We start from the raw sequence: 56,443 nt of genomic DNA, 5'->3' as shown, positions 1-56,443 counted from the left end.
AAGACTTCGGCGTCTTCCACGGCGCCATCGCGGCGCGCGGAAATTCAGTGCGAGGCGAGCGAAAGATCGCTCGCCGAACACATACAGCAGCGACGCAGACGACGGTCAGGCAGCCTTCTTCGTCACTGCCTTCTTCGCTGCGGCCTTCTTCACAGCCGGCTTTGCAGCGGTTTTCGCTGCAGTCTTCGCTGCAGTCTTCGCTGCCGTCTTTGCCGCCGGCTTCTTCGGTGCTTCTTCCTGCGTTTCTTCCTTGGCGTCGGCCTTGCCCTTGGCGGGCGCCTTGGCCTTGCGTTCCTCGAATTCGAAGCTCACCTTGCCGCTCTTGTCCTTCACCAGGAAAGCCTTGAACGGCCGGCGCGTGCGCTGCGAGATGAAACCGGGCAGGAGGTCGGTGCGCCCTTCGTTGAGCAGCTTGGCCATCTGTTCGGGCACGATCTCCTGCTGCAGGATGATGCGTCCGCTGCGGAAGTCGCATGCCTTCGGCTTGGCGACCGTGTTCTCGCACACATAGGCCAGGCCCATTTCGTAAACACCGCCGCCGCATTTCGGGCAGACGCCAACCGGCGTCTGGTTGGAGAAATCAACGCCTTCGCTGTCCTCTCCCTCGTCCTGCGCCTGGCCGAAATCGAACTCCAGCTTGTAGTTCTTGATCTCTTCGTCGCGCACGATCTTCAGGATCGCCGCGAACGGTCGGCCCATCTTGGAGCGGAAACCCTGCAGCGGGCCGATTTCGCGCTTGGCAAGCAGTTCCTCGACTTCCGCGATTTCGAACTGGCGGCTGCCGGGGACCTTGGTGATCGAGAACTCGCACTTGGTGCAGGCAAAGCGCCGGTAGTTTTCCTTCACCACGCCACCGCAATTCGGGCAAGGCGTCTTCAGCGTCGCGTAGTCGCCGGGGATGGTGTCCTTGTCGTATTCCTTCGCGCGCTTGACGATGATCTGCGTCATCTGCGCGATCTCGCGCATGAATTCCTCGCGGCTGATCTGGCCGCGCTCCATCTGCGCCAGCTTGTATTCCCACTCGCCAGTCAGTTCGGGCAGGGTCAGTTCGTCCACGCCCAGGCCCCGCAGCAAGGTCGTCAGCTGGAATGCCTTGGCCGTCGGGATCAGCTCGCGACCTTCACGCAGCAGGTATTTTTCATTGAGCAGGCCTTCGATGATGGCCGCACGGGTGGCCGGTGTGCCCAAGCCTTTGCCCGCCATCGCTTCGCGCAACTCCTCATCCTCGACCAGCTTGCCGGCGCCTTCCATCGCCGACAGCAGCGTCGCTTCGGTGTAGCGCGCCGGCGGCTTGGTGACCAGTTCGTTGGCGGTGACCTTCTCGGTCTTCACCTTCTCGTCCTTCGCAACCGGCACCAGCGTTCCGGCGTTTTCCTTGTCGTCGTCATTCGCCGCTTCCCGGCCATAGATCGCCAGCCAGCCCGCATTGGTCATCACCTTGCCTTCGGTCTTGAAGGTGTGGCCGGAGACTTCGGTGAAGCGCGTGGTCACCTGGTATTCGGCGGCGGGGAAGAACACCGCCATGAAGCGGCGCACCACCAGGTCGTAGAGTTTCTGTTCCGGCTCGGACAGGCTCTTTGGTGCTTGCAGGGTCGGGATGATCGCAAAGTGGTCGCTGATCTTGCTGTTGTCGAAGATGCGCTTGTTCGGCTTGACCCAGTTCTTGTTCAGGATCTGCTTCGCGAACTGGTGATAGTTGTTGTTTTCTGCGACGACATCCAGCGTTTGCCGGACGGTGTTCATGTAGTCTTCCGGCAGATGGCGCGAATCGGTACGCGGATAGGTCAGCACCTTGTGCTTTTCATACAGGGCCTGCGCCAGCCCGAGCGTGTTCTTGGCGGAAAAGCCGAAGCGGGCATTGGCTTCGCGTTGCAGGCTGGTCAGATCGAACAGCGCGGGCGAGAGTTGCGTGGCCGGCTTCGATTCTTCGGTGACCGTACCCTGCTTGCCGCGGCAGGCAGCCACGATGGACTCGGCGGCGGCCTTGCTCCACAGCCGCTCCGCGCGCTTCTCCGGATCGGTTTCGTCCTTCTTGAACTTGGTGTCGAGCCATCGGCCTTCATAGATGCCGGCGGCACACACGAATTCGGCACGCACTTCCCAGTAGTCGCGCGGCACGAAATTCTTGATCTTCTCTTCACGCTCGACCACGATCGACAGCGTCGGCGTCTGCACGCGGCCGACGGTTGTCAGGTAGAAACCGCCATCCTTGGAATTGAACGCAGTCATTGCCCGCGTGCCGTTGATGCCGATCAGCCAGTCCGCCTCGCTGCGGCAACGTGCGGCATCAGCCAGCGGGAGCATGTCCTTGTCGTTGCGCAAACGGGAAAAGCCATCACGGATCGCGGCGGGCGTCATCGACTGCAACCACAGGCGCTTGATCGGCTGCTTGGCCTTCGCGTACTGCATGATCAGCCGGAAAATCAACTCACCTTCGCGGCCCGCGTCGCAGGCATTAATGACGGCGGACACATCCTTGCGCTTGAGCAACCTGGTCAGTACTTTCAGCCGCGATTCCGTCTTTGCGATCGGATTGAGCGCGAAATGCGGCGGAATCATCGGCAGGTGGGTGAATGTCCACTTTCCGCGTTTGACGTCGTATTCCTCAGGCACGGCGATCTCGACCAAGTGGCCGACGGCGGAGGACAGCACGTACTCGTCGGATTCAAAGTACTCATCGTGCTTGGTGAAGCCGCCGACGGCCTTCGCGATGTCGTTCGCGACAGAGGGCTTCTCTGCGATGATGAGGGTCTTAGTCATATATAGATGATCTCGAAAGTGGCGCCAATGCCTGCGCCATACAAAGCGTGTGTGCTTCCCGGAATGCTTGCCAAAACGAAATAACTATTAATATAACAACGATCCGGGGGATTTAGCGGCCAATGATAAGCGGGTTGCGGCGAAAACCGCAAGGAGGAGAAAAACTAGTCGCTGTGGCGAGACGGCTTGGCGATTCGGCAACTGGCGCGGGCGCGCGAGGTGAAATTGATATTAATGCAATAGGCGCGGTTCGTCGTCGTCGTCCGAGAACAACTCGTCGAAAATTAGCGCGTCCGGCTCCTTGCCTTGGCTCCAGAGTACCATCAGGACAATGACCTTGATCTTGTCGAGCGATACTTCGGTCTCGCTGACCGCCAACGCGCGTTCAATGATGATCTCGCGCTGCATCGGATCGATGATCTTGGCGGATTCCAGGAATTGCAGGAAACCAACCGCTTCCGTGCCCAGCACGTCGAGTTCCCGTTGCGCATAGATACGGATGCCAAAGGGGAACGCGGTTTGCAGGGGGGAGCGATCGCAATATTCGCTGGCGGATTCGGCGAGGTCGGTCAGCCATCCCAGCGCCTGGGAGATTTCATCTTCCTCGAAGCCGACAGCCGACAGCTTCTTGACCAGTACATCCGCATCGGGACAGGCATCGGGGCGGTAGTAGGTTTCGTAAAGGTAAACGAGAACGTCAAACATGATTTACCGTAGCGTGAAGGTCCACGTGCCACAAGCGACATCGCGACCAGGTTTCGAAAAATGACACTCTCGTGATTCAGTTTTCCTTACCTGCGGCATTGTGTCAAGCAAGAAAAAGTGTCATGCCGGCGACAGTACAACGTACATCGAGCCCTCTTTTACAGGATATCCGAAAAACGCAGCGCTGACAGCAATAAATGCGTATCAGGATGTAGCCACACGACGGACAGTGCCGCCCGGCAGCATTTCTATCAAGCCTTCCAGTTCAAGCGTTAACAATTGCGCATTGACATTGGCAATATCGAGTTCGCAACGCGTCGCAAGCACATCCGGCGCGACCGGATCGAAGCCCATGGCGGTGAGAAGCGGAGATGGTTTTGTTGCCGGCACGATAGCTGGCGCAGAGGGTGGGGGAAGCGGCTGCCTGTCGTGATGCCTGATTTCCTCCAGCACATCTTGTGCAGATTCAACCAGTTTCGCGCCTTGCTTGATGAGCAGGTGGCAACCTTTGGACAGCGGGGAATGGATCGAGCCGGGGATCGCAAACACTTCACGTCCTTGATCCGCCGCCATGCGCGCGGTGATCAGCGAACCTGATTGCGCCGCAGCCTCGATCACAAGAACTCCGCGTGCGAGCCCGGAAATGATGCGGTTGCGGCGCGGGAAATTGGACGCGATGGCCGGTGTGCCGAGTGCATATTCGTAGATGATGCAACCTTCTGCCGCGATCTGGTGTGCCAATGTTCGATTGCGGGCAGGATAAACAATGTCGGCGCCGGTGCCGATCACGGCCACTGTCGAACCCGGACCGCGCAGGCTTCCCTGGTGTGCCGCGGTATCGATCCCGAGCGCCATGCCGGAGATGATGGTCAGGCCCGCCTGGCTCAATACCTCGGAAAATTTTTCTGCGTTGAGCACACCCTGCGTGGTCGCGTTGCGGCTGCCGACGACAGCTAGAGAGGGTTGCGACAGCAGATCGATCCGCCCCTTCGCATACAGCATCATGGGTGGGTCGGGAATATCGAGCAAGGCTTTCGGATAATCCGCGTCGGCGAGCGTGAGGATGCGATTGCCGGGCTGCTCTGCCCAGGCGATGGTTTTGTCAATCAGCGCCGCGAGTTCTTCGGACTGCGGCGTGAGCAAGGCTTGTGCGACGCGCTCGGAAACGACTTGCCGCAGGACAGAGAAGCCAGCAGTGAAAATATTTTCCGGCAAGCCAAAATGCGCGAGCAGCTTGCGCGCGGTCTCGGGACCTACGCCCGCCGTCTGCTCAAGCCTGATCCACTGCGCAAGCTCCTGCGCCCAATCGCGTTGCGTCATCAATGGTGTGGCTGGCTTATTCTGGTGACTTCGCGAGGTCGCCGATCTGGACGGAATCCGTCACCTGCATCACCAGGCCGTACGAAATATTGTCGAAGGCGCGGAAGATGAACAGGCCGCCGTATTGATTGTCCGGCAGTTTCACCTTCGGACGACCAAACGAACCAAAGGCCCAGAACGAAGTCTTGTCGGTGCGATCCGTGACCACGGGGCCAAAGCGATACAGCTCCAGCACGGTGCCGAGGTCGATGCCGTCCTTCTTGCCGCGATTGATCGACACGATCTGGTTCTGGCCGGCCTGCGACACGCCGCCGTAGACGGATACGATGCGGGCATTGACCGGGTGGTCGGGCGGATGCGGTACGTAATTGAGGATCGGCCTGGGCGGCACCGGAAGCAGGCGATCGCCAACGGCCATTTCTTCCTTGACGCTCACGACCTTGAAGACATGCGCTTCATCCGGCGACGTAGCGGGGCGTTCCAGCTTGATAGTGCCGAGATAGGACGCCTCATGCGCAATGACCTTGCCCGTCTCGGGATCCTTCAGGGCATTGCCGGGACGGAACACCTGGAAGGACGTACCTGAGCCCAGGTCGCCGCGCACATAGGCCTTGTCATCCTTGCCGAGCATGACACGGTTTTCCTGCGTCGCCACGATGCGCGCAGCATGGTCCAGTTCGTCTTTTTCAATTACGAGCGGTTGCGACAGGAAGGGTTCGATCGCATTTGCCGGGATGGCGGGCACGGCTTCCTGGCCCAGTCCTTCCGTGCGCAATTGCGGTTCCAGCTTGATGGTCGGAACGCCGCGGCCGTCGGAGCCGGCACCGGCGTTGCTGCCGCCGGCGACCGGCGTACCGAGCCGCAGCCGGCCCGCGGCGCGGTCGAGGTACACGATCTGGCCGGGATAGATCCAGTGCGGATTGTGGATCTGTTCCTTGTTCATTCCCCACACTTCGGGCCAGCACCACGGGTGCTGGAGGAATTTGCCGGAGATGCCCCACAGGGTATCTCCGCGCACGACGGTATGCTGGTCCGGCGCATTCGGAAGGAATGCACAGCGCGATGACTTCGTGGCTTCCTCGCCTGTGGCCGCGAAGCTGCTGGACGCGGATGCAAGAGCGAGAATGAGGGCTGCTGTGCTAAACTTTTTCATGTTCTGTCCGGTGAACGTGGCTCGAATACAGACAACAATGATCGCCACAGCGGGTTGCCAGCATGTAAACAATTGCCAGGCAAAACTTGTCAAATTGAATCAAATTCTGCACATAAATCCTTGAACTAGCAAGAGAAACGACGCTCCAATATCGTTGGTTTGTTGCACAAAAGCCGTATGCCCTTATTAAATATTCTGCGTTATCCCGACCCGCGCTTGCACAAGATTGCCAAGCCGGTAACCGTTTTCGATGATCGGCTGAAGAAGCTCGTTGCCGACATGGCGGAGACCATGTATGCCGCACCCGGTGTCGGTCTCGCGGCCACCCAGGTCGACGTGCACGAACAGCTGGTCGTGATCGATACTTCGGAAACGCATGACGACCTGCGCGTCTTCATCAACCCCGAAATTCTCTGGGCCAGCGAAGAGCGGCAGGTGTATGACGAGGGCTGCCTCTCGGTGCCCGGCGTGTACGACGGCGTCGAGCGTCCGGCGCGCGTGAAGGTCAGGGCGCTCGATCTGGAAGGCAAGCCATTCGAGATCGAAGCAGATGGCTTGCTAGCCGTTTGCATCCAGCATGAAATGGATCACCTCAAGGGCAAGGTCTTCGTCGAGTACCTGTCGCCGCTCAAGCGCAACCGCATCAAAACAAAGCTGTTGAAGGAAGAACGGGAAATGGCGCGTGAGAAGAAGAGGACCGTCGCGGTCGCGCGCTGATCCCTCTCACAAGTACTTCGTCTCGCATTTCCCTGGAAAATGCGACATGCGCCGGGACTGCAACAAGATCAATAACAACCATGAAAATCATTTTTGCAGGGACGCCGGAATTTGCCGCCGTCGCCCTGAAATCCCTGCATGACGCAGGCTTCGACATCCCCCTCGTCCTGACCCAGCCTGACCGTCCGGCCGGACGCGGCATGCAGCTGCACGCGTCGCCGGTCAAGCAGTTCGCCGTTGCGCACGACATTCCGGTCGCGCAGCCGGTATCACTGCGTCTCGATGGCAAGTATCCGCAAGTCGCAGAAGAAGCGCATGCCCTGCTGCATGCCACGCCGCACGACGTCATGGTGGTCGCCGCCTATGGCCTGATCCTGCCGCGCAGCGTGCTAGAGATTCCGAAACAGGGTTGCATCAACATTCATGCCTCGCTGCTACCACGCTGGCGTGGCGCCGCGCCGATCCATCGCGCGATCGAAGCGGGAGATGCGGAGACTGGCGTGACCATCATGCAGATGGAGGAGGGCCTCGACACCGGACCGATGCTGCTGATGGAGCGCATCCCGATCAGCGGAGACGACACGACTGGCAGCCTGCACGACAAGCTTGCCGAACTTGGCGGACGGATGATCGTCGACGCATTGCGCAAGCTTGAACAGGGCGCGCTGTCGGCGACGCTGCAGCCGGACGAAGGCGTTACCTACGCGGCAAAGATTGCGAAGGAGGAGGCTGCGCTCGACTTCAATCTGCCGGCCGAAACCTTGTGGCGCAAGGTTCGCGCATTCAATCCCTTCCCTGGTGCGTTTGGGACATTCAACGGCACACCGGTCAAATTCTGGCGCGCCGAATTGGCGGCCTCCGAAAAGGCGGCCGCCCCCGGCCAAGTGTTGGCGGCGAATGCGCAGGATGGTGTGCTGATTGCCTGCGGACAGGGCGCGCTGCGCATACGAGAACTGCAAAAGCCCGGCGGAAAGCGCCTGCCGGCAGCGGAATTCCTGAAGGGCTTCCCGCTCGACGGCGGACAATTCTAGGAGCCCGGATCTTCGCAGGCGGGCCATTTCCAGAGCATTGCTCTCACCTCTCCCTGTCGTTCCCGCGAAGGCGGGAATCCATCAGTCAGTTGATGGCACAGATTCACTCTGGATTCCCGCCTTCGCGGGAACGACGATTTGAGAGGAGAGGGTTCAATACTGGCAAAAGACTCTTGACCCCGTGCCTAGACGTGGATCTGCCGCCCGCCGGCAAACGACCAGTTCTCCCACGTCGTCTCCTTGAAGCAGACCATCACGTTCTCCGGATCGATACCGGGCGAACGTGACAGGTGCGTCGTGATGTCGGCCAGGATTTTCTTCTTCACCTTCACACTGCGGCCGACCGACAACAGGATCTCGATGAGGACAAAGTTCTCGTCGCGCGGCGAAGCGGCGTCCGGATAGCTGGCATCGAACCGGAAATCATCGGGCTCGAGCTCCAGCACGCGCTGGAAGCGGTCGGTCTCCGGAACGCCGGATGCAACCAGTGCCGCGTGCACGCCATCGAGCACTGACGACTTGAATTCGCGCGACTTCCCCTTGAGGGTCGTCATGGTCACCAAGGGCATGGCAATCTCCTTTCAATTCACGGCAAGCGCCGTGATCGCATCCGTCCGCAATACCTCGGCAAAGCTGTCCGACAAGGCGGTCAATGCAGCCCGATGCAATTCCGCATGTCCGACCACGCCGCTGTCCCACGCATCGATATCGCGCGTCGCACAGGCATCGCCGGCCACCAGTACCTGATACCCCAGCGGACGCGCATCTCGTGTTGTCGTCGACACGCACATGTGCGTCATCAGGCCGCAAATGATCAGTGTCTTGATGCCGCGTACCTGCAATTGCTGATGCAGGTCCGTGCTGGCGAAGCTGCTGGCCGTCGTTTTCTGCACGAGGACATGCTGAGAGCCAGGGGTCATGCCGGGATGAAATGCCGCTTTCTCGCCGCCCTTGGCGAACAGCGGCCCGTTGGCCGGGCCGAGGTGCTGCACGTGAAAGACCGGCATGTCGTGCGCATCGGCAAAGCTGACCAGCCGTTTCGCTTTCGACATTGCCGCGGCCCCGTCTGGAATGAAGAGCCTGCCTCCTTCGAAGTACTCCAACTGGAAATCGATGACGATCAAGGCAGTGTTCTTCGCCACGAGGGTTTGGGTTGCGGGGGCGCCACTGATGGCGCGCATGGTGGGATGTGGCATGCTGGCTCCTTGGAGGTGAATACGCAGGTATCGTAGCTGCAAGGCGCGGTCGGGGGAATTGGATGTCATGCACAGGATTTGTGCGGGTAGCGCACAAATCGTTGCCTCCGCCGGGGATGGGTTGAGGCGAGGGACGACGACATGCCAGGAAGAAAGGTGTTTCAAAAAAAGCAGGCAAAGGTGGCGTCGGCTTGGAGGAAGAAACAACGTTGACCGTAGTGGTAATGGCTCCGCGGCCAATGCGCAAGCCCTTGATTGGACGTATAATTTTGATTGCGCCGATTTGATTGAAAAGTCAAAACCAGCTTGCGGGCGCCGTGGCTGAGATGGCCATGAATAAATACAGCTAAAGCGGACAAGGAATGACCCGGTCTCGCTTTCAGACCGGGTTTTTTGTTTTTGAGAGAGAAAAAATGAAACGCGAACCGATTTCCTCCACCGAAGCGCTGCTGCGCGACCTCCTGGCTCAACGCATCCTCATCCTCGACGGCGCGATGGGAACCATGATCCAGCAGTACAAGCTGACGGAAGAGGATTATCGCGGCGCGCGTTTCGCGGATTTCTCTGTGCCGGGCAAGGAGTTGTTCGTCAAGGGCAATAACGACCTGCTGGTGCTGACGCAGCCGCAGATCATCGGCGAGATCCATGAGAAATACCTCGCCGCCGGCGCGGACCTGATCGAGACCAATACCTTCGGCGCGAACAGCGTGGCGCAGGAGGACTATCACATGGGGCATCTCGCATACGAGATGAATGTGGCAGCTGCCAAACTCGCGCGCGCTGCGGCCGACAAGTACTCCACCCCGGACAAGCCGCGCTTCGTCGCCGGCGCGCTCGGCCCGACGCCGAAGACCGCGTCGATTTCTCCCGACGTGAACGATCCCGGCGCGCGCAACATCAGCTTCGACCAGCTTGCTGCTTCCTACCTCGAGCAGACGCGCGGCCTGGTCGAAGGCGGCGTCGATGTGCTGTTGGTCGAAACCGTTTTCGATACGCTGAATTGCAAGGCGGCGCTATTTGCCATCGACACCTACTTCGAAGAGTCCGGCAAGCGCCTGCCCATCATGATTTCGGGTACCGTCACCGATGCATCGGGCCGCATTCTGTCCGGCCAGACCGTGCCGGCTTTCTGGCACTCGGTGCGTCACGCGAAGCCGCTGACCATCGGCCTGAACTGCGCGCTCGGCGCCGCCGTCATGCGCCCGTATGCGGAGGAACTGTCGAAGATCGCAGATACCTTCGTGTGCATCTATCCGAACGCCGGCCTGCCCAATCCGATGGCCGAGACCGGTTTCGACGAGACGCCGGATGTCACGTCTTCGCTGCTGAAGGAATTTGCGCAGAGCGGCTTCGTCAACATCGCCGGCGGCTGCTGCGGCACAACGCCGTCCCATATCAAGGCGATCGCCGAGTCGCTGCGTGACGTGGCGCCGCGCAAGCTGCCGGAGCCGGACCACCGCATGAAGCTGGCCGGCCTCGAGCCTTTCATCATCGACGACACATCGCTCTTCGTGAACGTGGGTGAGCGTACCAACGTCACCGGCTCGAAGGCCTTCGCGCGCCTGATTCTCAACGAGCAGTACGACGAGGCGCTGTCGGTCGCGCGGCAGCAGGTCGAGAACGGCGCACAGATCATCGACGTCAACATGGACGAGGCGATGCTGGATGCCGTCGCTGCCATGACGCGCTTCCTCAACCTGATCGCTTCCGAGCCGGATATCGCACGTGTGCCGATCATGATCGACTCGTCGAAATGGGCGGTGCTTGAAGCTGGCCTGAAGTGTGTGCAGGGCAAGGCCGTCGTCAACTCGATCTCGATGAAGGAAGGCGAGGAAGAATTCCTGCGCCAGGCCAGGCTGTGCCGCCGCTACGGCGCTGCCGTCATCGTGATGGCTTTCGATAAGGAAGGCCAGGCCGATACCTTCCAGCGCAAAACTGAAATATGCGCGCGCGCCTACAAGCTGCTGACGGAGCAGGTCGGCTTCCCGCCGGAAGACATCATCTTCGATCCGAACATTTTTGCGATTGCCACCGGCATCGAAGAGCACAACAACTACGCCGTCGACTTCATCAATGCGACGCGCTGGATCAAGGAGAACCTGCCTTACGCGAAGATCAGCGGCGGCGTGTCGAACGTGAGCTTCTCCTTCCGCGGCAACGACCCGGCGCGCGAAGCGATCCACACGGTGTTCCTGTATCACGCGATCAAGGCCGGCCTGACCATGGGCATCGTCAATGCCGGCATGGTCGGCGTGTACGACGACCTTGCACCGGAGTTGCGCGAGCACGTCGAGGATGTGGTGCTCAATCGTCGCCCCGATGCGACCGAGCGCATGATCGAATTCGCCGCGACATTGAAAGCGGGCGACAAGAAGGAAGAGCAGAGCCTCGCGTGGCGCAGCGAGCCGGTGGAGAAGCGTCTCGCGCATGCGCTGGTGCACGGCATTACCCAATGGATCGTCGAAGACACCGAGGAAATGCGTGTCAAGACGCTGGAAGCCGGCGGCCGCCCGATCAACGTGATCGAAGGCCCGCTGATGGATGGCATGAACATCGTCGGCGACCTGTTCGGCCAGGGCAAGATGTTCCTGCCGCAAGTGGTGAAGTCAGCGCGCGTGATGAAGCAGGCAGTTGCACACCTGATCCCGTTCATCGAGGAAGAAAAGCGCCTGGAAGAGCAGCGGACCGGCGTCGCCTCCAAGCCGAAGGGCAAGATCGTGGTGGCGACGGTGAAGGGCGACGTGCACGACATCGGCAAGAACATCGTGTCGGTGGTCCTGCAATGCAATAACTTCGAAGTGGTGAACATGGGCGTGATGGTGCCGTGCTCCGACATCCTCGCCAAGGCGAAAGCGGAAAACGCCGACATCGTCGGCCTGTCCGGCCTGATCACGCCTTCGCTGGAAGAGATGGCGCATGTGGCGAAGGAGATGCAGCGCGATCCGCATTTCCGCATGCTCAAGATTCCGCTGCTGATCGGCGGTGCCACCACCAGCCGCGCGCATACCGCGGTGAAGATCGCGCCGAACTACGAAGGACCGGTGGTCTATGTGCCGGATGCATCGCGCTCGGTATCGGTTGCGCAATCGCTGCTCACGCCCGAGCATCGCGACCAGTACCTTGAAGACATCGATCGCGACTACAAGCGCATCCGCGAACAGCATGCGAACAAGAAAACCGTGCCGCTGATCACGCTGGCCGAAGCGCGCGCGAACAAGGCGAAGCTGGAGTTTGCGCCGGTCAAGCCGAAGTTTATTGGCCGTCGCGTGTTCAAGAACTACGACCTCGCCACGATTGCACAATACATCGACTGGGGCCCGCTGTTCCAGACCTGGGACCTGGCCGGAGCCTTCCCTGCGATCCTGCAGGATGCGGTGGTCGGCGAGCAGGCACGCAAGGTGTTCGAGGAAGGCCAGGACATGCTCAGGAAGATCATCGAAGGCCGCTGGCTGACGGCGAACGGCGTGATCGCGCTGTTGCCGGCCAATACGGTGAACGATGACGATATCGAAATCTACACCGACGAGACACGCACGAAGGTCGCCTTCACCTACTACGGCGCGCGCCAGCAGACGGTGAAGCCGGTGATCGACGGCGTAGCGCGGCCGAACCAGTGCCTCGCGGATTTCATCGCGCCGAAGTCATCCGGCATTGCCGATTACATCGGCCTGTTTGCCGTCACCGCCGGCATCGGCATTGAAAAGCATGAGAAGCGATTCCTGAGCGAACATGACGACTACAGCAGCATCATGCTCAAATCGCTGGCAGACCGTCTCGCTGAAGCCTTTGCCGAACACCTGCACGAGCGCGTGCGCAAGGATTTCTGGGGCTACGCGTCGGATGAATCGTTGAGCAATGAAGATCTGATCAAGGAAGCTTACAAGGGAATCCGGCCTGCGCCTGGCTATCCGGCCTGTCCCGAGCATACGGTGAAGGGCGACGTGTTCAAGCTGCTGCAGTGCGACGAAATCGGCATGCATGTCACGGAGTCGTTCGCAATGTTCCCGGGCGCATCGGTGTCCGGGTTCTACTTCGCGCATCCGAAATCGAAGTACTTCAGCGTCGGCAAGATCGGTGAGGACCAGGTGAACGACATGGCGGCACGCCGTGGCGCGAGCAAGGAAGATATCGAGCGCTGGCTGGCGCCCAATCTGTGATTCGGCAGACACTCAGATAGCGGGGCAGGGCGAGCCCCTGCGCACCATCGCGGAGGCAGCAAGCGTGCCGGTGTATCGCGCGCCCTGCCTTCTTCAGGCGCTAATGGGTGCAGCGCGCGACGTTGTCACTCCATTCGAAGGCGACGACCTGCAGTTTGCAGATGTCGTCGCTGGAGAGGCGGAAGCGCGTCACAAGTTCACCGATCTGTTCGCCTTCCTCTTCGATGCGCTCCATGTGTTCGACCAGTTGCAGCATCTCGCCGAATTCTCCCTTGCGGTGCAGCAGAGCATCGCTTACGGCATCGACCACTGAAACCTGCTCCAGGATCTCGGACATCGGAATGCTGAACAGGGTATCCATCAGCGACATGATGCCGACCGTGAATGCTGTATCGGCCACTCCTTGCTTGTCCGGCGCATAGCGCTGCGCGATCAGTTCGAGCAGTTTGCCGCGCGTCGCCGCCAGCGTCAGCAGTGGCGTCATCGCCTGGCCCTTCTTGCACGGCTCGGCGTACAACATGATCTGCAGCCAGCGCTGCAGCTGGCTGCGGCCGAGCAGCAGCAGTGCCTGACCGATGGAATCGATGCGGCGGCGCGCCCCGACCGCAGGTGTGTTGACGAGACGCAGCATGTTGAAGCAGAGCGACACGTCCATCTTGATCGCGCGTTCGATCTCTGCCGTATCTGCATCCGAGGTAATCAGCGTCATCAACTGCATGATGGACAGTTGCGACGGCGAGAGCTTCTTGCCGCTCAGGATCACCGGCTTGGCGAAGTAGTAACCCTGGAAATAATCGAAACCGAGTTCGAGACAGGTCTTGAATTGCTCCTGGTTCTCGACCTTTTCTGCCAGCAGTTTTTTATTCGCCATCCTGAAGCGCGGCGTGAGCTTGAGCAGCGCCGACAGCGGCATGTCGCGCAGGTCGAACTTGATGATCTCCGCCAGCGGCAACAGCTGCTGCACGTCCTCGCTGTCGGTGATCACATCGTCCAGCGCGAAGCGGAATCCTTCCTTCACCAGTTGTTCGATGCGTGCGAGGATTTCCGGCGTGACCTTCATGGTCTCGACGATTTCCAGCACGACTTTTTCCCGTGGCAGGAACTGGAAGATGTCGCTTTGCAGGACAGCGGCATCCACATTGACGTAGCCGAGCGAATCGCCGATCACTTTCTCTATGCCGAGCTGCGACGCATGCGCGATCACGGAGGCAGTTGCCGACAAATCGCTGGTGACATTGGCCGGCCCTACTGCCGCGTTGCGAAACAGCAGTTCGTACGCCACCAGTGCCTGGCTTCGATCAAGGATGGGCTGGCGCGCAAGGAAGAATTCCCGTACCCGGAGCGGGCGTGAAAAGCCGGTGTCCGGCATGGATGGGGATGCCATCACAGACATGTCTTCCCTTTGCTTGTCTCACTTTGTTGTTTGTGTTGCGCGTCGTCCGGCTGGAAAACCCAAATGCGTACAGGTCGTATGGGTCGCAGTCAAGGCCACGGCGGGGCGCTCTCTCGGGCGCGGTATTGTCCGCGACTTGAACTGCAACGCATACGGCCTGTGCGCACTTGGCGAAGGTAGGGCAGGCGTCGCGCTTTTTCTTCACTTTAGCGCAATTTTATTTCTGTGTGGCAACTTTCGATTGTGCAGTGCAAAGCGCTCCCATGCATCTGGCAGGGCAGCTGCCGTAATGTTCAGAGCGGTTTCACAGCGGTTTCAGAGCGCTAAAGGGGCGCCGTCGACGAATACTTTCAGTTCGCCGGAAGCAAACGGGATCCAGCGCTCGTTGCTGGTCAGTGGGCTGGTCACGATGACCGCGACGCGGTCGTTGGGTGTCGTGACCTTGGAGAAATCCACGCTCAGGTCTTCATCCGAAAGCTCTGCCGTGGAGAAAGGATGCTGCCGCACAATGTAGTGCAGTTGTGTCGAGCAATGCGCAAACAGCGCCGTGCCGTCGGACAGCATCATGTTGAATGTTCCGTGCGAGGCAATCCCGGCGGTCAGCTCGCGCATGGCGGCGGTCAGGTCCGGCAAGGCCGGGGGCGTGTCACCGAAGCGCTTGCGCAATTCCTGGAGCAGGTAACAGAAGGCAAGCTCGCTGTCGGTCGTGCCGACGCGCCGGAATGCGCCGGTGAGTTGCGGCGAGAAATCCTTGAGGTCGCCATTGTGCGCGAAGACCCAATAGCGTCCCCACAGTTCGCGCACGAAGGGATGGCAGTTTTCCAGCGCTACGCGGCCCTGGGTCGCCTTGCGGATATGCGCGATGACATTCTTCGACTTGATCGGCCAGCGCTTGATCAGCTCTGCTACCGGTGAGGCGATTGCCGCTTCGTAATCGACGAAGTGGCGCACGCCAGCACCTTCAAAGAAGGCGATGCCCCAGCCGTCGACATGTTCATCGGTGCGGCCGCCGCGCGTGGCGAAGCCGGTAAAGCTGAACACGATGTCCGTCGGGACATTGCAATTCATTCCGAGTAACTGGCACATGAGCTTGGGGAAATTGCTGCTTGAGGTATCAACATAGCACACTCCCGGATGGGGAGGGCTGGCGCGGTTTCACTTCTGAAGCCATGGATCGGTGTCGGGGCGCGGGTACTGTTTCGTGATGAAATCCACGAAGGTTCGCACCTTCGCCGAGAGCAGACGCCGGCTCGGATACACCATCACCACCGACAGCTTGCCCAGTTCATGCTGAGGCAGCAGGCGCACCAGCCGACCGGCAGCGAGATCGTCGCCCAGCGCGAATGAAGGTCGGAGCACGATGCCCATGCCGGCAAGCGCGCACTGGCGCAACAGGTCGCCGTTGTTGGAGATCACTTTGTTGGTGATCGGTATCTGGATCATTTCGCCGTTCTCTCCCCGCGCGGGCCAGCCGTGTCGCACCTGTTCGTAGGAAAAATTCAGGCAGGCATGCTTCGAAATGTCCTCGCGCGTGCGCGGTGCTCCATGCTTCTTTACATATTGCGGCGAGGCGCACAACACGATCTCCGAGACGCCGAGCTGGCGCGCGACCATGCTCGCATCGAATTTCTGGAAGTCGACGAAAAAGCCGACGTCGAACCTGTCCTCGACGAGGTCGACGGTACGGTCCGAGACGGTCACATCGAGGGTCACCTCGGGATATTGCGCAGCGTAGGCCGGCAGCAGCTGCGCGAGCTGCAATTGCCCGAAGCCGAGCAGCGAATAGATGCGCAAGGTTCCGCTGGGCTTCCTGGCATGCGATGAGGCGATCGCCTCGGCGTCATCGATCTCCTGGAGGATCTGCGTGACCCGCTCTAGGTAGGCATGCCCCGTTTCGGTCAGCGACAGGCGGCGTGTCGTGCGGTTGAGCAGGCGTGTACCGAGATGCTCTTCCAGATCTGCGACATGACGCGTCACGACAGCGTTGGAAATATCGAGCGCCTTCGCGGCGCCGGCGAAGCTGCCTTGTTCGACTACCTTGGCAAACACCCGCATTGATTGCAATCGATCCATTAGGCAGGCCTCATTGTTTCGTGGCACGAAATAGTGGCCTGCAATTATTCATTCTTTTTGTTCGCGACGCAATCCGGCGATTCCTTGCATCGCCAAGCCTGCGATACGCATGGCTCGCATTGGTGCATGCCATGCGCGGCTGATACGCCGTTGGGACAATCGAGGACGGAAAACGCGGAGGATTTTTCGGCGACGCGGAAATGGACTGATGAATCAGGCGCTTATGGAACTGGCACATGACTTGCGAAGGAAGGTGCAACGGAAGCAGCGCGGCTTCATGCAGAAGCGCTGACGCGTTTGCACCGGCAGACGCAATGCTTCCCCGTAGCGAATACCTTCCTTTTCCTCTCCGGTTCCCGCCATGGCTTGCCTCAGCAGGCGTGGCGGGTTTTTTCTTTTGCGCTGCGTTTCCCCCCGGCCCCGCCATGCGGCCCGGATGGCATCCGGGTGATCTGCGTGACGACGCCTGCGTGCTGTTTTCCCTTGGCATCGCTGCCCTTTACAGATTTTGACGACGTCAAGGCAGCTCCCGATGAAGCTGCCCGTGCAGTCCATGCCCTTGCAGTCGCAACGACGGTGACACTGCTCTCCCTATGACGGCGGCGCCTTTCCGGCTCAGCGCACTTTGCATGTCAGGACTCCGATGCGAGCGTACGACGCTGCAGTTTCCCTTGTTGAACAAAGCACGCACCGCGCGTGATACAGCAATGGACAGGCAAATGCACCCGTAGCATGGAAGTGTAGAAAAATCAGTGGCTTGCGGCACGGGCGTAGATTTTGCAGGAAGTCCGCGCCCACTGAGCGCGACAGGCTGCGCGCTCATGCCATGCAAGCGGAAGGCTTCCTGATTGCTGTGCACGCGGCAACGAGACAGATCGGGACAGACGGCGCTTGTCTGCACAGCCAAGTAGCAACTGGCAAAGGTACATGAAGGTACATGAAGGTACACAAAGGTACGCAAAGGGAACAAAGATGACGCATTCACGAAAGCATGCCCCGGACCAGAAAATCAGGAGAGATGGTGGACGGGCCATCTATCGCTCGCGCGCGCATGACCTCCAGAATATTTACGTCAGCCTCAAGCAATGGCGGATATTCCATGCTGTCATTGACTGCGGCGGTTTCGCCGAGGCCGCCAAGACCCTCCATCTCAGCCAGTCCACCATCAGCTATACCGTTGCCAAGCTGCAGGAACAGCTCGGTACGACGCTGCTGAAGACCGAGGGTCGCAAGGCCGCGCTCACCGTCGAAGGGCGTGCCTTGCTGGAACGCTCCCGCCATGTGCTGAAGGAAGCCATCGAACTCGAAACTTTTGCGCGGAACCTCGGGCAGGGATGGGGCGGCGATGTGCGGCTGATGGTGGACCACAGTTTTCCCTCGACGCTTCTGATGCGCGCGTTAGGCTATTTCTCGCAGGCGGGCCGCGGTGCCGCGCAGGTCAGGCTGAGCGAGGTTGCGACGCTGCAGGCCGAGGATATGCTGCGCGATACGACAGTGGACCTGGCCATCACCGGGCGCGTTCCGCTCGGTTTCCTTGGCGAGCCGCTGCTCGAGGTCGAGTACGTTCCGGTGGCTCATCCCGACCATCCCTTGTTGCATCTTGGCCGCGATGTTACCTCCGCCGATCTCGGCCAGCAGACGCAGATCGGCATCGGTCATCCGCAGGAGCGCGAACGTGGCGGGTCGGGCCTGCAGCGCTGGCTCATGAGCAGCATTGATAGTGTGCTCGAGGCAGTCTCGGAATGTCTCGGCTATGCATGGTTGCCGCAGCATCGCATCCAGCGCTGGCTCGACGATGGCAGGCTCGTCCGCCTTCCCTTGGGGGACAAGCGCGTGAACAAGTCGATGCTGTATCTGATTCATGGGAGGCCATGGGCCGCCAGCCCTGCGGCGGGACGTCTCGCTGACGTGCTGAGAAGCACGGCGGTGGCTGCCCATCATGATGCTGACCGGTCGGGCTGAGACCACATCCGATCTGCCGACGACGCACGCGCCTGCCTTTTTGCAGGCGCTCAGTGCGTCACTTGGGCGCTTCGATGTCCGGCGCGCTTCCGCCAAGGAAGGGCGGCCGGGCCGCCGCCATCATGTCGGGGCGGATATTGTATTTTTCGATGAGACGGTACAAGGTGACACGCGATACGCCGAGCAGCGACGCGGCGCGCGAAATCTGGTTGCGTGACTGGGACAGCGCGCGCCGGATCATTACGCGCTCCGCGGCGGCGCGCGCATCTTCCAGCGACATCAGCGGTGACTGCTCATTGCCGCGATCGAGGCCAAGGTCTTCCGGCTGAATGAAGCGGCCTTCCGCCATGACGGTCGCGCGTTGCACGCGATTGACCAGCTCGCGCACATTGCCTGGCCATGAATGGCTCAGCATGGCATTCATCGCCGCCTTGGAGAAGCCGCGCAGGCTGCGGTTGTGCATGCTGGCGAACCTGGCGAAATAATGCTTCGCAATGTCTTCGATGTCCTGCCCGCGGTCGGCCAGCGGTGGCATGCTGATGCATACGACATTGATGCGGTAGTACAGATCCTCGCGGAAGCGCCCCTGCTTCACCGCCTCCGCCAGGTCGATGTGGGTTGCCGCAATGACGCGCACGTCGATCTCGAGCGTCTCCGTGCCGCCCACGCGCTCGATGGTTTTCTCCTGCAGGAATCGCAGGAGGTTGACCTGCATGTCGAACGGCATGTCGCCGATTTCGTCAAGGAACAGCGTACCGCCCTGCGCGGCTTCGAGGCGGCCGATCTTGCGCTGGCTGGCGCCGGTGAAGGCGCCCTTTTCATACCCGAACAGTTCGGACTGGAACAGCTGCGGAGCAATCGCGCCGCAATTGACGGCGACGAAAGGCGCGTTCCTGCGAGCGGACTGACGATGGATCGAGAGCGCGGCGATTTCCTTGCCGGTGCCAGATGGGCCGGTGATCAGCACAGAGGCATCGGTGCGCGCGACCTTCTGCAACTGGTTGAACAGCTGCTGCATTTGCGGCGTCTTGCCGACCATCGCGAAATCGGCGCTGCTTGCTACCGGGGTCGTCGCTGCGCTGTGCTGCTCGTCGCGCATGAATGCCATGCCCCAGGCGTGGCGCAATGTCAGCACGATGTGGTCGAGGTCGGCCGGGATGGTAATGAAATTGAACAGGTGCTCACCGATGAACTCGCGCATGCGCGGCATCGCGATCAACTCTTGCGCAACCAGTCCCACCCAGGAGATCCGGTTGTTGCTCACGAAGGATTCATATTTGTCGAGCTGCGCGAGCTCGGCTTCCTGAGTCACGATCAGCAGGCCCACGCGGCAGCCGTTCTGCACGGCGTCCTGGGCTGCTTCAAGTGTGAAGCACTCAATCAGGCTGAGTCCATGTTCCTTGAGGTTTTCGGTGCAGGAGGCTGATTGTCCGCTGCGATTGCTCAGGCGCAGGACAAGAACAGGTTGAACCGGGGCGGAGTCGGAGACACGAAGCATGTCGCATTACCTTTATTGTTGATGCGCGTCCATTATTGTCGATACGTGTCGAGTTTCCGGGACTGCTTGCGAACGTGTTTGCAGGATGTTTCGCGGCGCGCATTGGCTGCCTGATCTCATCATCGGAAGGGCTCGTTGCGGTGCACGGGAGTCCGGTCAAGACTTGGTTACAAGTCGAGATTACAGGCTTTTAAATGGTCGAACAATGCCATAAATAGGGGAGGCGACGACAACCGGACTCGCGTTTGTGCTTCGTCAAACCGTGATTTCTAGGGTGAAATCACGAGGGAATGAGCCTTTCCAGCCAAAATCGAGCGGAAAGCGGCATGGATGCTCGATGTCGTAAACTGTAAATTTGAAAAATGAATTCCCTTAAGGCAAAAGCCGTGTTTGTCCGGTTGCTGTGTCCGGGTTTGTCCTGCAACGCCATAGGGCATGTCCAGAAATCATGTATTTCTTTTCGAATGGCGTCACGGGGGAATCCGGCACATATTCCTCGCACTGCACGCGCAAACCAGTCAATTGCACGAGGGCAGCAGCAAATTCTTCCACGTAGATGCGCCAGTTGCTGCGGCATTCCAAGATGCCGCCCAGCGCGACGATCGTGGGAAACACGGGATGCCCATGCCAGCGCCGCCCGAGCTGGCCGATCTTCGGCCAGGGATTGGGATAAAGGAGGTAATGCCGTTGCGGATGCACACCGGCTTTTAACATGAGGCGCCAGTAATCGACCAGGTCGGCGCGCACACACAGGAAATTGGAGGGCAGGGGCCCTTCCCAGGCAGTGTTGCGTGTCAGCCGGTGCGCGGACTGATCGACGCCGATCACGAAATGGTTCGGGAATTGTGCAGCGAGATGCCGTGTCGACAGGCCGACGCCGCAGCCAGCGTCGAGGATGAGGGGACGTTCGCCCGCCTCCCGCCATGCCGTCATGCTGCGTTCGAATGCTTCCTGGTTGTAGGGCATGACCGGCTTCAGGAAGCGGGTGCCGGCGTGGTTGGCGACGACCGATGCGAGGCGTTCATGGATGGTCGTTTGCGCGCTGGTGACAGGGCGGGAATTGGCGTACATCGCTTTCCTTGACAGGCACTATGCCCAGGCGGGCGTCCGGTACATCTCGGCCGCGAAATCGATGAAGGCACGTACCTTGGGCGAGAGATGACGGTTATGCGGATAGACCGCATACACCTCGCGCGCCTGGAGCGGATAGCCAGGCAGTACTGCTGTCAGGTCGCCACGCGCGAGGTCGCCATGCACGATGAAGGAGGCCGTGGTGGCGATGCCGACACCGGCCAGGGCCGCGTCGCGCAGGGCGATGCCCGTATTGGCCTGGAGCGTACCGCGCACCGCCACAGCCTTGTATCCGCCACCGGGCATTTCAAACATCCATTCGTTCGGCTTGGGCACCAGCGAGTAGGTGAGGCAGTTGTGGTGCACGAGATCATCAGGCGTACGTGGCACCCCATGCCGCTCCAGGTAGGCCGGCGCCGCGACCAGCAGGGTGCGAGTGGTGGCCAGCCTCTTTGCCATCAGCGTCGAATCCGGCATCTCGCGCGCGAGGCGCACGGCGACATCGAAACCTTCCTCGATCAAGTCGACAAAACGGTCATTGCAGACCAGGTCCACTTTGAGATCCGGGTAGCGCGCCATGAAGCGCGGCAGCCAGGATGCCATGTCCAGCGTGCCGAAGGCCATCGGTGCATTGACGCGCAGGACACCACGCGGTGCTGCGTGATGCTGCGTGACTGCGAGATCGGCTTCCTGCAGGTCGTCGAGGATGCGTCGCGCCCGCTCATAGTAGGCGGTGCCGACCTCGGTCAGCGCCAGCTTGCGCGTGGTCCGATTCAGCAGTTGCGCGCCGAGCAGGGATTCCAGATGCTGCACCTGTCGAGACATGACAGTGTGGGAGATGTTGAGCTGTGCCGCTGCAGCGGAAAAGCCGCCGGCTTCCACGACGCGGCAGAACGCCTTGAGGGCGCTGAATTGATCCATCGGTGACCTCGATGATTGCCCTTCCTCGCACACATGACGACGGGTCATCGGCATGACCGGATCGCTTGTATCCGGTCATGCCATGGTGTTGGACGGGGAGTCAATTGAAATGCTTGCCATCATGCCATAAGCCGGCATGGAGGCGCAGTGCAGGGAAGCTTTCGGTCGAGGTCGGACGACCACAGAATGCGGACCATGTATTCTGTGGCGAGGTTTGTAAAAAACGCTAGTGCAGGGTTACGGGCTGGCGCATCAGCGCGTCATACTTGCCCAGGAAATCATCGATTTCTTCGACGCTTGGTTCGGTCGCGATCAGGTTTTCCACTTCTTCGCGGAATGACTTGGCAAGCGTACCGCCAATGAAAATTTCACGCTTGCCCGGCTTGTCCATGATCTCGTATCCGCCAAAGCGCAAGGCCTCGCGGCCATCGTCGGCCCCGAACTCCACCACGCTGTACTGCTCGCTGTTGTAGATCAAGTTCATTTTGCGCTCCTTGTGCCACCGAATAATTGCGGGTAACTCACTACCCTTGGATGCAAAAATGGGGCCAGCTGTCACCTTTTCAAGTCGTTGCGGTGGAATTGCAAGGAATTGACAAGGCTTTACTCAGAGATACTGCATCATGCGTGCAAGTCTTCGCTGAGCTGGAGCAAAGTGTCGTAGGGTGCGTGCGTCAGAAAGTCGCGGATGCGCTCCAAATGTTCGGAGGTTGCCAGTCCGATATACATGCGATCGGGACGGCGGCGCAGCAGACGGTTGAGCGTGACGCGCATGGTGAGGTTGCCGGTGCAGCACAGGCAACCGGGCGCGATGCGTGTGATCTGCAGCGCCGGCGTGTCAGCCATGTCGTCGAGAGGAGATTTGCCGTTCGGCAAACCTTCAAGGATCAGCGCGGTGCTGATGCCGGGCTCGATCAGGACGGCGATCGCCGCTTCGCGACTCGCCGCGTTCGCGCCGGTGACGACGGTGGCAAGCGTCAAGCTTTTTTCGACAGCTTGCCTGGCTCTACGCCAAGCTGCTTGAGCTTGCGGTACAGGTGGGTACGCTCCAGGCCGGTTTTCTCGGCCACACGCGTCATGCTGCCGCCTTCGCGAATCAGGTGGTGCTCAAAGTAGGCACGTTCGAAGGCGTCGCGCGCTTCTCGCAGCGGCAGGTCGAACGACAGGCCAAACAGCTGCGTGTCGGATGGCATTGCCGGTGCTGCGGCTGGCGCCGGTGCAGTCACGCCCGCGGGCACATTCGCGGACGCGTAGGATGGCGCAGCGGGTGTATTCGCATGCTCCGGCGCCGTTACCGATGCGGGCGCCGGACGCTGGTACATCGACACAGGCCGGATTGCCTCTTGTCCACGCGACAGGCCTTGCTGGACTGCCTTGAGCAGCTTTTGCAATGCGATCGGCTTTTCGAGGAAATTGAGCGCGCCGATGCGCGTCGCTTCCACAGCGGTGTCGATGGTGGCATGGCCGGACATCATGATGACCGGCATGGTGAGAAGACCGTCGCGCTGCCACTCCTTGAGCAGGGTGACGCCGTCGGTGTCCGGCATCCAGATGTCGAGCAGGACCAGGTCGGGCGTGCCTTGCGCGCGCATCTCGCGTGCCTGCTGGGCGTTCTCCGCCGTCGTCACGGCATGGCCTTCATCGCCGAGGATTTCCGAGAGCAGTTCCCGGATACCCATTTCGTCATCGACTACCAGAATGTTTGCCATATGCTTACCTTAATTACTTCCGTTGTCGCGTATTTTGTCTCGTCCGCGCCGAAGGTGCGGCAAGAGAGTTGTCACGATTTGTTTCAAGCTGCCATGTTTTGATGATGGAAAACGCAATGCGTCCCGGTGCTTCGCTTTCCATGCATCATGTCCGGTCCGGCGCTAACTTTAACAGCAAAATCGATACTTTTGCGCCGGCCGCGGTTGTCCGGTTCTTGATATCGATGCGCCCGCCGTGCTCGTCGATAATCTTTTTCACCATGGCAAGTCCCAAGCCGGTACCGCGCGACTTCGAGGTAACGTACGGCTCGAAGGCGCGTGCGAGAATTTTCGAAGAGAACCCGGGGCCATTGTCGGTGATCGACAGGCGCACTGCGGTACGGCCTTCGCCGTCGGAGTCCTGATAGTGGATGGTTTCGGTCACGACGTCGATGCGCGGCTTGTCGGTGCTTTGCGGGTGATCTGCCACCGCGTCTTGCGCATTCTGCAAGAGGTTGTGGACCACTTGCCGAAGCTGGGTCGCATCGCCCATCACTTGTGGCAGGTCGGGCGCCAGCGACGCGTGAATGATAGCGCGTTCGTCGCCGCCGACATAGAGGTGCAGGATCTCTTCGATCAGGTCGTTCAGGTTCAGCGGCGACAGCACGGCGGGCGGCGTCTTCGCGTAGTCGCGGAAGTCGTCCACCATGCGCTTCATGGCGGCGACCTGGTTGACGATGGTGGTCGTGCCCTTGGTGAGCATCGTCGCGTCCTGCCCGGCCAGCTTCGGCTCCAGTTTCATCTGCAGGCGTTCGGCGGACAGCTGGATAGGCGTGAGCGGATTCTTGATTTCATGCGCCAGCCGGCGCGCCACTTCGCCCCAGGCAACCGAGCGCTGCGCCGAGATCACGTCCGAAATATCGTCGAACACCACGATGTGGCCGACGCCGCCGGCCACCGGCAGGTAGGAGCCGCGCGCCAGCAGTGTGATGTCGCTCTCGCCTTCCGACTCCGGGCTGCGGCGCGGCACTTCGATCTGCTTTTGCCAGTGCAGCTCACCGGCGCCGCCGCCAGCCGACTGCGCGCTCTGCTCGGAAAACGCCTTGGTGATGGAATGCGCCAGCGGCTCCAGCCCCTCAATGGCGTTGAGCGGCTTGCCAATGTGCGGATCGAAATCATGGTGCAGGATGCGCTCGACCGATTCATTGCAGGTGACCAGTCTGAACTGTCCATCGAGCACCATCACGCCCGCCGACATGTTGGCGAGCACCGACTCCAGGTAGGCCTTGGCATTCTCCAGCGCCGCGCGGTTGCGCTCTACCGAGGCGCGCGCTTCCGACAGCTGGCGCGTCATGGTGTTGAACGACTGGGTCAGCGTGCCCAGTTCGTCGGAGGTGGCCACGATAGGGCGTGGCGAGAGGTTGCCCTCCGCCACAGCCTTGGTGCCTTCGGCAAGCAGCAGCAGGGGCTGCGCCAGGTCGCCGGCGATCAGGAAGGCGGCGGCGATGGCGCCGAAGATGGCCAGCAGCAGGGTAAGCGTCAGCGTCACGATATAGATCTTGCGCAGGCCGGTGCGTGCCAGCGAGCGCTCCTGGTATTCGCTGTAGGCAGCACGTAGCGCTTCCGCATTGGTCGCCAGGTGCTCGGGAACGGGCTGCAGCAATTGCAGGAAACGCGATTCGCTCTGCAACGACAGGCCATTGTTGGATGCCGGGATGGCAACGACGACGCGCAGCCGCAGGTCGGCAGCCTTGGCTTGCCCGTCCGTGGCGGTGTTGTCCTTGCTGGCGCTGTCGTGAAAATCGAAACCTCCTTCAATCGCGGAATAGCCACGCGTCATGCGTGCCTGCCGCAGCATTGCGGGGCTGGGCAGGTCGGGCATCAGGGCGCCGATGCGACCGCCCACGGTGGCGACGATTTGACCATTGGCCGTCACGATAGTTGCTTCCTGCATCTGGCTTTGTTCGCGCAGCCGCGACAGCAGCGTGACCTGCGCCGAGTCTGACAGTTCCGACAACTCCAGGGCCACGTTGCGCGCCTTCGCGGCGAGGTCGGCCAGCGAGGCATCGAGCGCGGTGCGGCCGAGGGTCAGGCCCGCTTCCAGCGCGGATTCGACGTGCACGTCGAACCAGGATTCGATCGAGCGCGACACGAACTGCACCGACACCGTGTAGATCACGGTGCCGGGCAGGATGCCGACAAGGGCGAACAGGAGCACCAGCCGCGCCATCAGCCGCGAGCCGAACTCGCGCCGCTTGTAGCCGCGGTACAGGCGGGTCAGCAGCAGGATCACCAGGCCCAGCAGGGAGATGGCAATCAGGCCGTTGAGGACCAAAAGTTCGGGATAGTGTCGGTCGAAGAAGGCCGAGTTTTCGGAAGCCGAGGCGAGCAGGAACAGCAGGATGCTGACGACTGCGCCGCCGACAACCAGGAAGTAACGCAAGAAACGCTGCACGTCTATTCGGCCTTGTAAATGAAGTGTTTCCAGTCGGACGTGAAGCGCCAGTCGGAGCTGTTCAGGGCATGCACCTGGAAGGGCTTGGGCAGGCGCGTCACGTCCAGTCCCATGCGGACCGCCACGTTATAGGTCGCGCCGACCTTGAGCGCGCCCTTGTCCGCGATGACCCAGCGCGGCGGACGGCGCACCAGTGACATGGCATCGTCGAGCGAACCGAAGCTTTGCTGCAGGCCGCCGCTGATCGCGGCATGATATTGATGCGTCAATACGTTATAGGAGATGCGGATGGTTTGCGAGGCGCTGACCGCCTTTTCGTCGAACCAGTACCAGCGCGGCCGCGTGAGCTGGACCTCGGTGGTGAAATACAGCGGGATGCCGCGTGTAATGGCATCTTCCAGGCCGCGCGTGAGGTCGAACGCGAAACTGACGGCCAGCTTGTAGCCCTCATCCGTGTTCTCCACGGCAGCCGACGTGATGTCGACGCCTTCGGCCCGCGCCGTGACGGGCATCGACGTAGAAAGGATCAGCAGCGCGGCCAGCAACAGGCCGGCAAGCCAGCTGGAAAAAAGGTGCGGGATTCGGTCACTCACTCGCAGGCGGCGTGGATCGATGGCGAAGGCTGTCACTATGTCCGATCAGGAATTCTTGACCTGAAACCGGCGGTCTCCTGCCGCCGCGCTCCAGTGCCGGTTCTTTGCGTTGGAAATAAAGAAACTCGAGCAAATGTTTGTTTTCATACGCCTTTTCAGCATGCCGTTGCCTCGAACGATACTATCAGACGGGCGCTTTTTGGAATAGCGCATAGAACAAGCCGTCATGGTCTTGCCCGGCGGCGACGGTCGGCAGCAGCTGACCCGGCGCGGACAGGCGGATCGCCTGATGACGCGCTGCGAAAGCGGCGGCCTGCATCTCCGACTCCTGCGGCCATAGCGAACAGGTAACAAATAGCAATTTACCATCGGGTCGCAGCATCTGCCAAAGATTGTCAAGAATTGTTGCTGAAACTGTTGCAAGCCGCGCTGCATCCTCCTTGCGCCGCAACCAGCGTATGTCCGGATGGCGCCGCACGATGCCGGAGGCGGTGCACGGTACGTCGGCCAGGATGCGATCGAACGGCTGTCCGTCCCACCAGCCGCTGCCCGCAGCATCGCCGGTCTTCAGGGACGCTTTCAGCTGCAGGCGTTGCAGGTTTTCCTCAATCCGCGCGAGGCGCTTCGGATCGCTGTCGAGCGCCAGCAGATCGACTTCCGCGCTTTCGAGGATATGCCCGGTCTTGCCGCCGGGCGCGGCGCAGGCGTCCAGCACGCGCATGCCGTCCCGCAGGTCGAGCAGGGGCGCAGCGAGCTGGGCGGCGGCGTCCTGCACCGACACCAGGCCCTGTTCGAATCCAGGGATCTGCGTGACCGGAATCGGCCGCTCCAGGCGGACCGCGTACGGACCGATCGTGCTGGCGGCGATGCCCTTGTCCGTCAGGATACGCAGGTAGTCGTCCATCGACGTCTTGCGGACATTGATGCGCAAGGTGAGCGGCGGATTGGCATTTCCCGCCCGCAGGATCGCTTCCCAATCGCCGGGATACGATTTCTTCAGCGTGTCGGTCCACCAACGGGGATAGTTCCAGCGCGCCTCTTCCCGCTTCAGCGCCTGCTGCAGCAGCGCCTCGCGCTCGCGCAGGAAGCGGCGCAAGACCGCGTTGACCATGCCTTTGGCGTGAGCCATGGAAAGGTCTGCCGCGCAGGCGGTGACTGCCTGGTCGACCACGGTGAAGTCTTCATAAGGTGCATCCCCGCGTGCCGTGCTGTCATCGGAAACCAGCGCCAGCGCGCAGCACAGCAGCGCATGCAGTTCGGCTGGAGAGGGAGGCTTGTTTGCCAGCAGGGCGAGCAGCGCTTCGGCGCGGCCGAGCCGGCGCATGGTGCGGTAGGCGATGTCCTGCATCGCACCGCGAGCCTGCGGCGGTGCGCCGGTTTGCGCAAAGGTCGCAGCCAATGCCTGCGGCAGGGCGGTGCCGGTCTTGACCTGCGCCACGGCGCGCGCTGCGCCGAGCAGGGTGAATGCAAGGGAGTCGGCTTTTAGGTGTGTTTTCGACACATGAGCCTGCGCAGCCTGGCCGCGCAGTCCTTGAAATTGAGGGATTAAATTAAGGGATTAATTCCGGCTGAGGGCAAGCCGCGCACCGAGCGCGATGAAGGCGCCGCCCACCGTGCGTTCCAGCCACAGTCTGACGCGCGGGCTGCGGCCGGCACGGCGTGCCAGCGTGCCGGCGAGCATGGCCGTGCCGCTGTTCCAGCACATGCTGATCAGGGCGAACATGACGCCGAGCAGCAGGAAGGCTGTGGTCTTCTGGCCTGCATCGGCTCGCACGAATTGCGGGATGAAGGCAAGGAAGAAGAGGATGACCTTGGGATTCAGTACGTTGGTCACCATCGCCTGCCAGAAGATCGTCCGGCGTGAACGGACATCACGTGCCGCAGAGCGCTCCTGCGCGTTTCCCGGCCTGGCGAGCGCCATGCGGATGCCGAGGTAGACCAGGTAGGCGCCACCGGCAAGCTTGATGAGCATGAAGGCGGTCGCTGACGCAGCCAGGATCGCGCTCAGGCCGACGGCCGATGCGACGGCGTGAACGCAGCAGCCGGCGGAGATTCCCATGGCCGACATTAGGCCGGCGGCACGGCCCTGTGCCACACTCCTGCCGACGATATAAGCCGTGTCCGGTCCGGGTGTTGCGTTCAGCAACAGGACCGCGGCAAAAAACAGGCCGAAATTCGAAATGCCGAAGATTTCCATGTGCATTGGCACCGCAAAACGGTGCGGGAGAGGGGGCGGAAACGTGATTGTAGCCGCAGTGTCGGGTTTTTTCGGCAGAACCCGTACGGCTGTTCGACGCGCGGTTTGCGCCAGTGACGTGCCGCGTTGCCGCATGCGGCCGGCATCAGACGCCCCACATCACCTCGTGCCCTTCTTTCTTCGAGGCGCGCATCATCTCCAGCAGGGGATAGGCGCGCGTTGCAAAGCTGACATATTCGACCGGCTCATGCTCATTGTCGTCCCAGTCCTCACCGTGATGCGCCAGCACATCGCGATGCACTTCTTCCGATACCGGATGCAACCTGCTTTCCGCAATCTCCGCTTCGACGCGGGCAATTGCCTGCGGCAATTCGGCGGGCGTCAGGATGCCCATTTTCACATCCTTGTGCAGCAGGTCGAGGATACGCCTGGCATGCTCCTCGTACATCATGACCTCAGCCGCAGATTTTGATTTGAACGTAACCAACTTGTCCTCCAATCTTCCAATCCCATGAATAAACCATAGCATGAGTTAAGGAATTTGCTACACGCCAAATCAGACCGCGACTGGCCTCGTGCGGTTCATCAAAAAGATCGCAAGTGAGATTACCTGGCAGGCGAGGCAGAGCGCAAAAGCCATGCGCATGGCGTTGGCGGCCGACGCGCCGTGCGCCTTGAACAGGTCGATCAGCAATCCCACGCCCCATTGCACGACGAAGGCACCGACGAAAAGCAGCAGGTTGTATGCAGTATTGGCGCGGCCGGTCAATGCGATGGGGAAAGAAAGGCTCACTTCGGTCTGCACCAGCGTGGCGACAGTGATGCATATCGCCATCATGATCCAGAAGATCCAGGACCAGGAAGCGGATGTGGCAAGCATGCCGGCCTGCGCGAGGATCGCGCCGGTGAGGCCGACGGCAATGACGCGCATTACCGGGACGCCGCGTGCAGTGTTGCTGCCGTGTTGAGACAGTACGTGGCGCGGCGCCCACCATGACATCACGAGGTAAGCAAGCAGCAGGGAAAGATTGAACATGAACAAGACGCGCGCGGTCTGCGCCTTGTCCAGGCCGAGCACGGTGATCATCCAGGGGCCGGCCCACAAGGTTTGCAGTGCAACGAAGCTGCCGTGGTTGACGGTGCCGAGCAGCGACATGCGGCGGAAGAACGGGTTGCCGAATACCTGCTTATAGCCGCCGCTGGAAGAGGCCGCGTGGGACGCCGGCTGCGGATGCGCCGCTTCCATTTTTTTCAGCAGGAAAAAGATGGCCGCCGCGGATGCGAGGATCATCGCGCTCATGATCCAGAACACGCCGCGCCAGCCAATCAGCGGCAGCGCCGCGTTGACGGGCACGGTGGCCGCGAGCGCACCCGAGGTGCCGGCGACCAGCATCCAGCTGGCGAGCTGGCTCTGGCGCTCGGGCGCGAACCATTGCCGGTAAGCCTTGATTGGTGCCATCAGGCAGGCCGACACGCCGACGCCAATCAGGGCTCGGCCGAGCCAGAGCCCGGGAAGCGAATCGCTGCTGGCAAAGAGCGCCGCGCCGACCGCGGCGAACAGGAGCAGTGCGGATTCGGTGCGCCGCGAGCCGTATTTGTCGAGCCAGATCCCGAGCGGCAACTGCATGCAGGCGAAGCTGATGAAATAGGCAGACGACAGCAGGCCGAGATCGGCATTCGTCAGGCCGATCTCGTCGAGCAGTACCGGCGCGATTACCGCATTGACCGAGCGGAATGCGTAGGAGAGGAAATAGCCGGAGGCGAAACTGAGAAAGACACGTATCGCGAGTGTGACGCGTATCGTCGGTATCGCAGTCATCTCAGTTCAGCTTGAAGGAATTGAAAAAGGTGTCGGCGGCTTCACGCGACACCTTGCCTTCCTTGCCGAGCATGACGACCTGGTAGATGCGCTTGTCCTTCGCGAGGAAGCGCGCGATCAGTATGCGCGATTCGGTGCCGGTGGCCTCGACGTCAACCGTCATCGGCACGCTGCCGGCTGGCGAAACCTTTTCCTGCCTGACGGTGCCACTGATGTTGTGCACCAGCGCCGTCTTCATTGCAGCCAGCGCTTTGGGGGCCTGCGATTCATCGGGCAGCTCCGCGCTGCCCACCGCGTACATCACCTTGTCGACTTCCGCAGCCGTCATGGTCATCGATACCTGCAGTCCGTCAAGATTCACGGGGCGTGTATAGGAAGCGGGTTTCGCCGGCAGGAGGACGACAAACGGCGCATTGCTGCCGCGCGTCTCGCGCCAGTCGAGTTTCGGGCTGCAGGCGGCAAGCGGCAGCATGCAGGTGATACATGCCGCCGCGCGGATCAGGGTGGATGGGAATATAGTCATGGACGAAATGGTAACAGCTGCGCCCGCTTTCGTCCGGCGGCATTACTCTGCGTTCGGTGCGGCCCGCGACAACGTTTCCGAATGGGCTGGCGCCTTGTGGAACGCGCGCAGGCCGAGTGTGACGCCGATGCAGAGCAGCACGACGCCCGCGATGACCAGCAGTGAGGGCGCTGCGCCGCGCCAGAGGAAAGCATACAGCAGCGCGGACAAGGTTTCGAACACGATGAGCTGGCCGGCGAGCGACGTCGGCAGCCGCTGGCTGGCCTTGTTCCATAGCATGGTGCCCAGCCAGGAGCAGCACAGTCCGATCGTGAGCATCAGCGCGATGAACGGCCACGGCCGCGGCCCCAGGGGATAGTCATACACACCGGGCCGCAGGCTTGCATACACACCGTAAGCAATGAAGCCGATCAGCGCCAGCGGCAGCGTCGCCAGGCCTTGCACAGTGGCCCAGGTGGAAGATGCAATGTGCGGATTGCGTTTCATGTGCCGCGCGTTCATGATCGGGTACCAGGTCCAGGCCGCCAGCGCACCCAGCGTGATGAAGCAGCCGAGCGCGTATTCCGATGTGGATCGCCTGCCATCGAGATGCCCCAGTTCGCTCGCATTCACCAGCATCAGGCCGGTAAAGATGATCAGGAGCGAGGGCACGAGGCGTCGCCAGGCGACCGCCTCCGAAGGATGCCCCGGCGCCCAGTTGGAGCAGATCGAAATGACGACCGGCAGCGTGCCGATCATCATCGTCGGCAGCGGTGCGTCGGCCAACTGAATGCCGGTGGCGAGCGCGGCGTAATACAGGATATTGCCGACCAGCGCGAGCTTGAGTGCAGCGATCCAGTCTGCTTTCGACAGGAGTGCGATGCGGCGGCGATCGAAATACGCGGGGACCAGCGCAATCAGGCCGAAGCCGATATAGCGACCGAATGACAATACCAGCCCGGGGTAGTCGCCGAGCATGAGCGGCGCCACGAACACCAGCCCCCACAGCAGGCCGGCGCCGAGCGCACAGGATAAACCGATGAACATGATGCCAATACCGGAAACGAACAAAAGTCCATGCACCTCTGCATGGTGGATGCGATTATCCGCGCTTCCCTGACGTCGGTCTTGTACGGATTTGCTGTTGGTACTGCGCCGGCGTCACGCCATAGGCGCGCTTGAACCAGCGGTTCAGGTGGCTCTGGTCGGTCAGGCCTGCCGCCACGGCCGCATCCGAGGGGCTGGCGCGTTGCGCGAGCAGCGATTTCGCCCGCGCCGCGCGGCATGCCTGCACGTACTGGTGCGGCGTGGCATGGAACATCGCGGAAAAGGTCCGCACAAAATGGAACACCGACAGGCCGGCCTCGGCCGCCAGCATCTCCACGCTCAGCGTCTCGTCCAGTTGCGCCTCGATGCAATCCAGTACGCGCCGCATGGCTGCCGTGCGGCGTGCTTCGCGCGCTGTCGGCGCGTGCAACGCCTTTGCATTCCTGCCGTAGCGGGCCACGATGGCGTCGACGAGCTGCGTGAAGTCCGAGACAAACGCGAGATCGTCCGGCGCGTTCCACATGCGCCGGAACGTCTTGCGAAAGGCAGCAGCCAGTTGCGGATCATGCGTCGTCGCGTCAGGAAAGAAGGCTTCGCTGCCGGTCATCGCGCGCAGCGTTTCCGGTTCGATGTACAGCATCTGGTAGGTCCACCCGCCATCGACTTCGGCCTGGCCGGTATGCAGCTCATCGGGATTAAGCAACACCAGCGTGCCGGCAGGCGCCAGATGCTCCGTGCCCTGGTAACGGAAACGCTCCACGCCGGCTTCGATGGCGCCCAGCGAATAGCCGTCATGCAGATGCGGCGCGAATGCGTGGTCCACGAGGCGCGCCGAATACAGCTCCACGCCGGGCAGGTGCGGCGTGGCTTTGAAGGTGACGAATTCGGAGGGGTGATGGAACATGGCTGCCATCATAAATCTTTATCGGCGCGGCGTGGGAACGGCTCAATTCCGCTCCCCTTCATCGGGGGATGGCAATCTTCCTCGGATCCACGAGCGTGCTGTGGACGCTCGAGACCTCGACCAGTGTCAGCACTAGCACCAGCATCGCGATCGAAGAGCTGTAGCTTGACTTGCGGATCTATCCTGACATCAAAGCCTCGTCGTCGTACTGTGCTTGCATAATCCGCTCGACAGCATCACGCCTGATGCGCACAAGCAGGTTCCCGCTGCGACTGTGCGAGCAGAACGACATTGCCCCGAGCGAGGACGATACCTACGGCGAACCGGCCGACGTCAATCTGTCGCTTGCTGTCCTGAAGGCATAGGGTCGCAGTGGCAACGTCACCGAGACTAGTTGCGTAATGTTCCTGCAGCAAGTGTGGCTAGCGGGGCGGACATTATTGATGATGGGGCGCGAGGTCAAGGATAAAACGTCTGCCCTTCGCGGACGATTTTTTCCTTGATGTCCGGATTGGAAAGGCGATTCCAATGGAGGCTGTCGACCTTGAACACGAGCGGTAAGGCATCGATTTCGTTCCAGAGCTTGGTGAACCTGTTATCCGGCATGGTTTCCGAGAACACGGCGAGATCGATATCGGATCCGTCTTTCCAGGAGTTCTTGGCGCGCGAGCCGAATATCGCAACCCGTTCAATTTCCGGATATCTGGCGAATACTCCTCGCAAGTCTGCTACTACGGCTGGCGAGAGGCCAAACTTCAACTGTTCGTTTGCCATGATGCGGCCTCTGTTGCCAGTTGCTGAAACAGCCTTAATCCATCCCGAACAATGTAGGAGTAGACCTCATCACCAAGCTTTTCATCGTAGGTGTGGCTGGTAAGGTTGCGCTTCTTTTGTGCTTCACTCCAGCCATTCCCGTCATGGATGAGGCCTGATGCAAGCGCTTCGCGAAACACGTCGCGAGGATTTAGTGCTTCGATGCCGAGTTCCTGAAGGCGCAGTCTGAGCGCCTTCCATGCAAGTTCCCAACAGAATTCGAATCGTTGGATGACTGCGTCGCGAATAAAGGACGAGAAGGGCTGTGCACAGGCTTCTTCCAGGCGCGTGACCGCCTTCAACAAATCATTCTTGCGTTCAATCAGGCGCTGTTTATCCATGTTGATTTATCCCCTACGCTTGTGCATTTAAACGTCAATAGTGCAAGGGCGTGAAAGTTTAATGCTCCCGCAACGCCCGCCGATACTGGATCGCCTCCGCCACATGCGCTTGCCCGATCGTCGTCGCGCCTGCCAGATCGGCAATCGTACGTGCCACTTTCAGTACGCGGTGATAAGCACGTGCGGACCAGTTCAGGCGTGACATGGCATTGCGCAGGAGCTGTTCGCCGGCATCGTCCGGCCTGCAATGCGCATCGATCTCGCCGGTCGACAGGCCGTGGTTGCCCTTACCCTGGCGCTTGACCTGCCGTTCGAAGGCACATTCCACGCGTTCCGCAATCGCGTTCGATGGTTCGCCGTCGGCCTGCTTCAGCAACTCGTCGTGCGGCAGCGCACCGACCTGGATCTGCATGTCGATGCGGTCGAGCAGCGGGCCGGAGATCTTGTCCTGGTAGCGTGCCACGCCGTCTGGCGTGCAGCGGCAACGGTTGGCATGATGTCCCAAGTAACCACATGGGCACGGGTTCATCGCTGCCACCAGCTGGAAGCGCGCGGGGAAATCCGCTTGCCGTGCCGCGCGTGAAATGGTGATGTGGCCGGACTCGAGCGGTTCGCGCAGGACTTCCAGCACCTTGCGGTCGAACTCCGGAAGCTCATCGAGGAATAGCACCCCGCGATGGGCAAGCGAGATCTCGCCGGGACGCGGTGTGCCACCGCCGCCGACCAGTGCGACGCCGGAGGCAGTGTGGTGCGGTGCACGGAATGGCCGAGCTTTCCACTTCGAAATGGTGAATCCGCTCGTGAGCGATTGCACCGCCGCTGATTCGAGCGCTTCCTCATCTGTCATCAACGGCAGGATGCCGGGAAAGCGCGCCGCCAGCATCGACTTGCCCGTGCCCGGGGGGCCGACCATCAGTACGCTGTGCCCACCGGCGGCCGCAACTTCCAGCGCACGCTTGGCCTGCGCCTGGCCCTTCACGTCGGCGAAATCGGGATAGGCGGGGCGCGCGGCAGCGGCCCGGGCCTGGTGGCGCGCGAGCCTTGCTTCGCTGTCGGTTGCTGCGAAATGCGCGCAGACCTGCAGCAGGGAGTCGGCCGGAACGATCGCGGCATCTTGCACCAGCGCCGCTTCATCGGCATTGGCGCGCGGCAGGATGAAGGAGCGCTCCTTGCCGCTGGCGTCGCCGGCGCGATGCATGGCATAGGTCATCGCCAATGCGCCCCGGATCGGGCGCAATTCGCCGGACAAGGACAGCTCCCCGGCGAATTCATACTTGTCGAGTTCATCGGCGGGCATCTGGCCGGAGGCGGCGAGAATGCCGAGCGCGATCGGCAGGTCGAAGCGGCCGGATTCCTTCGGCAGGTCGGCGGGGGCGAGGTTGACGGTGATGCGGCGCGCGGGAAACTCGAAGCGCGCGTTCTGCAAGGCCGCACGCACACGGTCTTTCGATTCCTTGACTTCCGTCTCCGGCAGGCCAACGATCGTGAAGGAAGGCAGCCCGTTGGCCAAATGGACTTCTACCGTGACTTCCGGCGCCTGCATGCCCGCAAGCGCGCGGCTCTTCAATACGGCAAGGCTCATTGTTCAGGCGCTTTTTTCAGAAGCGCCTCGAGTTCCGCCACGCGGGCTTCCAGCGCTTCCAGCTTGGCTCGGGTCTTGGCCAGCACCTGTGCCTGGATATCGAATTCCTCGCGCGTGACCAGGTCGAGGCGGGAGAAGCCTTGCGTGAGCATCGCTTTCACATTCTTTTCGATGTCCTTCGCCGGCGAGTTTTCGATGGCCTGGTTGATCTTCGACTGGAGGTCGTTGAGGAAGTTGCTTGCGTTCATGTTGGATTCCCGAGTGGATGAATCGCCCATTGCTGGTGCGCCGCGCCACGGTGGTGCGACTGCTTGTGGTGCATTGGCTGAAATCGGTGCGGCGACAAGGGCGATTTGTGATTGCCGATGGTGATTAAAGCAGTAGAACCGGCCTGAAATGGAAAAATGATAACGCATCCCGGCAGGAAAAAGGATGGCATGAGTCCTGCTATGTCGTTGGAAAAATGCAATACGGATCATCCTTGTTCCAACATCGAAGGGAAACGCCATGAAAAAACTGATTCTCGCCAGTGCCGTGTTCGCCGTCTTCTGTGGCGGCGCGCAGGCGGAAGAGAAAAAGCCGGACAATGAATTCAGCTTCAATGCGTCCGTCGTCAGCGACTACCGTTATCGCGGCATTTCGCAAACGCGCCTGAAGCCGGCACTGCAAGGCGGCGCCGATTATACGCACAACCCGAGCGGATTCTACGCCGGCACCTGGCTGTCGACCATCAAATGGATCAAGGACGCGGGCGGCGACAGCGATGTCGAGTGGGATATCTACGGTGGCAAGCGCGGCGAGATCGTGAAGGACGTCACATACGACGTCGGCCTGCTACGTTACCAGTACCCATCGAACAATCTCAATCCGAGCGCCAACACGACTGAAGTCTACGGCCAGCTCGGCTATGGGCCCGCGTATGTGAAGTACTCGCATGCACTGACCAACCTGTTCGGATTCACCGACAGCAAACGCAGCGGCTACCTCGACGTGGGTGCCAACGTCGAGGTCGGGCAAGGCTTGACGCTGAACCTGCACGCGGGCCACCAGAAGGTGAAGAACAGTTCCGCGTTCAGCTACACCGACTGGAAAGTCGGCGTGACCAAGGACTTCGGCATCGTCACGGCGTCGGCTGCACTGGTCGGCACCAACACCGACAACTATGTCGGCCCCGGCGGCAAGAACCTCGGCAAGAATGCGCTGCTGGTGTCCGTTGCCAAAACCTTTTGAGCGAGACCGCCATGAAAATGATCACTGCGATTATCAAACCATTCAAGCTCGATGAAGTGCGCGAGGCGCTCTCGGAGATCGGCGTGCAGGGCATCACGGTGACCGAGGTCAAGGGCTTCGGCCGCCAGAAGGGGCATACCGAACTGTACCGTGGCGCGGAGTATGTGGTCGACTTCCTGCCCAAGACCAGGATCGACGCGGCGGTGGACGACGCACTCGTCGAGCGTGCCATCGAAACCATCGAGCGCGCGGCCCGCACCGGCAAGATCGGCGACGGCAAGATCTTCGTGTACGACCTGCTGCAGGTCATCCGTATCCGTACCGGTGAGACCGGCAACGCTGCACTCTGAAGGAGGAGTGAAATGAAAAAACTCTTTGCAGGCATTCTTGCGTCCGGCGCGCTGCTGTTCGCGTCATCCTTCGCGCTGGCCGACGATGCACCTTCCGCCAAGGCGGAAGCGATCGTGGCGCAGGCTTCTGCGCCCGCAGCCGGCGAATCTGCTCCGGCCGCATCTGCCCCGGCGCCCGCCGTCGCCCAGGCGGCTCCCGCGGCCGCTCCTGCTGCTGCTTCGGCTGCTGCTTCGGCTGCTGCTGCGGCCGCCGTGCCTGCCGCAGCCCCGGCTCCTGTCCCGAACAAGGGCGACACCGCCTGGATGATGGTCGCCACCGTGCTGGTGATCCTGATGACGATCCCGGGCCTGGCCCTGTTTTATGGCGGCCTGGTGCGCTCCAAGAACATGCTTTCGATCCTGATGCAGGTCTTCGTGATCTTCGCCCTGATCATCGTGCTCTGGTGCATCTACGGCTACTCGCTGGCGTTCACTGAAGGGAACAGCTTCATCGGCTCGTTCGACCGCATGTTCCTGAAGGGCATGACGCCGGATACCATTACCGGCACCTTCAGCAAGGGCGTGGTGATTCCGGAGTTCGTGTTCGTCGCCTTCCAGGCTACGTTCGCGGCGATCACCTGCGGCCTGATCGTGGGCGCGTTTGCCGAACGCATCCGTTTTTCGGCCGTGCTGCTGTTCGTTGTCCTCTGGTTCACCTTCTCCTATCTGCCGATCGCGCACATGGTCTGGTTCTGGCCTGGACCGGATGCCTTCACCGATGCTGCCGCAGCCGAAAAGGCGACGGCTGCCGGCGGCTGGCTGTTCCAGAAGGGCGCGCTCGATTTCGCAGGCGGTACAGTGGTGCACATCAATGCGGCCGTGGCCGGGCTGGTCGGCGCATTCGTCATCGGCAAGCGTATCGGCTACGGCCGCGAGTCGATGGCGCCGCACTCGCTGACGCTGACCATGGTGGGCGCGTCGATGCTGTGGGTAGGCTGGTTCGGATTCAACGCCGGCTCCGCGCTGGAAGCGGGCGGCACCGCTGCCCTGGCATTCCTCAACACACTGCTGGCAACCGCCGCCGCCACGCTGTCCTGGACCTTCGGTGAATGGATGGAAAAGGGCAAGCCGTCCATGCTGGGCGCGGCGTCCGGCGCTGTCGCCGGCCTGGTGGCAATCACGCCGGCAGCCGGCTTCGTCGGCGTGATGGGCGCGCTAGTGATCGGTCTGCTGGCCGGCATCGTCTGCCTGTGGGGTGTCAATGGCCTGAAGCGCATGCTGGGCGCTGACGACTCGCTCGACGTGTTCGGCGTGCACGGCGTCGGCGGCATCCTCGGTGCCCTGCTGACCGGCGTGTTCGCCGCGCCCTCGCTGGGCGGCACCGGCATCTATGACTATGTCGCCAACAAGGTCTCGCCCGACTATTCGATCGCCGGGCAGGTATGGATCCAGTTCCAGGGCGTGCTGACGACACTGGTCTGGTCCGGCGTGGTGGCGTTCGTCGCCTACAAGGTGGTGGACCTGCTCATCGGCCTGCGCGTGCCGGAAGAGCAGGAGCGTGAAGGCCTCGACATCGCCAGCCATGGCGAATCGGCCTACCACTCCTGAGCCGCCATCGGCATGCCGTTTCCCCTTCCCGCCTCGGCCGTGGCGGGATTGTTCAAGGCGCTCCGGACGGAGCGCTTTTTTTGTTTTTGGCCTTTAAAATCGGCGGGTGCGCCCGCATCTGAGGCATGTCCGTCATGGACGCCGGGCATGCATTGCCATTTGTGAAATGCCGCGTCCGGCAACAGCCTTCCTCTGACAACATCCCGCACACGCAACAGGACGATTGCCGTTAGAATTCTCCTATTGCAAAAATGCTTATAGCTAGAAGGTTTCTATGGTTCCGCACCTCGTCACAGCTCTGAACGGTCCGCTACTCGACCTCGAAAAGAAAATCCTGTCCGCCACGCCGTCCATCGAGCGCTGGTTCCGCCTCGAGTGGCAGGAACATACTCCGCCGTTCTATTGCTCGGTGGACTTGCGCAATGCCGGTTTCAAGCTGGCGCCGGTCGACACCAATCTTTTCCCGGGCGGTTTCAACAACCTCTCGCCGGAAATGCTGCCGCTGGCCGTACAGGCCGCGATGGCCGCCATCGAGAAATATTGTCCGGATGCCAAGAACCTGCTGCTGATTCCCGAGCGGCATACGCGCAACGTGTTCTACCTGCAGAACGTCGCGCGCCTGATGCAGATCTTCCGCCAGACCGGCCTGAATGTGCGCCTCGGTTCCCTGTCCGAAGATGTCAAGGAACCGACCAACATTGATCTGCCCGACGGCAGCACGATCACGCTCGAACCGCTCGAGCGCTCCGCCAACGGACGCAGGCTCGGCCTGAAGAATTTCGACCCCTGCACCATCCTGCTGAACAATGACCTGTCGTCCGGCGTTCCGCCCATCCTGGAAGGCCTGCACGAACAGAACCTGTTGCCGCCGCTGCATGCCGGATGGACCGTGCGCCGCAAGAGCAACCACTTCGCAGCGTACGATGAAGTGGTCAAGAAATTCGCCAAGATGGTCGATGTCGACGGCTGGATGCTCAACCCCTATTTCGCCCGATGCAGCGAGATCGATTTCCATGAACGTACCGGCGAAGAATGCCTTGCTGCGAGCGTCGATTCCGTGCTGGCCAAGATCCGCAAGAAGTACAAGGAATACGGCATCAAGGAAAAGCCTTTCGTTATCGTCAAGGCCGACGCCGGCACCTACGGCATGGGCATCATGACCGTCAAGGATGCCAGCGAGGTGCGTGACCTCAACCGCAAGCAGCGCAACAAGATGTCGGTGGTGAAGGAAGGCCTGGAAGTGTCCGACGTGATCATCCAGGAAGGCGTGCACACCTTCGAGCACATCAACGATGCGGTGGCCGAGCCGGTGGTCTACATGATTGACCGCTACGTGGTCGGCGGTTTCTACCGTGTGCATGCAGAGCGCGGCATCGACGAGAACCTGAATTCACCCGGCGCGCATTTCGTGCCGTTGGCCTTCGCGCAGCAGCACGCCCTGCCTGACCTGCAAGCCAAGCCGGGCACCGCGCCGCCGAACCGGTTCTACATGTATGGCGTGGTCGCGCGCCTGGCCTTGCTGGCCGCGTCGATCGAGCTGGAAAAGACCGATCCGAATCCCGAGGTGTACTGACACATGAAATTTGCTTTCCTCGCCGATCCGCTCGACCATTTCAAGATCTACAAGGACACCACCTACGCAATGATGGCCGAGGCGGCGCGGCGCGGCCATGCGATCTACGCCTTCGAGCAGAAGGACATGGCGTTCCATGCCGGCCTGCTGACGGCCAATGTCGCCCGCGTCAACCTGACCGGCGACCCGAAGGACTGGTACCACGCCGAACCGGCGACCGCGATGCAGCTCACCGAGTTCGACGCGGTGGTCGTGCGCAAGGACCCGCCCTTCAACATGGAATACATCTACCTCACCTATCTGCTGGAGGTGGCCGAGAGGCAGGGCGCGCGCGTGGTCAACCGGCCGGAAGCGATCCGCAGCCACAATGAAAAGCTGGCGATCGCGCAATTCCCGGAATTCACCTCGCCGACCCTCGTCACCAGCGACGAGAACCGGATCCGCGCTTTCCATCGCGAGCAGAAGGACATCATTCTCAAGCCGCTCGACGGCATGGGCGGCATCGGTATTTTCCGGGTCCGGGAAGACGGCATGAATCTCGGCTCCATCATTGAAACGCTGACCGAAAATGGCATGCGCACGATCATGGTCCAGCGCTTCATTCCGGAAATCAGCCAGGGGGACAAGCGGATTCTGCTGATCGGCGGACAGGTCGTACCGTATTCGCTGGCGCGCATTCCGCAGAACGGGGAGGTGCGCGGCAATCTTGCCGTCGGCGGCCTGGGCGTCGCGCAGCCGCTCTCGCAGCGCGACCGGGAAATCGGCGAGGCGCTTGCGCCAGCTCTTTTGACGCGCGGCCTGTTGCTGGTAGGATTGGATGTCATCGGAGATTGCCTCACGGAAATTAATGTCACCAGTCCGACCTGCTTCCAGGAAATCACGCAACAAACGGGTTTCGATGTTGCCGGAATGTTCATTGACGCACTGGAGAAGCAGTGCCAATAAAAAGGAATTCGCGTTGCGGGATGCGGGACGATCGCATGAGGCTGGTGACGCCCGACGACAATCCTTTGCATCATCCGCCAACGGGAAGCATCCCGCATAAACCAGAAAAATCATGATCGGCATCCTTCTCCTGACCCACGCACCGCTCGGCAACGCCTTCATCGAGGCGGCAACCCATGTCTTTCGCGCGCGGCCGGAAAGGATGGAAGCGATCGACGTGCGCGCCGACCAGGACCCTGCCGAAGTCAACCGGCTTGCGGTGGAAGTGATCAAGCGCATCGACGATGGCTCCGGCGTTCTCGTCATCACCGACGTCATGGGCGGCACGCCTTCCAATTGCACGCTGCGTCTGTGCAGCCCGGGGCACGTCGAAGTGATTGCCGGTATCAGCCTGCCGATGCTGCTGCGCGCGCTGACCTACCGCAACGACACGCTCGATATCGTCGTGGAAATGGCGCTGGCCGGCGGACAGAGCGGGGCGGTCAGGGTGGATAACCGGGTTCGGGTTTCATAAGAAAAGAAGATCGGCGGGAAATGATTCAACAGGAAATCGAAATCATCAACAAGCTCGGCCTGCATGCGCGTGCCTCGGCCAAGCTGACACAGCTCGCGGCAAAGTATCAGAGCGAAGTCTGGCTGACGCGCAATGCGCGGCGCGTGAATGCCAAGTCGATCATGGGCGTCATGATGCTGGCAGCCGGCAAGGGGACGACCGTCCTGCTGGAGGCCGAAGGCGCCGACGAGAAGGCGTGCTTTGACGCGCTCGTCGAGCTGATCCAGAATAAATTTGGCGAAGGCGAGTAAAGAACGCGATGGCTTCTTTTACGCTTCATGGGATTCCGGTGTCACGCGGCATTGCAATCGGCCGCGCGCACCTGCTCACCCCTGCAGCACTCGAGGTCAGGCATTACATCATTCCGCAGGAACAGGTCGAGGCGGAAGTGCAGCGCCTGCAAAAGGCCATCGCCACCGTGCACAGGGAACTGCAGGCCATCTGGAACGACCTGCCGAAGGATTCGCCGGCTGAGCTTGGCGCCTTCATCGACGTGCATGCGCTGATCCTGTCGGACCCGATGATTGCCGAAGTGCCGCTCGAGATCATTCGTACCCGGCATTACAACGCCGAATGGGCGCTGGTCAGCCAGATCGACGAGCTGTCCGCGCAGTTCGACGAGATCGAGGATGCCTACCTGCGCGAGCGCAAGGCTGACATCCTTCAGGTCGGCGAGCGCGTGCTGAAAGTGCTGACGGGCACCTCCCATACGCTTCCTGCCGGCGATGGCTCGGACGAACCGGCCGGGCGCATGATCGTCGTCGCGCACGACATCTCGCCGGCCGATATGCTGCAGTTCAAGAACCGTGCCTTCGGCGGCTTCGTGACCGATCTCGGCGGGCAGAACTCCCATTCTGCGATCGTCGCGCGCAGCCTCGACATTCCCGCGGCGGTGGGCATGTACAACGCGTCAGCCCTGATCCAGCAGGACGACTGGGTCATCATCGACGGCGATGCCGGCGTGGTGATCGTCGATCCGACGCCGGAAGTGATGGACCAGTACCGCGAGCGTCAGGCGCGGCTGATCCGCGACCGCAAGAAGCTCAGCAAGCTCAAGAAAACGCCCGCCGTCACGAAGGATGGCATCGAGGTTTCGCTGCTGGCGAATATCGAATTGCCCGACGATTGCCCCGCCGCGCTCGACGCCGGCGCGATGGGCGTCGGCCTATTCCGCTCCGAATACCTGTTCATGGGGCGCGTCGGCCTGCTCCACAAGCTGCCTTCGGAAGACGAGCAGTTCGAGTCCTATCGCCAAGCCGTGGTCGCGATGAAGGGCAAGCCGGTCACCATCCGCACGCTCGACATCGGCGCCGATAAGCCGCTCGATGCGGCCGAGCAGACCTCCCTCAATCCGGCGCTTGGCCTGCGCGCGATCCGCTTTTGCCTGACCGAGCCACAGATGTTCCTGGCGCAGTTGCGCGCGATCCTGCGCGCCTCGGCCTACGGGCCGGTCAAGCTCCTGATCCCGATGCTCGCACACGCCTTCGAGATCGACCAGACACTGGCGATGATCGAGCAGGCCAAGTCGCAACTGCGCGAGTCCAACAGGAAGTTCGATCCGCAGATCCCGGTGGGCGCGATGATCGAAATCCCGGCCGCCGCGCTGACTCTGCCGATGTTCGTCAAGCGCATGGATTTTCTGTCCATCGGCACCAATGACCTGATCCAGTACACGCTGGCGATCGACCGCGCCGACCATGAGGTCGCGCATCTGTACAACCCGCTGCATCCGGCGGTGCTCTACCTGCTGTCGACCACCATCGCGATCGGTTCCAAGGCAGGTGTCCCGGTGTCGGTATGCGGTGAAATGGCGGGCGATACCCGGCTGACGCGCCTGCTGCTGGGCATGGGGCTGCGCGAATTCTCCATGCATCCGTCGCAGATACTCGCCGTCAAGCAGGAGATCCTGAATACCGACCTGTCGGCCATCGTCCCGCGCACGAAGAAGATCCTGCGCTCGATGGAGCCGAACGACATCGTCGAGGCGGTCGAGCAGTTGCGCACGCTGTGATCGGACGCGATGGCTGTTTGACAAGCGGGTTTGACGGCGGCAACCGACTTGGTTATTCTTATGCAATGCGCCGATTTGATAATCAGCTTGCGGGCGCGTAATAAATACGGCTAAAGCGTGCTTGCAATTCAAGCCTGAACTTAGCCCGATAAGCTGACCGCTTCTCGGGCTTTTTTGTTTTCTGCACATTTATCTGCACCTTCGGGATCGTCATGTCATCCTTGGGAATCGTTTCGCCGCAGTCGATGCACTTTTCCGAGCCCCTGCCACTGAGCAGCGGCGCGTCGCTGGCGGACTACACGCTCGTCTATGAAACCTACGGCAAGCTCAATGCCGACCGCTCCAACGCGGTGCTGGTCTGCCACGCACTGAACGCCTCGCACCATGTCGCCGGCATGTACGAAGGCGCGGACGGCAGCAAGAGTGTCGGCTGGTGGGACAACATGGTTGGGCCGGGCAAGCCCGTCGATACCGACCGCTTCTTCGTCATCGGCGTCAACAATCCCGGTTCCTGCTTCGGATCGACCGGACCGATGCACACCAATCCGGCCACCGGCAAGCCCTATGGCGCGGACTTTCCGGTCGTGACCGTGGAAGACTGGGTGCGCGCCCAGGCGCGACTCGCGGATGCGCTTGGCATCGAACAGTTCGCTGCCGTCATGGGCGGCTCGCTCGGAGGCATGCAGGCGCTGTCCTGGAGCATCATCTATCCCGAGCGCGTGCGTCATGCCATCGTGATCGCTTCCACGCCGAAGCTCACCGCGCAGAACATCGCGTTCAACGACGTCGCGCGCCAGTCCATCCTGACCGATCCCGATTACCACGGCGGCCATTTTTACGAGCACGGCGTGGTGCCCAAGCGCGGCCTGCGTGTGGCGCGCATGGTCGGGCACATCACCTACCTGTCCGACGACAGCATGGCGGAAAAATTCGGCCGCGACCTGCGCAACGGCACGTACCAGTTCGGCTATGGCATTGATTTCGAGATTGAATCCTACCTGCGCTACCAGGGTGACAAGTTTTCCGAGTACTTCGATGCCAACACCTACCTGCTGATCACCAAGGCGCTCGATTACTTTGATCCGGCGCGCGAGTACGGCAACGACCTGACCAAGGCGCTCGCCAGGACGGAGGCGCAGTTCCTGCTGGTGTCCTTCACCACCGACTGGCGCTTCTCGCCCGAGCGCAGCCGCGAAATCGTGCAGGCGCTGGTCAACAACAAGCGCCGCGTGAGCTACGCCGAAATCGCCGCGCCACACGGGCATGATGCCTTTTTGCTGGAGGACCCGCGTTACATGAATGTGGTGAAAGCCTATTACGACCGCATCTGGCACGACATCAGCAAGGAGGTGCGCAAATGAATTTCCGTGAACTGATCGCCCTGCGGCCCGACCTCGCCTTCATCGCGCACTGGGTCGCGCCGGCATCGCATCTGCTCGACCTCGGCTGCGGCGACGGCGTGATGCTCGACTATTTGCAGACCGATAAACAATGCCTCGGCTACGGTGTGGAGATCGATGATCGCAAGATCCCGACCTGCATCAGCCGCGGCGTTTCTGTCATCCAGCAGGACCTGGAGGCGGGACTGGCGATATTCGCCGACGATGCCTTCGACACCGTGCTGTGCCTGTCCGCGCTGCAGATGATGAAGAACGTCGAGGGCGTCCTGCGCGACATCGCGCGTGTCGGGCGCGAGGCCATCGTCTCCTTCCCGAACTTTGCCTACTGGCCGCACCGTTTTGCGCTGCTGCGCGGGCGCATGCCTGTATCGAAGTCGCTGCCGTATGAATGGTATGACACGCCCAACGTGCGTTGCGCGACGATCAAGGATTTTGAGGAACTTGCCAACCGGGTGGGACTCGAAGTGCTCGAATGCGTCGCGTTGCACGACGGCAAGCCCGTTTCCTTCCTCCCAAACTGGCGTGGCAGTCTGGCCGTGTTCCGCTTTCGAAAACGATAACCTGGCAGGTCGTTCAGACGTTAATGGGGCATCCTGGACATTGTTTATGTCCACGAAAAACACGAAAAACACGGAAAGATTCTTGAATTTTTTGTTTTTTCTGGGGCACGCCGAGTGCTTTTTGTGGGCATCTATGATGTGTCTGCATTGAGCAGAAACTTGTGTCCACAAAATACGCAAAAAAATGGAGATGTTTTCCGTGTTTTTCGTGTTTTCCGTGGACACCGATCGGGTTCTTGCCGCACCGTTAAAATTCGTCTGCACGGACCTCATGACACCTACCACCACGCGAGCACGACATGACCCTGGCAGCGCCATCCGCTACCGAACCCACTCCTGAACCCGAAGTCAAGGCCAAGCCGGGCTGGCGTCATTACTTCAGTCGCCAGATGCTGATCTGCGTCTCGCTCGGTTTCTCCTCGGGCCTGCCGCTGTTCATCCTGTACAACCTGTTGTCAGCCTGGCTGAAGTCGGAAAACGTGGACCTGAAAGCCATCGGCCTGTTCGCGCTGGTCGGCTTCCCCTACACCTGGAAGTTCGCCTGGTCGCCGCTGATGGACCGCTTCCATATCCCGCTGCTGGGGCGGCGGCGCGGCTGGATGCTGGTCACGCAGATCGCGCTATTGGTCGCGGTTGCGGCCCTGGGCCAGTTTTCCCCGAAGACCGACCTGACAGCCATCGTGTTCCTGTGCGGCGCGGTCGCCTTCCTGTCGGCCAGCCAGGACATCGTGATCGATGCCTACCGGCGTGAACTGCTGACCGATGAACAACAGGGTTCGGGCACCGCGCTCTTCGTCAATGCCTACAAGCTCTCCACACTGGTGCCAGGTGCGCTCTCGCTGATCCTGTCCGACCTCATGAGCTGGCAGTCGGTGTTCATCATCACTGCGCTGTTCATGCTGCCTGGCATTGTCACAACGCTCATCATCGCCGAACCGAAAATCTACGGCCAGCCGCCGAAGAACCTGCGCGAAGCGGTGGCGCTTCCGTTCAAGGAATTCATCCATCGCAGCGGCTGGTCACATGCACTGCTGGTGCTGGCCTTCATCTTCCTCTACAAGCTCGGCGATTCGATGGCGACCGCGCTGGCTACGCCGTTCTATATCGACCTCGGCTTCACCCGCACCCAGATCGGACTGGTGGCCAAGAACGCCGGCCTGTGGGCCAGCCTGTCCGGCGGCATTCTTGGGGCGATCTGGCTGGAGAAGACCGGCATCAACCGCGGCCTGTGGATTTTCGGCGTGCTGCAGGCGCTGGCCATCCTCGGTTTCGCAGCCCTCGCGCAGACCGGCGTCAGCACCGGCGAGCATGCGACCCTGATGCTCGGCGCCGTGATCGGCCTCGAAGCCTTCGCGGTCGGACTGGGCACGGCCGCCTTCACGGCCTATATCGCCACCACCACCGATCCGCGCTACACTGCGACCCAATTTGCCTTGTTTACCAGCCTGGCGGCCGTGCCGCGTACCTTCTTCAACGCGGCAACGGGGTACATCGTGGCGCAGACCGGCTGGTTCACATTCTTTCTTGTATGCTTTGCGCTGGCGTTGCCGGGCATGATGATGCTGCCGAAGATCGCCCCCTGGAATGGCGACAAGAAGTAGCAGCCCGGCGAACACCGTTCTTGTGGAGGGACCCATGAATCGACTGCTGCTTGCTCCGTTCTTCATTGCTGCCTGCTTTTTCGGCATGCACCCGGCTCATGCGCAGGACCGTGTGAACGAGGCCGACGGTGGCGTGAAGGTAGGCAAGCCGTCCGCCCTGCGCAAGCTCGTGCCGGAAGACCAGGTCGAGGCAAGCGCGCTCCAGCAATACACCGAGGTCAAGCAGCAGGCGAATCGCAAGGGAGCGCTCGTGCCAGCCAGCGATCCGCAGGTCGCCCGCCTGCGTGCGATTGCCAGGAACATCATTCCCCATACCACACGCTGGAATGAACGCGCGACGCAATGGCAGTGGGAAGTGAACTTGATCGCCTCCAGCGAGGTGAACGCTTTTTGCATGCCCGGCGGGAAAATCGCGTTCTACACCGGCCTGCTGGATACGCTCAAACTCACCGATGACGAAGTCGCCATCGTGATGGGCCATGAGATCGCCCATGCCCTGCGCGAGCATGGACGCGAGCGTATGGCCAAGGGCACGTTGCTCAACCTGGGAACCGCACTGGGTTCCGCCCTGCTCGGCCTGAAGGATACGGGCCAGATGCTGGCGGGGCAGGGTGCGAAACTCGTCATGCTGAAGTTTTCGCGCAGCGATGAAACCGAAGCGGACCTGGTCGGACTGGATATCGCCGCGCGCGCCGGCTACGATCCGCGCGCCGGCATCGCGCTGTGGCAGAAGATGGGCATGGTCAGCAAGAACGCACCGCCGCAATGGCTCTCCACCCATCCGGCCGGCGGCAGCCGCATCGCGGACATGCAGCAGCATCTGCCCGAGGTGATGCCGCTATATGCAAATGCCAAGGGAACAACGGTTGATGCCTTGCCACCCTATCGGAGCAACGCCAAGGGAATCGCGTCTATCCGCTGATGAAGGAGGATGCGCCGTCGTACTCTACGACGAGCGGCGCATGGTCGGAAAAGCGCTCGTCCTTGTAGATTGACGCCCCGCTTGCTTTGGCCGCGATGCCCGGCGTGGAGACGTGGTAATCGATGCGCCACCCGACATTGTTCGCCCACGCCTGTCCGCGATTGCTCCACCAAGTGTACGCTTCGCCGGTCGTCTCCGGATGCAACCGACGGTACACATCGACCCAGCCCACCTGGCTGAACACCTGTGTCATCCACGCGCGCTCTTCCGGCAGGAAGCCGCTGTTCTTCTGGTTCGATTTCCAGTTCTTCAGGTCGATTTCCTTGTGCGCGATGTTCCAGTCGCCACAGATGACGACTTCGCGGCCGGATCCGATCAGCTGTTCCATGTGCGGCAGGAACACGTCCATGAAGCGGAACTTCGCCTGCTGGCGTTCCTCGCTGGAGGAGCCGGAAGGGCAGTAGAGCGAGATCACGCTGAGTTTGCCGAAATCGCACTGCACATAACGGCCCTCGGCATCGAACTCGTCATTGCCGAAACCCACCTGCACCGCATCCGGTTCGAATGTCGAATAGACGCCGACGCCGGAGTAGCCCTTCTTTTCCGCGTAATGGAAATGGCCATGGTAGCCGTGCGGGCGGAGGAATTCCGGCGTCATGTCGGCGGCCTGCGCCTTCAGTTCCTGCACGCAGACGATGTGCGGGGACTGTTTGGCCATCCAGTCGAAAAACCCCTTTTTGGCTGCGGAGCGAATGCCATTGAGGTTGGCGGATACGATCTTGATCATGCGTTCACCAGGAAAAAACGAGCGGCTAGCATAACCGAAATTTGCGGCGCCGATCGGGCCATGCGAAAGGCATATCCCATTACAATGCCTGTTTGGCCGGCCGCTGTGCCGGCATTGTCAATCTATACATTTCGAGGGCATCTTGAGCAAGCTACGTCAGGAATTCATCGCGTTTTCCGTCTCCGCGGGTGTGCTGCGCTTCGGCGAGTTCATCACCAAGGCGGGCCGCACGTCACCCTATTTTTTCAATGCCGGGCTGTTCAGCGATGGCGCCAACCTGGGCAAGCTGGCCGAGTTCTATGCGCAGACGCTGCTCGATTCCGGCATCGAATTCGACATGCTGTTCGGACCGGCCTACAAGGGCATCACCCTCGCCTCGGCCACCGCCGTCGAATTGGCGCGCAAGGGCCGCAATGTCCCGTTTGCCTTCAACCGCAAGGAAGCCAAGGACCACGGCGAGGGCGGCACCATGGTGGGCGCCAAATTGCAGGGCAGGGTGGTCATCATTGATGACGTGATCTCCGCCGGCACCTCGGTGCGCGAATCAGTGGACATGATCCGCGCCGCGGGCGCCACTCCCTGCGCCGTCCTGATCGCGCTCGATCGCATGGAACGCTCGGGCAAGGACGGCGCGCTGTCCGAACATTCTGCGGTACAGGAAGTGACGAAAACCTATGGCATGCCGGTGATTTCTATTGGCAATCTGGATGATTTGCTGGAATATATTTCGAAGGCGGACGCCGGCCAGGAGCTTGCCAGCTACAAGGATGCGGTCGCCGCCTATCGAAGCCGCTATGGCGTGATGTAGTTCCGTCGTGTAGCTCGTACCTGCATTCGGGAGGAGGTGCGATGAAGAGTTCATCGAAAATTGCCGGAGCCCTGGCACTGCTTGTCATCCCGTGGATGGCATCGGCGCAGATTTATCAATGCAAGGATGCTTCCGGACGCACCCTCACCTCCGACCGGCCCATTGCCGAATGCGCCGATCGCGTCATGCGCGAGCTCGATTCGAAAGGCCTGGTGCGGCGTGAGATCCTGCCACCGCCGATTGCCGAACAGAAGCAGCAATTGCGTGCGCAGGAAGCGCAGCGCAAGGCAGACGAGGCGGCGGCCGAGGAGCAGCGCCGCAACGACATGGCCATACGCGCCCGCTACCGCAGCGAATCGGATGTCGAACTCGCCCGCAAGCGGGCAATCGAGCCGGTCGAGGAGCAGATCAAGCGCGAGAAGCTGTTGCTCGCCAACGCCGAGAAGCATCAGCAATTGGCCCGGTCCGAAGTGGATACGACCAGGAAAAAGAATGCGACGGTGCCGACCGTCATGCAGCGCAAGCTGGATGACGCTGAACAGGCCGTCAGTACATCAAGGAAGCTGCTGCTCGACCGGGAGGCGGAGGTCGTGCAGATCAATGCGAAGTTCGATGCGACGCTGAAGCGCTACCGCGAACTGGTAGGCGAGGTCGCTGCAAAATAGGCGACCGCTGTAATCAGGTGTGGCCGGCGAGGTGTAGCCGGCGAGGTGCGGCCGGCTTGCACGCCGGTCGCCCTGGAAATGACGTAGCCTTATCCCGCCAGCTTCTTCTTCAGCAATTCCGTCAACTGCGCCGGATTCGCCTTGCCTTTGGTTGCCTTCATCGCCTGGCCGATGATCGCATTGAAGGCTTTCTCCTTGCCGGAACGGTATTCCTCGACCGATTTCGCATTCGCTGCCAGCACTTCGTCCACGATCTTCTCCAGTGCCCCGCTGTCGGAAATCTGTTTCAGGCCCTTGGCTTCGATGATGTCGTCGGCAAGCGTCGCCTTGTCGGACGGTGCTTCCCACATCGCGCCGAACACTTCCTTGGCAATCTTGTTCGAGATGGTGCCATCGGCAATCCGCTGCAGCAGCACGGCGAGCTGTTCGGCCTTGACCGGCGCGTTCGCGATATCGACGCCTTCGCGGTTCAGCGTCGACGACACGTCACCCATCAGCCAGTTGGCCGCCGGCTTGGCCTGCTCCTTGCCGGCCTTCGCGACCACGGCTTCGAAATACGCGGCCATCGCCTTGGATTGCGTCAGGACCGCCGCGTCGTATTCCGGCAGGCCGTAATCCTTCGCGAAGCGCTCCCGCATCGCGCCTGGCAGTTCCGGCATCGACGCCTTCACGCGCTCGATCCACTCCTGCGCGATCACGAGCGGCGGCAGGTCGGGGTCGGGGAAGTAGCGGTAATCCGCCGCCTCTTCCTTGCTGCGCATGGAGCGCGTTTCCTTGCGATCCGGGTCGTAAAGGCGGGTTTCCTGCACCACCGTGCCACCGTCCTCGATCAGCTCGATCTGGCGTCGCACTTCGAAATTGATGGCGTCTTCCAGGAAGCGGAAGGAGTTCAGGTTCTTGATTTCGCAGCGCGTGCCGTATTCGTTCTGGCCCATCGGCCGCACCGAGACGTTGGCGTCGCAGCGGAAGGAGCCTTCCTGCATGTTGCCGTCACAGATGCCGAGCCACACCACCAGCGAATGCAGCGCCTTCGCGTAGGCCACTGCTTCAGCGGCGCTGCGCATGTCCGGCTCCGTGACGATCTCCAGCAGCGGCGTGCCGGCACGGTTGAGGTCGATGCCGGTCATGCCGTGGTAATCCTCGTGCAGCGACTTGCCGGCATCTTCTTCCAGGTGGGCACGGGTCAGGTGCACGGTCTTCATTTCCGTCTTGCCATCCTTTTCCAGGACGAAGGAAAGCGTACCGCCTTGCACTACCGGGATCTCGTACTGGCTGATCTGATAACCCTTGGGCAGGTCGGGGTAGAAATAATTCTTGCGCGCGAAGACCGAGCGCGGCGCGACGGTTGCGCCGACTGCGACGCCGAACTGGATGGCGCGTTCCACTGCGCCCTTGTTCATGACGGGCAGCACGCCGGGCAGCGCCAGGTCGACCGGGCAGGCCTGCGTGTTAGGCTCGGCGCCGAAACGGGTCGCTGCGCCGCTGAAAATTTTCGATTGGGTCGAGAGTTGTGCGTGTGTCTCGAAACCGATTACGACTTCCCACTGCATAGTAGTGTCCTCACTTATTCTTCATAACGGCACTTGCCGGTCTTCAAATCCACCGATAGTGCCGTGAAATTGCTGCGTGAACCGCACAGGGCCGGGCAGCTCGGCTTCACAGCCAGGGTGTCGCCTTCGCGCTCCAGCCGGATCGTGCAATTCATCCTGCGGTCGAACGTGTAGCCGCGCCGCTCGCGCGCTGCGTGGGCATCAGCCAACGAAATGCGCCATGTCGTCCTTTCCTGCTCGGCCCTGACTTCGGCGAGCAGGCCGTCGCCCTGGTCGATGCTGCAGTCAAAGCCATGCGTGGTGCGGAACAGCGACGATTCCCAGGAAAAGGCTTCGATACGGTTGCCGTCCAGGCGGAACCGGGCAGTGTCTGCGTAAGTCACCTTTTCGCCATCTTCGTCGCGCGCCGCACTGCAGGAAAAACGCGCATCCAGCTTTTGCGCGGCCGCGCTGCCGGCCAGGCAGAGCAGCATCAGCATGACGGCGCGGCGCGGCATCGTCACACCCCTTCCGGCTTGCGCTGGTGCCAGTCCGTCACGCGCTGGTACTGGTGCGCGACGTTCAACAGGCGAGCTTCGTTGAAATAATTGCCGATGATCTGCAGGCCGACTGGGCGCTTCGCATTTTTGTCGCCCTGACCGAATCCGCAGGGAATCGACATGCCCGGCAAGCCTGCAAGGCTGGTCGACAGCGTGAAGATGTCGGCAAGGTAGTTCGCGACGGGATCGTCCGCCTTGTCGCCGATATCCCAGGCGACGGTCGGCGATACCGGTCCCATGATCACGTCGCATTGCTTGAAGGCGTCCTGGAAGTCCTGCGCGATCAGACGGCGGATCTTCTGCGCCTGCAGGTAGTAGGCATCGTAATAGCCGTGCGACAGCACATAGGTGCCGACCAGGATGCGGCGCTTCACTTCTTCGCCGAAGCCCTCCGCGCGGGACTTGCGGTACATGTCGGCGAGGTCCTTGTAATCCTGCGCGCGATGGCCGTAGCGCACGCCGTCGAAGCGCGACAGGTTGGACGATGCTTCCGCCGGCGCGATCACGTAGTACACCGGGATCGACAGCTCTGTTTTTGGCAATGAAATATCGACCAGCGTCGCGCCCAGCTTTTCATATTCGCGCAATGCCGCGCGCACCGCCTGTTCGACGTCGCTCGCCAGCCCTTTGCCGAAATATTCACGCGGGATGCCGATTTTCAGCCCCTGCAGGCTCTTGTCGAGGTCGCGAGTGAAATCTTCTGTCGGGCGTTCCAGGCTGGTCGAGTCCCGTGGATCGAAACCGGCCATGGCGTTCAGGAGCATGCCGCAGTCCTCGGCAGTCCGCGCCATCGGGCCGCCCTGGTCGAGCGAGGAGGCGAAGGCGATCATGCCGAAGCGCGAGACACGGCCATAGGTCGGCTTGATGCCGGTGATGCCGCACAGCGATGCCGGCTGGCGGATGGAGCCGCCGGTGTCGGTTGCGGTGGCGGCCGGGGCAAGGCGCGCTGCGATTGCTGCCGCTGATCCGCCGGAGGAGCCGCCAGGGATGGCAGCCTTGTCCCATGGGTTCTTCACGGTGCCGAAGTGCGAGTTCTCGTTGGAAGAACCCATGGCAAATTCGTCACAATTCAATTTTCCGAGTGTCACAGTACCTGCCGTACGGAACTGTTCGACGACAGTTGCATCGAAGGGGCTGATGTAATTCGCCAACATTTTCGAACCGGCGGTCGAACGCCAGCCGCGCGTAACGAAAATGTCCTTGTGCGCGATCGGAATTCCGGTCAGCGGCGTGGTGTCATTCCTGGCAATGCGCGCATCGGCTTCGGATGCCTGCTGCAGGGTCAATGCCTCGTCCACATGGACGAAGGCGTTGAGGTCGCTTTGCCTGATGCGTTCGAGGAACAGCTTGGCCAGCTCGGTCGCGGATATCTGCCTGGCATGCAGGGATGCGGAAAGTTCTTTGAGGGTCTTGGTATGCATAGGATGGGTGACCGCGTGGACGCTTTGTCCGGCGTGCTGACGGAAAGGGGTTATTCGATGACTTTCGGAACCAGGTACAAACCGTCCTGGGTTTCCGGGGCGACCTGTTGGTACTCGTCGCGGCGATTCGGCTCGGTCACCGCGTCATCGCGCAGGCGCAGGGCAACATCGTCCTGGTAGGCGGCGATCGGATGATTCAGGGGTTCCACGTTGCTGGTGTCGACAGCGCGCATCTGTTCAACAAGGGCAAAAATACCGTTGAGCTTGTCCAGGGTCTTGCCGGCCTGATCTTCGTTCAGGTCGAGCTGTGCCAGGCGGGCAAGGCGTTTAACATCGGTGAGGTCGAGTGACATGATAGGGTAGTTTGGGCAGCTGTTGACGGTTTGTATTTTTAAAAAGCAAAGGGTGTTTTAGTTCTGGCAAAAACTTGTCGAAACGCTTGAAACGCCTTGTATTTACGCCGCATTTTTGAAGTTGCCGTCGACTAATTTCAGCTAAATTATAAGGTAGAATGTCGGGTTAATACCTCGCTGGCGCCGAAGCGTTTGAGCCGCCGCAGGAAGGCCGGTTTTAACCTCTAATGTTTAAGCGCGCCACATTGCGCATCAGGACAATACATGTTTGGATTTTTACGCAGTTATTTTTCTAACGACCTGGCCATTGACCTGGGCACTGCCAATACGCTGATCTACGTGCGTAACATGGGCATCGTGCTGGACGAGCCGTCGGTTGTGGCGATTCGTCAGCAGGGCGGCCCGAACGGCAAGAAGACGATCCAGGCTGTCGGCAAGGAAGCCAAGCAGATGCTCGGTAAGGTGCCGGGCAACATCGAAGCGATCCGCCCGATGAAGGACGGCGTGATCGCCGACTTCACCGTCACCGAGCAGATGCTCAAGCAGTTCATCCGCATGGTGCACGACTCCAAACTGTTCAAGCCTTCCCCGCGCATCATCATTTGCGTGCCTTGCGGCTCGACGCAAGTCGAACGCCGCGCGATCCGCGAATCCGCCCTCGGCGCAGGTGCCTCGCAGGTCTACCTGATCGAAGAACCGATGGCCGCCGCGATCGGCGCCGGCCTGCCCGTCTCGGATGCGACCGGCTCGATGGTCGTCGACATCGGCGGCGGCACGACCGAAGTCGGCGTGATCTCGCTGGGCGGCATCGTGTACTCCGCCTCGGTGCGCGTGGGCGGCGACAAGTTCGACGAGGCGATCATCAACTACATCCGCCGCAACTACGGGATGCTGATCGGGGAGTCGACCGCCGAGCAGATCAAGAAGCAGATCGGCTCCGCCTTCCCCGGCAGCGAGGTGCGCGAGATGGAGGTGAAGGGACGCAACCTCGCCGAGGGCATCCCGCGCTCGTTCACCATCTCCTCCAACGAGATCCTGGAGGCGCTCACCGACCCGCTGAATTCCATCGTCTCCGCCGTGAAGAGCGCGCTCGAGCAGACGCCGCCCGAGCTGGGCGCCGACATCGCCGAGAAGGGCATGGTGCTCACCGGGGGCGGAGCGCTCCTGCGCGAGCTCGACCGCCTGCTCATGGAGGAAACGGGGCTGCCCGTGATCGTCGCCGACGACCCGCTCACCTGCGTCGTGCGGGGCTCGGGCCGCGCGCTGGAGGAAATGGACAAGCTTGGGACGGTCTTCACCAACGACTGAGGCGCCTTTCTTGGAGTCTGGCCTTCAGGCCATGAGCGAATCATCGGGGACAGGCCGATTTGCGTCGAATGATTCGCCGGCAAATCGTTAGCGCCCGTCCCCGATGATTCGCGAACCGCCTCCGTTCTTCCATCGCGGGCCTTCGCCGCTCGCGCGCCTCACGTTCTTCACGCTGGCCGCGATCGCGGTGATGATCGCCGACCACCGCTTCCACGCGCTCGAGACGGTGCGGCTGTCGCTCTCGGTCCTCGCCCATCCGCTGCAGGAACTGGCCGTGATGCCCGGCGAGGCCCTCGGGCGCGCCGCCGACTACTTCGCGAGCCAGGAGCGCCTGCTGCGCGAGAACCGCGAGCTGCGCGTGCGCCTGCTCGAGCAGTCGGCC

Annotated in this window: 52 protein-coding genes and 1 pseudogene; 20 read left to right on the top strand and 33 right to left on the bottom strand. The window is 61.2% G+C overall.

Annotated elements, in window-relative coordinates:
* Window positions 1-105: 105 nt before the first annotated feature.
* From VJ698_RS17890 to VJ698_RS17875, 4 genes are all read right to left on the bottom strand, one after another.
* Window positions 106-2,760: a DNA topoisomerase III gene (locus VJ698_RS17890; RefSeq protein WP_324104151.1), complete on the bottom strand. Its 2,655-nt coding sequence runs from the start codon at window positions 2,758-2,760 to the stop codon at window positions 106-108.
* A gap of 231 nt (window positions 2,761-2,991) precedes the next feature.
* Window positions 2,992-3,465, bottom strand: a complete 474-nt coding sequence (locus VJ698_RS17885) for a DUF494 domain-containing protein (RefSeq protein WP_324104150.1) — start codon at window positions 3,463-3,465, stop codon at window positions 2,992-2,994.
* Window positions 3,466-3,669: 204 nt separating this feature from the next.
* The gene (dprA, locus tag VJ698_RS17880) at window positions 3,670-4,785 is read right to left on the bottom strand and encodes a DNA-processing protein DprA (protein WP_324104149.1); all 1,116 of its coding nucleotides are present in this window, start codon (window positions 4,783-4,785) and stop codon (window positions 3,670-3,672) included.
* 16 nt (window positions 4,786-4,801) lie between these two features.
* Window positions 4,802-5,938: a LysM peptidoglycan-binding domain-containing protein gene (locus VJ698_RS17875; RefSeq protein WP_324104148.1), complete on the bottom strand. Its 1,137-nt coding sequence runs from the start codon at window positions 5,936-5,938 to the stop codon at window positions 4,802-4,804.
* Between the two features lie 177 nt (window positions 5,939-6,115).
* On the opposite strand from VJ698_RS17875, the gene def reads away from it, so the two are divergent.
* A complete protein-coding gene (gene def, locus VJ698_RS17870; RefSeq protein ID WP_324104147.1) occupies window positions 6,116-6,655 on the top strand; it encodes a peptide deformylase in 540 nt (179 codons plus the stop codon).
* An 80-nt stretch (window positions 6,656-6,735) separates the two neighbouring features.
* Entirely contained in the window at window positions 6,736-7,686 is a 951-nt protein-coding gene (gene fmt / locus VJ698_RS17865; protein ID WP_324104146.1) for a methionyl-tRNA formyltransferase, read from the top strand.
* Between the two features lie 185 nt (window positions 7,687-7,871).
* Here fmt and VJ698_RS17860 read toward each other — a convergent pair whose 3' ends face one another.
* On the bottom strand, window positions 7,872-8,255 hold the full coding sequence (locus tag VJ698_RS17860) for a tautomerase family protein (RefSeq protein WP_324104145.1): 384 nt from the start codon (window positions 8,253-8,255) through the stop codon (window positions 7,872-7,874).
* A gap of 12 nt (window positions 8,256-8,267) precedes the next feature.
* Entirely contained in the window at window positions 8,268-8,882 is a 615-nt protein-coding gene (locus VJ698_RS17855; RefSeq protein WP_324104144.1) for a cysteine hydrolase family protein, read from the bottom strand.
* Window positions 8,883-9,295: 413 nt separating this feature from the next.
* Between VJ698_RS17855 and metH the strand changes: the two genes are divergently transcribed.
* Entirely contained in the window at window positions 9,296-13,039 is a 3,744-nt protein-coding gene (gene metH, locus VJ698_RS17850) for a methionine synthase (RefSeq protein WP_324104143.1), read from the top strand.
* A 100-nt stretch (window positions 13,040-13,139) separates the two neighbouring features.
* Here metH and VJ698_RS17845 read toward each other — a convergent pair whose 3' ends face one another.
* The 3 genes from VJ698_RS17845 to VJ698_RS17835 all read right to left on the bottom strand — a co-directional run bounded on the left by VJ698_RS17845 (window position 13,140) and on the right by VJ698_RS17835 (window position 16,505).
* Window positions 13,140-14,423 carry an EAL and HDOD domain-containing protein gene (locus tag VJ698_RS17845; RefSeq protein ID WP_324104142.1) on the bottom strand — a complete coding sequence of 428 codons (1,284 nt, stop codon included), beginning with the start codon at window positions 14,421-14,423 and terminating at the stop codon, window positions 13,140-13,142.
* A gap of 324 nt (window positions 14,424-14,747) precedes the next feature.
* A complete protein-coding gene (locus VJ698_RS17840; RefSeq protein WP_324104141.1) occupies window positions 14,748-15,518 on the bottom strand; it encodes a class II glutamine amidotransferase in 771 nt (256 codons plus the stop codon).
* A 69-nt stretch (window positions 15,519-15,587) separates the two neighbouring features.
* A complete protein-coding gene (locus tag VJ698_RS17835; RefSeq protein WP_324104140.1) occupies window positions 15,588-16,505 on the bottom strand; it encodes a LysR family transcriptional regulator in 918 nt (305 codons plus the stop codon).
* A gap of 972 nt (window positions 16,506-17,477) precedes the next feature.
* Here VJ698_RS17835 and VJ698_RS17830 point away from each other — a divergent pair.
* Complete coding sequence (locus VJ698_RS17830; protein WP_324104139.1) at window positions 17,478-18,467, top strand: LysR family transcriptional regulator; 990 nt, start codon at window positions 17,478-17,480, stop codon at window positions 18,465-18,467.
* Between the two features lie 58 nt (window positions 18,468-18,525).
* Here VJ698_RS17830 and VJ698_RS17825 read toward each other — a convergent pair whose 3' ends face one another.
* From VJ698_RS17825 to VJ698_RS17735, 19 genes are all read right to left on the bottom strand, one after another.
* Window positions 18,526-19,965: a sigma-54 dependent transcriptional regulator gene (locus VJ698_RS17825; RefSeq protein WP_324104138.1), complete on the bottom strand. Its 1,440-nt coding sequence runs from the start codon at window positions 19,963-19,965 to the stop codon at window positions 18,526-18,528.
* A gap of 372 nt (window positions 19,966-20,337) precedes the next feature.
* Window positions 20,338-21,036 (bottom strand): tRNA (guanine(46)-N(7))-methyltransferase TrmB, encoded by a 699-nt coding sequence (gene trmB / locus VJ698_RS17820; protein WP_324104137.1) that lies wholly within the window; start codon window positions 21,034-21,036, stop codon window positions 20,338-20,340.
* Between the two features lie 18 nt (window positions 21,037-21,054).
* Window positions 21,055-21,957 (bottom strand): LysR family transcriptional regulator, encoded by a 903-nt coding sequence (locus VJ698_RS17815; RefSeq protein WP_324104136.1) that lies wholly within the window; start codon window positions 21,955-21,957, stop codon window positions 21,055-21,057.
* A gap of 226 nt (window positions 21,958-22,183) precedes the next feature.
* The gene (locus tag VJ698_RS17810) at window positions 22,184-22,441 is read right to left on the bottom strand and encodes a BTH_I0359 family protein (RefSeq protein WP_324104135.1); all 258 of its coding nucleotides are present in this window, start codon (window positions 22,439-22,441) and stop codon (window positions 22,184-22,186) included.
* A gap of 137 nt (window positions 22,442-22,578) precedes the next feature.
* On the bottom strand, window positions 22,579-22,938 hold the full coding sequence (locus VJ698_RS17805) for a GTPase (protein ID WP_324104134.1): 360 nt from the start codon (window positions 22,936-22,938) through the stop codon (window positions 22,579-22,581).
* Window positions 22,935-23,666: a response regulator gene (locus tag VJ698_RS17800; protein WP_324104133.1), complete on the bottom strand. Its 732-nt coding sequence runs from the start codon at window positions 23,664-23,666 to the stop codon at window positions 22,935-22,937. The genes VJ698_RS17805 and VJ698_RS17800 overlap by 4 nt, the downstream gene beginning before the upstream one ends.
* Before the next feature lie 145 nt (window positions 23,667-23,811).
* Window positions 23,812-26,100, bottom strand: a complete 2,289-nt coding sequence (locus VJ698_RS17795) for a sensor histidine kinase (RefSeq protein WP_324104132.1) — start codon at window positions 26,098-26,100, stop codon at window positions 23,812-23,814.
* Window positions 26,101-26,102: 2 nt separating this feature from the next.
* Entirely contained in the window at window positions 26,103-26,612 is a 510-nt protein-coding gene (locus VJ698_RS17790) for a DUF4390 domain-containing protein (protein WP_324104547.1), read from the bottom strand.
* A 265-nt stretch (window positions 26,613-26,877) separates the two neighbouring features.
* Window positions 26,878-28,194, bottom strand: coding sequence for a 16S rRNA (cytosine(967)-C(5))-methyltransferase RsmB (rsmB, locus tag VJ698_RS17785; protein ID WP_324104131.1), 1,317 nt, complete (start codon window positions 28,192-28,194; stop codon window positions 26,878-26,880).
* A 57-nt stretch (window positions 28,195-28,251) separates the two neighbouring features.
* Window positions 28,252-28,884 (bottom strand): LysE family translocator, encoded by a 633-nt coding sequence (locus tag VJ698_RS17780; protein ID WP_324104546.1) that lies wholly within the window; start codon window positions 28,882-28,884, stop codon window positions 28,252-28,254.
* A 151-nt stretch (window positions 28,885-29,035) separates the two neighbouring features.
* A complete protein-coding gene (locus VJ698_RS17775; protein WP_324104130.1) occupies window positions 29,036-29,419 on the bottom strand; it encodes a DUF1840 domain-containing protein in 384 nt (127 codons plus the stop codon).
* Window positions 29,420-29,446: 27 nt separating this feature from the next.
* Window positions 29,447-30,709, bottom strand: a complete 1,263-nt coding sequence (locus tag VJ698_RS17770) for an MFS transporter (protein WP_324104129.1) — start codon at window positions 30,707-30,709, stop codon at window positions 29,447-29,449.
* Window position 30,710: 1 nt separating this feature from the next.
* The gene (locus VJ698_RS17765) at window positions 30,711-31,232 is read right to left on the bottom strand and encodes a hypothetical protein (RefSeq protein ID WP_324104128.1); all 522 of its coding nucleotides are present in this window, start codon (window positions 31,230-31,232) and stop codon (window positions 30,711-30,713) included.
* 42 nt (window positions 31,233-31,274) lie between these two features.
* Window positions 31,275-32,258: a DMT family transporter gene (locus VJ698_RS17760; protein WP_324104127.1), complete on the bottom strand. Its 984-nt coding sequence runs from the start codon at window positions 32,256-32,258 to the stop codon at window positions 31,275-31,277.
* 55 nt (window positions 32,259-32,313) lie between these two features.
* The gene (locus tag VJ698_RS17755; RefSeq protein ID WP_324104126.1) at window positions 32,314-33,162 is read right to left on the bottom strand and encodes an AraC family transcriptional regulator; all 849 of its coding nucleotides are present in this window, start codon (window positions 33,160-33,162) and stop codon (window positions 32,314-32,316) included.
* Between the two features lie 459 nt (window positions 33,163-33,621).
* Window positions 33,622-33,936 (bottom strand): nucleotidyltransferase domain-containing protein, encoded by a 315-nt coding sequence (locus VJ698_RS17750; RefSeq protein ID WP_324104125.1) that lies wholly within the window; start codon window positions 33,934-33,936, stop codon window positions 33,622-33,624.
* A complete protein-coding gene (locus VJ698_RS17745; protein ID WP_324104124.1) occupies window positions 33,918-34,316 on the bottom strand; it encodes an HI0074 family nucleotidyltransferase substrate-binding subunit in 399 nt (132 codons plus the stop codon). The genes VJ698_RS17750 and VJ698_RS17745 overlap by 19 nt, the downstream gene beginning before the upstream one ends.
* 58 nt (window positions 34,317-34,374) lie before the next feature.
* A complete protein-coding gene (locus VJ698_RS17740) occupies window positions 34,375-35,898 on the bottom strand; it encodes a YifB family Mg chelatase-like AAA ATPase (RefSeq protein ID WP_324104123.1) in 1,524 nt (507 codons plus the stop codon).
* Window positions 35,895-36,146, bottom strand: a complete 252-nt coding sequence (locus VJ698_RS17735) for an accessory factor UbiK family protein (protein ID WP_324104545.1) — start codon at window positions 36,144-36,146, stop codon at window positions 35,895-35,897. The genes VJ698_RS17740 and VJ698_RS17735 overlap by 4 nt, the downstream gene beginning before the upstream one ends.
* A gap of 259 nt (window positions 36,147-36,405) precedes the next feature.
* Between VJ698_RS17735 and VJ698_RS17730 the strand changes: the two genes are divergently transcribed.
* The 12 genes from VJ698_RS17730 to VJ698_RS17675 all read left to right on the top strand — a co-directional run bounded on the left by VJ698_RS17730 (window position 36,406) and on the right by VJ698_RS17675 (window position 48,630).
* Window positions 36,406-37,128 (top strand): TorF family putative porin, encoded by a 723-nt coding sequence (locus VJ698_RS17730; RefSeq protein WP_324104122.1) that lies wholly within the window; start codon window positions 36,406-36,408, stop codon window positions 37,126-37,128.
* 11 nt (window positions 37,129-37,139) lie between these two features.
* Complete coding sequence (gene glnK, locus VJ698_RS17725) at window positions 37,140-37,478, top strand: P-II family nitrogen regulator (RefSeq protein WP_324104121.1); 339 nt, start codon at window positions 37,140-37,142, stop codon at window positions 37,476-37,478.
* Window positions 37,479-37,490: 12 nt separating this feature from the next.
* Window positions 37,491-39,065, top strand: a complete 1,575-nt coding sequence (gene amt, locus VJ698_RS17720; protein WP_324104120.1) for an ammonium transporter — start codon at window positions 37,491-37,493, stop codon at window positions 39,063-39,065.
* A gap of 274 nt (window positions 39,066-39,339) precedes the next feature.
* Window positions 39,340-40,638 (top strand): glutamate--cysteine ligase, encoded by a 1,299-nt coding sequence (gene gshA / locus VJ698_RS17715; protein ID WP_324104119.1) that lies wholly within the window; start codon window positions 39,340-39,342, stop codon window positions 40,636-40,638.
* Between the two features lie 3 nt (window positions 40,639-40,641).
* Entirely contained in the window at window positions 40,642-41,583 is a 942-nt protein-coding gene (gene gshB / locus VJ698_RS17710) for a glutathione synthase (RefSeq protein ID WP_324104118.1), read from the top strand.
* 112 nt (window positions 41,584-41,695) lie between these two features.
* The gene (locus tag VJ698_RS17705; protein ID WP_324104117.1) at window positions 41,696-42,097 is read left to right on the top strand and encodes a PTS fructose transporter subunit IIA; all 402 of its coding nucleotides are present in this window, start codon (window positions 41,696-41,698) and stop codon (window positions 42,095-42,097) included.
* 20 nt (window positions 42,098-42,117) lie between these two features.
* Entirely contained in the window at window positions 42,118-42,387 is a 270-nt protein-coding gene (locus VJ698_RS17700; protein WP_324104116.1) for an HPr family phosphocarrier protein, read from the top strand.
* Between the two features lie 8 nt (window positions 42,388-42,395).
* Entirely contained in the window at window positions 42,396-44,147 is a 1,752-nt protein-coding gene (ptsP, locus tag VJ698_RS17695; RefSeq protein WP_324104115.1) for a phosphoenolpyruvate--protein phosphotransferase, read from the top strand.
* Window positions 44,148-44,359: 212 nt separating this feature from the next.
* A complete protein-coding gene (gene metX, locus VJ698_RS17690; RefSeq protein ID WP_324104114.1) occupies window positions 44,360-45,508 on the top strand; it encodes a homoserine O-succinyltransferase MetX in 1,149 nt (382 codons plus the stop codon).
* Complete coding sequence (gene metW, locus VJ698_RS17685; protein WP_324104113.1) at window positions 45,505-46,107, top strand: methionine biosynthesis protein MetW; 603 nt, start codon at window positions 45,505-45,507, stop codon at window positions 46,105-46,107. The genes metX and metW overlap by 4 nt, the downstream gene beginning before the upstream one ends.
* 389 nt (window positions 46,108-46,496) lie before the next feature.
* Window positions 46,497-47,708, top strand: a complete 1,212-nt coding sequence (locus VJ698_RS17680; protein ID WP_324104544.1) for an AmpG family muropeptide MFS transporter — start codon at window positions 46,497-46,499, stop codon at window positions 47,706-47,708.
* 34 nt (window positions 47,709-47,742) lie between these two features.
* On the top strand, window positions 47,743-48,630 hold the full coding sequence (locus VJ698_RS17675) for a M48 family metallopeptidase (protein WP_324104112.1): 888 nt from the start codon (window positions 47,743-47,745) through the stop codon (window positions 48,628-48,630).
* Here VJ698_RS17675 and VJ698_RS17670 read toward each other — a convergent pair.
* Window positions 48,620-49,417, bottom strand: a complete 798-nt coding sequence (locus VJ698_RS17670) for an exodeoxyribonuclease III (RefSeq protein WP_324104111.1) — start codon at window positions 49,415-49,417, stop codon at window positions 48,620-48,622. The genes VJ698_RS17675 and VJ698_RS17670 overlap by 11 nt on opposite strands.
* 142 nt (window positions 49,418-49,559) lie before the next feature.
* Here VJ698_RS17670 and pyrE point away from each other — a divergent pair, with 142 nt between their 5' ends.
* Entirely contained in the window at window positions 49,560-50,225 is a 666-nt protein-coding gene (gene pyrE, locus VJ698_RS17665; protein WP_324104110.1) for an orotate phosphoribosyltransferase, read from the top strand.
* 41 nt (window positions 50,226-50,266) lie between these two features.
* The gene (locus VJ698_RS17660; protein ID WP_324104109.1) at window positions 50,267-50,890 is read left to right on the top strand and encodes a DUF4124 domain-containing protein; all 624 of its coding nucleotides are present in this window, start codon (window positions 50,267-50,269) and stop codon (window positions 50,888-50,890) included.
* Between the two features lie 89 nt (window positions 50,891-50,979).
* Here the strand turns inward: VJ698_RS17660 and gatB are convergent, their stop codons facing one another.
* From gatB to gatC, 4 genes are read right to left on the bottom strand one after another with little or no spacing between them, the layout of a single operon-like run.
* Window positions 50,980-52,440 (bottom strand): Asp-tRNA(Asn)/Glu-tRNA(Gln) amidotransferase subunit GatB, encoded by a 1,461-nt coding sequence (gatB, locus tag VJ698_RS17655; protein ID WP_324104108.1) that lies wholly within the window; start codon window positions 52,438-52,440, stop codon window positions 50,980-50,982.
* A 14-nt stretch (window positions 52,441-52,454) separates the two neighbouring features.
* Window positions 52,455-52,937 (bottom strand): hypothetical protein, encoded by a 483-nt coding sequence (locus tag VJ698_RS17650; protein WP_324104543.1) that lies wholly within the window; start codon window positions 52,935-52,937, stop codon window positions 52,455-52,457.
* A 2-nt stretch (window positions 52,938-52,939) separates the two neighbouring features.
* The gene (gatA, locus tag VJ698_RS17645; RefSeq protein WP_324104107.1) at window positions 52,940-54,400 is read right to left on the bottom strand and encodes an Asp-tRNA(Asn)/Glu-tRNA(Gln) amidotransferase subunit GatA; all 1,461 of its coding nucleotides are present in this window, start codon (window positions 54,398-54,400) and stop codon (window positions 52,940-52,942) included.
* Between the two features lie 50 nt (window positions 54,401-54,450).
* A complete protein-coding gene (gene gatC / locus VJ698_RS17640; RefSeq protein ID WP_324104106.1) occupies window positions 54,451-54,753 on the bottom strand; it encodes an Asp-tRNA(Asn)/Glu-tRNA(Gln) amidotransferase subunit GatC in 303 nt (100 codons plus the stop codon).
* Between the two features lie 264 nt (window positions 54,754-55,017).
* Between gatC and VJ698_RS17635 the strand changes: the two genes are divergently transcribed.
* Window positions 55,018-56,061 (top strand): rod shape-determining protein, encoded by a 1,044-nt coding sequence (locus tag VJ698_RS17635; RefSeq protein ID WP_324104105.1) that lies wholly within the window; start codon window positions 55,018-55,020, stop codon window positions 56,059-56,061.
* A gap of 103 nt (window positions 56,062-56,164) precedes the next feature.
* Window positions 56,165-56,443 (top strand): annotated as a pseudogene (locus VJ698_RS17630) (rod shape-determining protein MreC); the annotation flags it as partial.

The sequence above is a fragment of the Noviherbaspirillum sp. genome (genome assembly GCF_035254685.1).
In the GTDB taxonomy this organism is placed as follows: Bacteria; Pseudomonadota; Gammaproteobacteria; order Burkholderiales; family Burkholderiaceae_D; genus Noviherbaspirillum.
This window is presented reverse-complemented; position numbering and strand designations above follow the sequence as displayed.

Bases quoted from the DNA above. Each gene is read 5' to 3' on its own strand.
- VJ698_RS17765 (WP_324104128.1), bottom strand. From the start codon at position 31,232: ATGACTATATTCCCATCCACCCTGATCCGCGCGGCGGCATGTATCACC.
- VJ698_RS17635 (WP_324104105.1), top strand. From the start codon at position 55,018: ATGTTTGGATTTTTACGCAGTTATTTTTCTAACGACCTGGCCATTGAC.
- VJ698_RS17835 (WP_324104140.1), bottom strand. From the start codon at position 16,505: ATGGATCGATTGCAATCAATGCGGGTGTTTGCCAAGGTAGTCGAACAA.
- gshA (WP_324104119.1), top strand. From the start codon at position 39,340: ATGGTTCCGCACCTCGTCACAGCTCTGAACGGTCCGCTACTCGACCTC.
- VJ698_RS17825 (WP_324104138.1), bottom strand. From the start codon at position 19,965: ATGCTTCGTGTCTCCGACTCCGCCCCGGTTCAACCTGTTCTTGTCCTG.
- metH (WP_324104143.1), top strand. From the start codon at position 9,296: ATGAAACGCGAACCGATTTCCTCCACCGAAGCGCTGCTGCGCGACCTC.
- VJ698_RS17890 (WP_324104151.1), bottom strand. From the start codon at position 2,760: ATGACTAAGACCCTCATCATCGCAGAGAAGCCCTCTGTCGCGAACGAC.
- VJ698_RS17845 (WP_324104142.1), bottom strand. From the start codon at position 14,423: ATGGCATCCCCATCCATGCCGGACACCGGCTTTTCACGCCCGCTCCGG.
- VJ698_RS17700 (WP_324104116.1), top strand. From the start codon at position 42,118: ATGATTCAACAGGAAATCGAAATCATCAACAAGCTCGGCCTGCATGCG.
- amt (WP_324104120.1), top strand. From the start codon at position 37,491: ATGAAAAAACTCTTTGCAGGCATTCTTGCGTCCGGCGCGCTGCTGTTC.
- trmB (WP_324104137.1), bottom strand. From the start codon at position 21,036: ATGTACGCCAATTCCCGCCCTGTCACCAGCGCGCAAACGACCATCCAT.
- gshB (WP_324104118.1), top strand. From the start codon at position 40,642: ATGAAATTTGCTTTCCTCGCCGATCCGCTCGACCATTTCAAGATCTAC.
- VJ698_RS17660 (WP_324104109.1), top strand. From the start codon at position 50,267: ATGAAGAGTTCATCGAAAATTGCCGGAGCCCTGGCACTGCTTGTCATC.
- VJ698_RS17650 (WP_324104543.1), bottom strand. From the start codon at position 52,937: ATGCCGCGCCGCGCCGTCATGCTGATGCTGCTCTGCCTGGCCGGCAGC.
- VJ698_RS17855 (WP_324104144.1), bottom strand. From the start codon at position 8,882: ATGCCACATCCCACCATGCGCGCCATCAGTGGCGCCCCCGCAACCCAA.
- VJ698_RS17705 (WP_324104117.1), top strand. From the start codon at position 41,696: ATGATCGGCATCCTTCTCCTGACCCACGCACCGCTCGGCAACGCCTTC.
- glnK (WP_324104121.1), top strand. From the start codon at position 37,140: ATGAAAATGATCACTGCGATTATCAAACCATTCAAGCTCGATGAAGTG.
- VJ698_RS17670 (WP_324104111.1), bottom strand. From the start codon at position 49,417: ATGATCAAGATCGTATCCGCCAACCTCAATGGCATTCGCTCCGCAGCC.
- VJ698_RS17770 (WP_324104129.1), bottom strand. From the start codon at position 30,709: ATGACTGCGATACCGACGATACGCGTCACACTCGCGATACGTGTCTTT.
- VJ698_RS17815 (WP_324104136.1), bottom strand. From the start codon at position 21,957: ATGGATCAATTCAGCGCCCTCAAGGCGTTCTGCCGCGTCGTGGAAGCC.
- VJ698_RS17745 (WP_324104124.1), bottom strand. From the start codon at position 34,316: ATGGATAAACAGCGCCTGATTGAACGCAAGAATGATTTGTTGAAGGCG.
- metW (WP_324104113.1), top strand. From the start codon at position 45,505: ATGAATTTCCGTGAACTGATCGCCCTGCGGCCCGACCTCGCCTTCATC.
- VJ698_RS17810 (WP_324104135.1), bottom strand. From the start codon at position 22,441: ATGAACTTGATCTACAACAGCGAGCAGTACAGCGTGGTGGAGTTCGGG.
- gatC (WP_324104106.1), bottom strand. From the start codon at position 54,753: ATGTCACTCGACCTCACCGATGTTAAACGCCTTGCCCGCCTGGCACAG.
- VJ698_RS17885 (WP_324104150.1), bottom strand. From the start codon at position 3,465: ATGTTTGACGTTCTCGTTTACCTTTACGAAACCTACTACCGCCCCGAT.
- metX (WP_324104114.1), top strand. From the start codon at position 44,360: ATGTCATCCTTGGGAATCGTTTCGCCGCAGTCGATGCACTTTTCCGAG.
- VJ698_RS17800 (WP_324104133.1), bottom strand. From the start codon at position 23,666: ATGGCAAACATTCTGGTAGTCGATGACGAAATGGGTATCCGGGAACTG.
- VJ698_RS17750 (WP_324104125.1), bottom strand. From the start codon at position 33,936: ATGGCAAACGAACAGTTGAAGTTTGGCCTCTCGCCAGCCGTAGTAGCA.
- VJ698_RS17740 (WP_324104123.1), bottom strand. From the start codon at position 35,898: ATGAGCCTTGCCGTATTGAAGAGCCGCGCGCTTGCGGGCATGCAGGCG.
- VJ698_RS17775 (WP_324104130.1), bottom strand. From the start codon at position 29,419: ATGCTATGGTTTATTCATGGGATTGGAAGATTGGAGGACAAGTTGGTT.
- VJ698_RS17675 (WP_324104112.1), top strand. From the start codon at position 47,743: ATGAATCGACTGCTGCTTGCTCCGTTCTTCATTGCTGCCTGCTTTTTC.
- VJ698_RS17680 (WP_324104544.1), top strand. From the start codon at position 46,497: ATGCTGATCTGCGTCTCGCTCGGTTTCTCCTCGGGCCTGCCGCTGTTC.
- VJ698_RS17840 (WP_324104141.1), bottom strand. From the start codon at position 15,518: ATGTGCCAGTTACTCGGAATGAATTGCAATGTCCCGACGGACATCGTG.
- gatB (WP_324104108.1), bottom strand. From the start codon at position 52,440: ATGCAGTGGGAAGTCGTAATCGGTTTCGAGACACACGCACAACTCTCG.
- VJ698_RS17760 (WP_324104127.1), bottom strand. From the start codon at position 32,258: ATGTTCATCGGTTTATCCTGTGCGCTCGGCGCCGGCCTGCTGTGGGGG.
- ptsP (WP_324104115.1), top strand. From the start codon at position 42,396: ATGGCTTCTTTTACGCTTCATGGGATTCCGGTGTCACGCGGCATTGCA.
- VJ698_RS17790 (WP_324104547.1), bottom strand. From the start codon at position 26,612: ATGCCCGTCACGGCGCGGGCCGAAGGCGTCGACATCACGTCGGCTGCC.
- VJ698_RS17730 (WP_324104122.1), top strand. From the start codon at position 36,406: ATGAAAAAACTGATTCTCGCCAGTGCCGTGTTCGCCGTCTTCTGTGGC.
- gatA (WP_324104107.1), bottom strand. From the start codon at position 54,400: ATGCATACCAAGACCCTCAAAGAACTTTCCGCATCCCTGCATGCCAGG.
- VJ698_RS17755 (WP_324104126.1), bottom strand. From the start codon at position 33,162: ATGTTCCATCACCCCTCCGAATTCGTCACCTTCAAAGCCACGCCGCAC.
- def (WP_324104147.1), top strand. From the start codon at position 6,116: ATGCCCTTATTAAATATTCTGCGTTATCCCGACCCGCGCTTGCACAAG.
- VJ698_RS17830 (WP_324104139.1), top strand. From the start codon at position 17,478: ATGACGCATTCACGAAAGCATGCCCCGGACCAGAAAATCAGGAGAGAT.
- fmt (WP_324104146.1), top strand. From the start codon at position 6,736: ATGAAAATCATTTTTGCAGGGACGCCGGAATTTGCCGCCGTCGCCCTG.
- VJ698_RS17735 (WP_324104545.1), bottom strand. From the start codon at position 36,146: ATGAACGCAAGCAACTTCCTCAACGACCTCCAGTCGAAGATCAACCAG.
- dprA (WP_324104149.1), bottom strand. From the start codon at position 4,785: ATGACGCAACGCGATTGGGCGCAGGAGCTTGCGCAGTGGATCAGGCTT.
- VJ698_RS17860 (WP_324104145.1), bottom strand. From the start codon at position 8,255: ATGCCCTTGGTGACCATGACGACCCTCAAGGGGAAGTCGCGCGAATTC.
- VJ698_RS17875 (WP_324104148.1), bottom strand. From the start codon at position 5,938: ATGAAAAAGTTTAGCACAGCAGCCCTCATTCTCGCTCTTGCATCCGCG.